Annotated in this window: 55 protein-coding genes (2 of these 55 only partly in view); 20 read left to right on the forward strand and 35 right to left on the reverse strand. The window is 61.5% G+C overall.

What is annotated here, in order from left to right; translation table 11 throughout:
• From BFQ01_RS28570 to BFQ01_RS28600, 7 genes are all read left to right on the forward strand, one after another.
• Positions 1-209, forward strand: the end of a protein-coding gene (locus BFQ01_RS28570) for an extracellular solute-binding protein (protein ID WP_065927918.1). The gene continues 1621 nt to the left of window position 1, outside the view; the window shows 209 of its 1830 coding nt (coding positions 1622-1830); its start codon lies off the left edge, out of view; its stop codon occupies positions 207-209.
• Positions 206-2050: an extracellular solute-binding protein gene (locus BFQ01_RS28575; protein WP_065927919.1), complete on the forward strand. Its 1845-nt coding sequence runs from the start codon at positions 206-208 to the stop codon at positions 2048-2050. The genes BFQ01_RS28570 and BFQ01_RS28575 overlap by 4 nt, the downstream gene beginning before the upstream one ends.
• Entirely contained in the window at positions 2051-3127 is a 1077-nt protein-coding gene (locus tag BFQ01_RS28580) for a microcin C ABC transporter permease YejB (protein ID WP_027606500.1), read from the forward strand.
• Position 3128: 1 nt separating this feature from the next.
• Complete coding sequence (locus tag BFQ01_RS28585; protein ID WP_065927920.1) at positions 3129-4148, forward strand: ABC transporter permease; 1020 nt, start codon at positions 3129-3131, stop codon at positions 4146-4148.
• A gap of 1 nt (position 4149) precedes the next feature.
• The gene (locus tag BFQ01_RS28590) at positions 4150-5763 is read left to right on the forward strand and encodes an ABC transporter ATP-binding protein (RefSeq protein ID WP_065927921.1); all 1614 of its coding nucleotides are present in this window, start codon (positions 4150-4152) and stop codon (positions 5761-5763) included.
• 178 nt (positions 5764-5941) lie between these two features.
• Entirely contained in the window at positions 5942-9388 is a 3447-nt protein-coding gene (locus BFQ01_RS28595) for a hypothetical protein (protein WP_065927922.1), read from the forward strand.
• 73 nt (positions 9389-9461) lie between these two features.
• A complete protein-coding gene (locus BFQ01_RS28600) occupies positions 9462-10349 on the forward strand; it encodes an AraC family transcriptional regulator (protein ID WP_065927923.1) in 888 nt (295 codons plus the stop codon).
• Here the strand turns inward: BFQ01_RS28600 and BFQ01_RS28605 are convergent.
• The 3 genes from BFQ01_RS28605 to BFQ01_RS28615 form a co-directional block, all read right to left on the reverse strand.
• The gene (locus BFQ01_RS28605; protein WP_065927924.1) at positions 10291-10878 is read right to left on the reverse strand and encodes a LysE family translocator; all 588 of its coding nucleotides are present in this window, start codon (positions 10876-10878) and stop codon (positions 10291-10293) included. The two genes, BFQ01_RS28600 and BFQ01_RS28605, sit on opposite strands and share 59 nt — an antisense overlap.
• 184 nt (positions 10879-11062) lie before the next feature.
• Complete coding sequence (locus tag BFQ01_RS28610) at positions 11063-11692, reverse strand: ribonuclease T2 family protein (protein ID WP_065927925.1); 630 nt, start codon at positions 11690-11692, stop codon at positions 11063-11065.
• Positions 11693-11711: 19 nt separating this feature from the next.
• On the reverse strand, positions 11712-12692 hold the full coding sequence (locus BFQ01_RS28615) for a Gfo/Idh/MocA family protein (protein ID WP_065927926.1): 981 nt from the start codon (positions 12690-12692) through the stop codon (positions 11712-11714).
• A gap of 127 nt (positions 12693-12819) precedes the next feature.
• Here BFQ01_RS28615 and BFQ01_RS28620 point away from each other — a divergent pair, with 127 nt between their 5' ends.
• Entirely contained in the window at positions 12820-13182 is a 363-nt protein-coding gene (locus BFQ01_RS28620; protein ID WP_065927927.1) for an NUDIX hydrolase, read from the forward strand.
• 187 nt (positions 13183-13369) lie between these two features.
• Here BFQ01_RS28620 and BFQ01_RS32675 read toward each other — a convergent pair whose 3' ends face one another.
• The 5 genes from BFQ01_RS32675 to BFQ01_RS28640 form a co-directional block, all read right to left on the reverse strand.
• Positions 13370-13543 (reverse strand): hypothetical protein, encoded by a 174-nt coding sequence (locus tag BFQ01_RS32675; RefSeq protein ID WP_159440245.1) that lies wholly within the window; start codon positions 13541-13543, stop codon positions 13370-13372.
• Between the two features lie 94 nt (positions 13544-13637).
• Positions 13638-14123, reverse strand: a complete 486-nt coding sequence (locus tag BFQ01_RS28625) for a periplasmic heavy metal sensor (RefSeq protein WP_065927928.1) — start codon at positions 14121-14123, stop codon at positions 13638-13640.
• Entirely contained in the window at positions 14120-14545 is a 426-nt protein-coding gene (locus BFQ01_RS28630; RefSeq protein WP_065927929.1) for a hypothetical protein, read from the reverse strand. The genes BFQ01_RS28625 and BFQ01_RS28630 overlap by 4 nt, the downstream gene beginning before the upstream one ends.
• On the reverse strand, positions 14542-15120 hold the full coding sequence (locus tag BFQ01_RS28635) for an RNA polymerase sigma factor (RefSeq protein WP_065927930.1): 579 nt from the start codon (positions 15118-15120) through the stop codon (positions 14542-14544). The genes BFQ01_RS28630 and BFQ01_RS28635 overlap by 4 nt, the downstream gene beginning before the upstream one ends.
• A gap of 31 nt (positions 15121-15151) precedes the next feature.
• Entirely contained in the window at positions 15152-15463 is a 312-nt protein-coding gene (locus tag BFQ01_RS28640) for a YXWGXW repeat-containing protein (protein ID WP_065927931.1), read from the reverse strand.
• Between the two features lie 222 nt (positions 15464-15685).
• Between BFQ01_RS28640 and BFQ01_RS32680 the strand changes: the two genes are divergently transcribed.
• Together BFQ01_RS32680 and BFQ01_RS28645 are read left to right on the forward strand one after the other, a co-directional pair.
• Positions 15686-15826 carry a hypothetical protein gene (locus BFQ01_RS32680; RefSeq protein ID WP_162844259.1) on the forward strand — a complete coding sequence of 47 codons (141 nt, stop codon included), beginning with the start codon at positions 15686-15688 and terminating at the stop codon, positions 15824-15826.
• A gap of 116 nt (positions 15827-15942) precedes the next feature.
• Positions 15943-16887, forward strand: coding sequence for a GGDEF domain-containing protein (locus tag BFQ01_RS28645; protein WP_065927932.1), 945 nt, complete (start codon positions 15943-15945; stop codon positions 16885-16887).
• Between the two features lie 265 nt (positions 16888-17152).
• Here BFQ01_RS28645 and BFQ01_RS28650 read toward each other — a convergent pair whose 3' ends face one another.
• The 3 genes from BFQ01_RS28650 to BFQ01_RS28660 all read right to left on the reverse strand — a co-directional run bounded on the left by BFQ01_RS28650 (position 17153) and on the right by BFQ01_RS28660 (position 19001).
• Positions 17153-17413: a hypothetical protein gene (locus tag BFQ01_RS28650; RefSeq protein ID WP_065927933.1), complete on the reverse strand. Its 261-nt coding sequence runs from the start codon at positions 17411-17413 to the stop codon at positions 17153-17155.
• Between the two features lie 4 nt (positions 17414-17417).
• Positions 17418-17864, reverse strand: coding sequence for a GNAT family N-acetyltransferase (locus tag BFQ01_RS28655; protein ID WP_065927934.1), 447 nt, complete (start codon positions 17862-17864; stop codon positions 17418-17420).
• 78 nt (positions 17865-17942) lie between these two features.
• Positions 17943-19001, reverse strand: coding sequence for an AbrB family transcriptional regulator (locus tag BFQ01_RS28660; protein WP_065927935.1), 1059 nt, complete (start codon positions 18999-19001; stop codon positions 17943-17945).
• A gap of 109 nt (positions 19002-19110) precedes the next feature.
• On the opposite strand from BFQ01_RS28660, the gene BFQ01_RS28665 reads away from it, so the two are divergent.
• A complete protein-coding gene (locus BFQ01_RS28665) occupies positions 19111-20010 on the forward strand; it encodes a LysR family transcriptional regulator (protein ID WP_065927936.1) in 900 nt (299 codons plus the stop codon).
• A gap of 13 nt (positions 20011-20023) precedes the next feature.
• Here BFQ01_RS28665 and BFQ01_RS28670 read toward each other — a convergent pair whose 3' ends face one another.
• The 3 genes from BFQ01_RS28670 to BFQ01_RS28680 all read right to left on the reverse strand — a co-directional run bounded on the left by BFQ01_RS28670 (position 20024) and on the right by BFQ01_RS28680 (position 23683).
• Complete coding sequence (locus BFQ01_RS28670; protein WP_026136677.1) at positions 20024-20353, reverse strand: hypothetical protein; 330 nt, start codon at positions 20351-20353, stop codon at positions 20024-20026.
• A gap of 274 nt (positions 20354-20627) precedes the next feature.
• Complete coding sequence (locus BFQ01_RS28675; protein ID WP_065927937.1) at positions 20628-23129, reverse strand: TonB-dependent siderophore receptor; 2502 nt, start codon at positions 23127-23129, stop codon at positions 20628-20630.
• Between the two features lie 116 nt (positions 23130-23245).
• Entirely contained in the window at positions 23246-23683 is a 438-nt protein-coding gene (locus BFQ01_RS28680) for a DUF3995 domain-containing protein (RefSeq protein WP_065927938.1), read from the reverse strand.
• 92 nt (positions 23684-23775) lie between these two features.
• On the opposite strand from BFQ01_RS28680, the gene BFQ01_RS28685 reads away from it, so the two are divergent.
• On the forward strand, positions 23776-24165 hold the full coding sequence (locus BFQ01_RS28685) for a DUF2946 domain-containing protein (RefSeq protein ID WP_065927939.1): 390 nt from the start codon (positions 23776-23778) through the stop codon (positions 24163-24165).
• Between the two features lie 95 nt (positions 24166-24260).
• Positions 24261-26387, forward strand: coding sequence for a TonB-dependent receptor (locus tag BFQ01_RS28690; RefSeq protein ID WP_065927940.1), 2127 nt, complete (start codon positions 24261-24263; stop codon positions 26385-26387).
• A gap of 83 nt (positions 26388-26470) precedes the next feature.
• On the opposite strand, the gene BFQ01_RS28695 is transcribed toward BFQ01_RS28690, so the two are convergent.
• Complete coding sequence (locus BFQ01_RS28695; protein ID WP_065927978.1) at positions 26471-27487, reverse strand: ABC transporter substrate-binding protein; 1017 nt, start codon at positions 27485-27487, stop codon at positions 26471-26473.
• Positions 27488-27620: 133 nt separating this feature from the next.
• Complete coding sequence (locus BFQ01_RS28700) at positions 27621-28070, reverse strand: hypothetical protein (RefSeq protein ID WP_051429370.1); 450 nt, start codon at positions 28068-28070, stop codon at positions 27621-27623.
• A gap of 414 nt (positions 28071-28484) precedes the next feature.
• Between BFQ01_RS28700 and BFQ01_RS31980 the strand changes: the two genes are divergently transcribed.
• From BFQ01_RS31980 to BFQ01_RS28710, 3 genes are all read left to right on the forward strand, one after another.
• Positions 28485-28751: a hypothetical protein gene (locus tag BFQ01_RS31980; protein WP_074846368.1), complete on the forward strand. Its 267-nt coding sequence runs from the start codon at positions 28485-28487 to the stop codon at positions 28749-28751.
• A 115-nt stretch (positions 28752-28866) separates the two neighbouring features.
• A complete protein-coding gene (locus BFQ01_RS28705) occupies positions 28867-29097 on the forward strand; it encodes a hypothetical protein (protein ID WP_065927941.1) in 231 nt (76 codons plus the stop codon).
• A gap of 72 nt (positions 29098-29169) precedes the next feature.
• Positions 29170-29406: a DUF2789 domain-containing protein gene (locus BFQ01_RS28710; RefSeq protein ID WP_065927942.1), complete on the forward strand. Its 237-nt coding sequence runs from the start codon at positions 29170-29172 to the stop codon at positions 29404-29406.
• A gap of 81 nt (positions 29407-29487) precedes the next feature.
• On the opposite strand, the gene BFQ01_RS28715 is transcribed toward BFQ01_RS28710, so the two are convergent.
• The 13 genes from BFQ01_RS28715 to iolC form a co-directional block, all read right to left on the reverse strand.
• Positions 29488-31164, reverse strand: coding sequence for a methyl-accepting chemotaxis protein (locus BFQ01_RS28715; protein ID WP_370671281.1), 1677 nt, complete (start codon positions 31162-31164; stop codon positions 29488-29490).
• A gap of 96 nt (positions 31165-31260) precedes the next feature.
• The gene (locus BFQ01_RS28720; RefSeq protein WP_003191666.1) at positions 31261-31665 is read right to left on the reverse strand and encodes a TraR/DksA family transcriptional regulator; all 405 of its coding nucleotides are present in this window, start codon (positions 31663-31665) and stop codon (positions 31261-31263) included.
• Positions 31666-31990: 325 nt separating this feature from the next.
• Entirely contained in the window at positions 31991-33013 is a 1023-nt protein-coding gene (locus tag BFQ01_RS28725; RefSeq protein ID WP_024076018.1) for an ABC transporter permease, read from the reverse strand.
• A 58-nt stretch (positions 33014-33071) separates the two neighbouring features.
• Positions 33072-34625, reverse strand: a complete 1554-nt coding sequence (locus tag BFQ01_RS28730; RefSeq protein WP_065927944.1) for a sugar ABC transporter ATP-binding protein — start codon at positions 34623-34625, stop codon at positions 33072-33074.
• A gap of 65 nt (positions 34626-34690) precedes the next feature.
• Positions 34691-35626, reverse strand: coding sequence for a sugar ABC transporter substrate-binding protein (locus tag BFQ01_RS28735; protein WP_065927945.1), 936 nt, complete (start codon positions 35624-35626; stop codon positions 34691-34693).
• Between the two features lie 48 nt (positions 35627-35674).
• Complete coding sequence (locus BFQ01_RS32685) at positions 35675-35851, reverse strand: hypothetical protein (RefSeq protein WP_162844258.1); 177 nt, start codon at positions 35849-35851, stop codon at positions 35675-35677.
• A gap of 127 nt (positions 35852-35978) precedes the next feature.
• Positions 35979-37007, reverse strand: coding sequence for a Gfo/Idh/MocA family protein (locus tag BFQ01_RS28740; protein WP_065927946.1), 1029 nt, complete (start codon positions 37005-37007; stop codon positions 35979-35981).
• A 239-nt stretch (positions 37008-37246) separates the two neighbouring features.
• Positions 37247-38257 carry a Gfo/Idh/MocA family protein gene (locus tag BFQ01_RS28745; protein ID WP_065927947.1) on the reverse strand — a complete coding sequence of 337 codons (1011 nt, stop codon included), beginning with the start codon at positions 38255-38257 and terminating at the stop codon, positions 37247-37249.
• Between the two features lie 19 nt (positions 38258-38276).
• Positions 38277-40208 carry a 3D-(3,5/4)-trihydroxycyclohexane-1,2-dione acylhydrolase (decyclizing) gene (iolD, locus tag BFQ01_RS28750; protein ID WP_065927948.1) on the reverse strand — a complete coding sequence of 644 codons (1932 nt, stop codon included), beginning with the start codon at positions 40206-40208 and terminating at the stop codon, positions 38277-38279.
• 10 nt (positions 40209-40218) lie between these two features.
• On the reverse strand, positions 40219-41034 hold the full coding sequence (locus BFQ01_RS28755) for a TIM barrel protein (RefSeq protein ID WP_065927949.1): 816 nt from the start codon (positions 41032-41034) through the stop codon (positions 40219-40221).
• A 26-nt stretch (positions 41035-41060) separates the two neighbouring features.
• Positions 41061-41849: a 5-deoxy-glucuronate isomerase gene (iolB, locus tag BFQ01_RS28760; RefSeq protein WP_065927950.1), complete on the reverse strand. Its 789-nt coding sequence runs from the start codon at positions 41847-41849 to the stop codon at positions 41061-41063.
• On the reverse strand, positions 41846-42739 hold the full coding sequence (gene iolE, locus BFQ01_RS28765) for a myo-inosose-2 dehydratase (protein ID WP_065927951.1): 894 nt from the start codon (positions 42737-42739) through the stop codon (positions 41846-41848). The genes iolB and iolE overlap by 4 nt, the downstream gene beginning before the upstream one ends.
• A 101-nt stretch (positions 42740-42840) precedes the next feature.
• The gene (gene iolC / locus BFQ01_RS28770; RefSeq protein WP_065927952.1) at positions 42841-44778 is read right to left on the reverse strand and encodes a bifunctional 5-dehydro-2-deoxygluconokinase/5-dehydro-2-deoxyphosphogluconate aldolase; all 1938 of its coding nucleotides are present in this window, start codon (positions 44776-44778) and stop codon (positions 42841-42843) included.
• A gap of 284 nt (positions 44779-45062) precedes the next feature.
• On the opposite strand from iolC, the gene BFQ01_RS28775 reads away from it, so the two are divergent.
• Positions 45063-45971 carry a MurR/RpiR family transcriptional regulator gene (locus BFQ01_RS28775; protein WP_010211026.1) on the forward strand — a complete coding sequence of 303 codons (909 nt, stop codon included), beginning with the start codon at positions 45063-45065 and terminating at the stop codon, positions 45969-45971.
• Positions 45972-46193: 222 nt separating this feature from the next.
• Here BFQ01_RS28775 and BFQ01_RS28780 read toward each other — a convergent pair whose 3' ends face one another.
• Complete coding sequence (locus BFQ01_RS28780; RefSeq protein ID WP_065927953.1) at positions 46194-47099, reverse strand: hypothetical protein; 906 nt, start codon at positions 47097-47099, stop codon at positions 46194-46196.
• A gap of 324 nt (positions 47100-47423) precedes the next feature.
• Between BFQ01_RS28780 and BFQ01_RS28785 the strand changes: the two genes are divergently transcribed.
• On the forward strand, positions 47424-48107 hold the full coding sequence (locus BFQ01_RS28785) for a response regulator transcription factor (RefSeq protein WP_027606536.1): 684 nt from the start codon (positions 47424-47426) through the stop codon (positions 48105-48107).
• Entirely contained in the window at positions 48085-49479 is a 1395-nt protein-coding gene (locus BFQ01_RS28790) for a sensor histidine kinase (protein WP_065927954.1), read from the forward strand. Before BFQ01_RS28785 ends, BFQ01_RS28790 begins: the two co-directional genes overlap by 23 nt.
• Positions 49480-49814: 335 nt before the next feature.
• On the opposite strand, the gene BFQ01_RS28795 is transcribed toward BFQ01_RS28790, so the two are convergent.
• The 4 genes from BFQ01_RS28795 to BFQ01_RS28810 are packed head-to-tail and all read right to left on the reverse strand — an operon-like array spanning position 49815 to position 54050.
• Positions 49815-50231 carry an SRPBCC family protein gene (locus BFQ01_RS28795; protein ID WP_065927955.1) on the reverse strand — a complete coding sequence of 139 codons (417 nt, stop codon included), beginning with the start codon at positions 50229-50231 and terminating at the stop codon, positions 49815-49817.
• A gap of 57 nt (positions 50232-50288) precedes the next feature.
• Positions 50289-51584, reverse strand: a complete 1296-nt coding sequence (locus tag BFQ01_RS28800; protein WP_065927956.1) for an NAD(P)/FAD-dependent oxidoreductase — start codon at positions 51582-51584, stop codon at positions 50289-50291.
• Positions 51581-52669, reverse strand: a complete 1089-nt coding sequence (locus BFQ01_RS28805) for a polyamine ABC transporter substrate-binding protein (RefSeq protein ID WP_065927957.1) — start codon at positions 52667-52669, stop codon at positions 51581-51583. Before BFQ01_RS28805 ends, BFQ01_RS28800 begins: the two co-directional genes overlap by 4 nt.
• A gap of 22 nt (positions 52670-52691) precedes the next feature.
• On the reverse strand, positions 52692-54050 hold the full coding sequence (locus BFQ01_RS28810) for a glutamine synthetase family protein (RefSeq protein ID WP_065927979.1): 1359 nt from the start codon (positions 54048-54050) through the stop codon (positions 52692-52694).
• 138 nt (positions 54051-54188) lie between these two features.
• Here BFQ01_RS28810 and BFQ01_RS28815 point away from each other — a divergent pair, with 138 nt between their 5' ends.
• Positions 54189-55076 (forward strand): helix-turn-helix domain-containing protein, encoded by an 888-nt coding sequence (locus BFQ01_RS28815; protein WP_065927958.1) that lies wholly within the window; start codon positions 54189-54191, stop codon positions 55074-55076.
• Between the two features lie 115 nt (positions 55077-55191).
• Here BFQ01_RS28815 and BFQ01_RS28820 read toward each other — a convergent pair whose 3' ends face one another.
• On the reverse strand, positions 55192-55895 hold the 3' portion of the coding sequence (locus tag BFQ01_RS28820) for an acetoin dehydrogenase dihydrolipoyllysine-residue acetyltransferase subunit (protein ID WP_065927959.1). Its footprint extends 400 nt past the window's final position; only the last 704 of its 1104 coding nucleotides appear in the window; its start codon lies beyond the right edge, outside the window — the gene reads right to left on this strand; it ends in the stop codon at positions 55192-55194.

Here is a 55895-nt window from a genome sequence, read left to right on the forward strand (position 1 = left end):
AACTGCTGGCGGCGCAGACCCGCGAAGAACAACTGGCCGCCGGCCGCGCCCTGGACCGGGTGCTGCTGTGGCAGCACTACAGCATTCCCAACTGGTACCTCAACTATCATCGCCTGGCGTACCGCAACCGGTTCGCCTTTGTCACCACGCCGCCCTACAGCCTGGGCCTGAGCGCATGGTGGCTGAAAGCTTCGGAGAAAGCCCAATGATGTATTTGCGCAACGTACTGCTCGGCAGCCTGTTGCTGTGCACCACGGCCCACGCCGCCCCGCAACACGCACTGACGCTGTACAACGAGCCGCCGAAATACCCCGCCGACTTCAAGCACTTCGACTACGTCAACCCGGACGCGCCCAAGGGCGGCACCTTCCGCGAGTCGAGCATGGGCGGCTTCGACAGCCTCAACCCGTTTATCAGCAAGGGCGTGCCGGCCGACAACGTCAGCCTGATCTACGACACCCTGGCCATGCAGAGCCTGGACGAACCCATCACCGAATACGGCCTGGTCGCCGGCAAGATCGAAAAAGCCCCGGACAACAGCTGGGTGCGTTTCTACCTGCGGCCCGAAGCGCGCTTCCACGACGGCCACCCGATCCGTGCCGAAGACGTGGTGTTCACCTTCCAGGAATTGATCAAGGAAGGCTCGCCGATCTACCGCACCTACTACGCCGATGTGGATGAAGTGGTCGCCGAAGACCCGCTGCGGGTGCTGTTCAAGTTCAAGCGCACCAACAACCGCGAACTGCCGCTGATCCTCGGGCAACTGCCGGTACTGCCCAAGCATTGGTGGGCCACGCGGGACTTCGCCAAGGGCAACCTGGAGGTGCCCCTGGGCAGCGGGCCGTACAAGGTGGCCGAGGTCAAGGCCGGGCGCATGATCCGCTACGAGCGGGTCAAGGACTACTGGGCCAAGGACCTGCCGATCACCAAGGGTTTCTACAACTTCGACAACCGCATCACCGACTACTACCGCGACAGCACCGTGTCCCTGGAGGCGTTGAAGGCCGGGCAGTTCGACTACTGGCTGGAGTTCAGCGCCAAGAACTGGGCCAACGCCTACAACATTCCGGCCGTGACCGAGGGCCGGCTGATCAAGGAAGAAATCCCCAACGGCAATCCTACCGGCATGCAAGGTTTTGTGTTCAATACGCGCAAGCCGATGTTCCAGGATGTGCGCGTGCGCAAGGCCATCAGCCTGTTGCTGGACTTCGAGTGGAGCAACAAACAGCTGTTCAACGGCGCCTACACCCGCACCCGCAGCTACTTCGAAAACTCCGAAATGGCCGCCACCGGCCTGCCCGGCCCGGATGAGCTGAAGATCCTCGAACCCCTGCGCGACAAGATCCCCGCCGAAGTCTTCACCCAGGCCTTCGAGCCGGCCAAAACCGACGGCAGCGGCATGATCCGTACCCAGCAACGCGAGGCCTACCAATTGCTGCAGGAAGCCGGCTGGCGCATCGTCGACGACAAGATGGTCGACACCACGGGCAAACCGGTGACCATCGAGTTCCTGCTGGCCCAGACCGAGTTCGAGCGCATCCTGCTGCCCTTCAAGCGCAACCTGGCGGACCTGGGCATCGACCTGGTGATCCGCCGGGTGGATGTCTCGCAGTTCGTCAACCGTATCCGCTCGCGGGACTTCGACATGGTGGTGGGCAGCTTCCCGCAATCCACTTCGCCGGGTAACGAACAGCGGGAATTCTGGAAGTCTTCCAGTGCCGACAAACCCGGCAGCCGCAATTACATGGGCCTCAAGGATCCGGCGGTCGACCAGTTGGTGGAAGAACTGATCGACGCCGACTCGCGCAAAAGCCTGATCGCCCATGCCAAGGCCCTGGACCGAGTGCTGCAGTTCGGTTACTACGTGATCCCCAATTGGCACATCAAGACCTTCCGTGTGGCGTACTGGGACCACCTAGGCCATCCGAAAACCCCGCCACGCTATGACGTGGGCACCGCCACCTGGTGGGCAAAACCCAACGTAAAACCTGCCGTCACCCTGGAAACGACTACCGACACCAACGCCGATGCGGCGAGCGGAGGCGATTAAATGCTGGCCTATATTGTTCGCCGCCTGTTGCTGATCATCCCGACGCTGTTCGGGATCCTGCTGATCAACTTCATCATCATCCAGGCCGCCCCCGGTGGCCCGGTGGAACAGATGATCGCCAAGCTCGAAGGCTTTGAAGGTGCCACCAGTCGCATTGCCGGCGGCGGTGCCGAAGTCTCGGTGGCCGGCTCCAGCAGCTACCGTGGCGCCCAGGGCCTGGACCCGGCGCTGATCAAGGAAATCGAAAAAATGTACGGCTTCGACAAGTCGGCGCCGGAACGCTTGTGGATCATGGTCAAGAACTACGCCCGACTGGATTTCGGCGACAGCTTCTTCCGTGACGCCAAGGTCATCGACCTGATCAAGGAAAAGATGCCGGTATCCATCTCCCTGGGGTTATGGAGCACGCTGATCATGTACCTGGTGTCGATCCCCCTGGGGATCGCCAAGGCCACGCGACATGGCAGCCACTTCGATGTGTGGACCAGCTCGGCAATCATCGTCGGCTATGCGATCCCGGCGTTCCTGTTTGCGATCCTGCTGATCGTGGTGTTTGCCGGCGGCAGTTATTTCGACTGGTTCCCCTTGCGCGGGCTCACGTCCAACAACTTCGATGAGTTGAGCTGGGGCGGCAAGGTACTCGACTACTTCTGGCACTTGGCGCTGCCCATCACCGCGCTGGTGATCGGCAACTTCGCGACCATGACCCTGCTGACCAAGAACAGCTTTCTCGATGAGATCAACAAGCAATACGTGATCACCGCCAAGGCCAAGGGCCTGACCAACCACCGCGTGCTCTACGGCCATGTGTTCCGTAACGCGATGCTGCTGGTGATCGCCGGCTTCCCGTCGGCGTTCATCGGGATTTTCTTCACCGGCTCGTTGCTGGTGGAAGTGATCTTCTCCCTCGACGGCCTGGGCCTGATGAGCTTTGAAGCGGCGATCAACCGCGACTACCCGGTGGTGTTCGGCACGCTGTTTATCTTCACCCTGTTGGGGCTGGTGGTGAAACTGATCGGCGACCTCACCTACACCCTGGTCGATCCACGTATCGACTTCGCCAGCCGGGAGCATTGAGATGAATCTATCCCCCCTCAATCGCCGCCGGTTCGAGCGGTTCAAGGCCAACAAGCGTGGCTGGTGGTCGCTGTGGCTGTTCCTGATCCTGTTCGGGCTGAGCCTGGGCGCGGAGCTGATCGCCAACGACAAGCCACTGGCGGTGCACTACGACGGCGGCTGGTATTTCCCGGCGCTCAAGCGCTACCCGGAAACCACCTTCGGCGGCGAATTCCCCCTGGAAGCCAACTACAAGAGCCCGTATATCCAGGAACTGCTCAAGGCCAAGGACGCCTGGACCCTGTGGGCGCCGATCCCGTTCAGCTACCAGAGCATCAACTACGACCTGAAGGTACCGGCCCCCGCGCCGCCTTCGCGCGTCAACCTGCTGGGTACCGATGACCAGGGCCGCGATGTGCTCGCGCGGGTGATCTACGGCTTCCGTGTGTCGGTGCTGTTTGCCCTGACGTTGACGGTGCTCAGTTCGATCATCGGCGTGATCGCCGGCGCCTTGCAGGGTTTCTATGGCGGCTGGGTCGACCTGGCCGGGCAGCGTTTCCTGGAAATCTGGTCGGGCTTGCCGGTGCTGTACCTGCTGATCATCCTCGCCAGCTTCGTGCAGCCGAACTTCTGGTGGCTGCTGGGGATCATGCTGCTGTTTTCCTGGATGAGCCTGGTGGACGTGGTGCGCGCCGAGTTCCTGCGCGGGCGTAACCTCGAATACGTGCGCGCGGCGCGGGCACTGGGGATGCAGAACGGCGCGATCATGTTCCGCCATATCCTGCCCAATGCCATGGTCTCGACCATGACCTTCATGCCATTTATCCTCACTGGCGCCATCGGCACCCTGACCGCCCTGGACTTCCTCGGCTTTGGCCTGCCGGCCGGTTCGCCGTCCCTGGGCGAACTGGTGGCCCAGGGCAAATCCAACCTGCAGGCACCGTGGCTGGGCATGAGCGCGTTTGCCGTGCTGGCGATCATGTTGAGTTTGCTGGTGTTTATCGGCGAGTCCGCTCGCGATGCCTTCGACCCGAGGAAATGAGATGAATCAGGACAATCTGATCGAAATCCGCGACCTCTCCGTCGAGTTCGTCACGGGCGAGCATCACCACCGTGTGGTGAACAACGTCAGCTTCGATATCAAGCGCGGCGAAACCCTGGCCCTGGTCGGCGAAAGCGGCTCAGGCAAATCGGTGACCGCCCACTCGATCCTGCGCCTGCTGCCCTACCCGCTGGCCCGGCATCCGTCCGGCACCATCACCTATTCCGGCCAGGACCTGCTGACCCTGAAGGAAAAGACCCTGCGGCATATTCGCGGCAACCGCATCGCGATGATCTTCCAGGAGCCGATGACGTCGTTGAATCCGCTGCACTGCATCGAGAAGCAGATCAACGAAGTGCTCGGCCTGCACAAGGGCCTGACCGGCAAGGTCGCGACCCGGCGCACCCTGGAGCTGCTGGAACTGGTGGGTATCCCCGAGCCGCACAAACGGCTCAAGGCCCTGCCCCACGAATTGTCCGGCGGCCAGCGCCAGCGGGTGATGATCGCCATGGCCCTGGCCAATGAGCCGGAGTTGTTGATCGCGGATGAGCCGACCACGGCCCTCGACGTCACCGTGCAGTTGAAGATCCTGGAGTTGCTCAAGGAATTGCAGGCACGCCTGGGCATGGCCTTGCTGTTGATCAGCCACGACTTGAACCTGGTGCGGCGTATTGCTCACCGCGTCTGCGTGATGCAGCAAGGCTGCATCGTCGAGCAGGCCGAGTGCGAGACGCTGTTCCAGTCGCCCCGACACCCTTACACCCAGGAATTGCTGGCGGCGGAACCCAGCGGTGGCCCGGCCAGCAACGAAGTCGGCCTGCCGTTGCTGGAAGTCGATGACCTGAAAGTCTGGTTCCCGATCAAGAAGGGCTTCTTGCGCAACACCGTCGATTACGTCAAGGCGGTAGACGGGATCAACTTCAGCCTGCCCCAGGGCCAGACCCTGGGCATCGTCGGCGAAAGCGGCTCGGGCAAATCCACCCTGGGCCTGGCGATCCTGCGCTTGATTGCCAGCAAGGGCGGGATTCGTTTCGAAGGCCAGCAGCTGGACACGCTGACCCAGCAACAGGTGCGCCCGTTGCGCCGGGAAATGCAGGTGGTGTTCCAGGACCCGTTCGGCAGCCTGAGCCCACGCATGTGCGTCAGCGAGATCGTCGGCGAAGGCCTGCGCATCCACAGGATGGGCACAGCTGCCGAGCAGGAAGCGGCGATTATCGCGGCGCTCAAGGAGGTGGGCCTGGACCCTGAATCCCGTCATCGCTACCCCCATGAGTTCTCCGGCGGCCAACGCCAACGCATCGCCATCGCCCGCGCACTGGTGCTCAAGCCGCGCCTGATCCTGCTGGACGAACCGACCTCGGCGCTGGATCGCACCGTGCAACGGCAAGTGGTGGAATTGCTGCGCAGCCTGCAGGCCAAGTACAACCTGACCTACCTGTTTATCAGCCATGACCTGGCGGTGGTGAAGGCGCTGAGTCACCAACTGATGGTGGTCAAGCAGGGGCAGGTGGTGGAGCAAGGCGATGCGCGAGCGATTTTCGCTGATCCGCAGCATGGGTATACGCGTCAACTGCTGGAAGCGGCCTTTCTGGTGCCCTGCCCGGAGCGCTTCTGAGCGATGAGCACGCCCACCTCCTGCGTTGGCGTGCCTCGCCATCGGATCACCGTGGCTGCCTACTCGACCTACAGCAACTCCGGATGGCGCAGGCTATCAAGCCCAGGTAAAAACCCTCGACCATGAAGTTCCGCCCAAGAAACGTTTTCTTGGGCAACCTTGAAACGGAACTTCATTCATGTACGAATTTGCCCCGCTGATTGCCGCTGCGGCGACCGAGCCACTGCCTGCCAGCCCCGTCTTGTTTGCCACCCAGGATGATCTGAAGCTGATCAACAGCCTGGTTGCGCTGCTGTCGCCCGCCTTACCGCACAATTGGACTCTGCTGGGGCCTCCCGCGTTGATCGCGGTCGACCGCAACTCCAGGCTTGGCCAATGGATGGTGCTGTTCGGCAAGGCTATCAACCAGAGCGTGTTCCTGGCATGGGCCGACGCGCGGCACCTGGAGTATCGAAGCATCAAGGTCATGGGAAGCTCCCTGCACGCCAATGTCATTCACGAGGACCAAATGACACCCAGGGCCTTTCATCTTCATGACGACCCAGGCTGGCTGGAAGTGTCCGTGCCGATCCTGGGCATCTCCGAGATCCTTGATCCCAACCAGCTGGGCGTGCCCTATATCGACTTGCCAAACGGCCACAGTACGTTTGAATTGCCACTCGAGTTGACGCTGGCGTTCTACGGCTACACGTTGCCCAAAAACCAGATCCAGGCGCGGATGATTGTCGATGAGCTGCAGGCCTACCATGCCTTTCCAACGATGGGTGACAATGGCCGCGCGCAGTCGGCGACACGCCATGAAATGCACGCACAGCACCTGGATTTGCTGCAACTGGCCGATAACCTCGAGCAATGCATGGCCAGCGCGGCAGCCACGGATGAACCCCATGACAGCTACCTCGCTTACCGCCAGCGCCTCACGCTGAGGTCTGACTCCTTCGTAGCGCACACCTTGAAAGAAGCCGCGCAATTACTGCAGAGCGTGATCAATTCGATCGAGTTCACGCAGACGTTCCCAACTGCGCTGGGTCCCGATGAATACTTTATTTATTCCGGCGAGGATCACTCCCTGCGGGCCTCACCCGCGCAGATCCAGGGGACCAGTATCAGCCTGCGTACACACCTGGGCGGTGCGCCAGTGGCGGGTCGGCTGATTCGCCTGGCGCAATATGCGTCGTTGCTGGGAGAACAGGTGGCCTCCAATAACAGCCTGAGCCTGGCGCAGCTCATGCACTTCTACGCCATCGAGGTCCCCCTCCAGGCCAGCGAGGTGCACGCCCTGATCGCGCGCCTGCGCCAGTCATCCGTGCCTGGGCAGCCGTACTGCAGTGAAGCTGCCCAGGATGCGCAATGGCTCAAGCGCAAACAAAACAGCCTGAGCGCCCTGAATAACTTCAATCGGCTGCAGACAGAGCTGGAGCGAGTCAGCGCTGGCAAACAACCCGATGAAAAGGTTGAGCTCGACGATACGGTCGAGCTGGACACTGACTCGATGTTCTACCAGTTGCTGGAGGAGAGCGCCGAAAAACTGCTGATGATGATCAAGCACAGATCATTTGTCGCCATTTGCGTGAAACGCGGTATCGACGACGAAAAGGCGCTGGTACTGCTGACTGAAGAGGGGTACGTGGGCGCGGACGACAGGGACGGCAGGCGCAGAAACCTCACGGACGATATCGTCTCCAGTCGAGCGCTCAAGCGCTGTCTCACGCCCTTGCAGGAGCTGGCCAAACAATTGGGTGGCGAGCTGCGCAGTGATATGAAGGCCACCCTCAAGCAGTTGATGAAGTTCCTGCGCATGCCCGAAGTGAAGACAGCGGAGCAGGCCCGGCAGGCGGCGCACTACCTGAGGGCCGTCAGGGCTGCGACACCACGGCTGGGCAACTACTGGCAGGGCCTGGGCCAGCCGCAGCCGTCATTGCTGACCTTATCCAGCACACAACGCCGACAGGTATACGAAGCGCAACAGGCGTTTGCACAGGCGCATGGAGCGCCCCTGTTCAAGTGGCTCGGCGAACCTTGTTGGGCGGGCAAGAGCGCCCCCAGGATCCGCGCCGAAGCGGACATGCTGCTGAACCAGATGGTGCAGAGCCAGCGCAGCCAGCTATTGGTCGAGCGCCTGGGCACCCTCGTCATCTGGTCCGATGCGGCACTGCACGGTACAACGCCACAACAGCGTCGACAAACACTGCTGCTCAGCGCGCTGATTCTGAGCCTGGACGAACAGGCCGGCACACAACGCAACCTGGTCGGCGGGCTGGCCATCGATACCGATTACTACTGGGGTGACAACTGTGCACTGGTGCGCAGCAATCTTGAAGCCCTCCTGCGCCAGACGCTGCTGGAGGGTGCCCCATTGGCTGCGCATTTGCTGCTCAGTGGCAGCGCGCCACAATTGCTCGTGCGCAACATCCCCGAAACCTTGCCTTACCTGTGTAACCAGAACTGGGTCGTGTTCAAGCAGTTCGTCGATTTCATCGAGCTGAAAACCCCTGGCGCCAGCCGGTACATGACACTTGAGAACATCATGACCCTGGTCCATAACCCTGCCACGACGCTCAACCGGGAATTCTGGGCGCTGCCTCCTACGGTCGATCCCGTCCTCGACTGGGCGCGTGCCAATGGCGTGGTGGATGCGACGGACACGGACCTGCCCTTTAAAGGCGAGCTCGCCGTGCGCACCTATGAGAAACAGAAGCGCACACTCAACGATGCCTTCGGATCGCTGCACACCCCCTATCCGGATCAGAAGGAGGCGGCATTGAGGTACCTGCGTGAGGTCTATCCGGATAACGCTCACCTGGACAAAACCGTGTTCATGCCGGCGCCCTTCCTTCCGCCCGGTATTCGCTATCCGCAAGTCAGTACCCAGGATATTTCCTTTTCCCTGGCCGAACTGTATCTGGCCGGTGAGTTAAAGCACATTGAACGCTGGAGGGCGATTCAGCCACAGGTACGTGTCAACAGGTTTTCGCCATCCTTGAGAACGCTCAAGGACCACAACGCTGATGAAAACTTCCACGCCGCGCTCGAATCCATCCGTGAGAGCTATATCGTGTGCATTGCCTACCTGCTGGCCTGCCTGCCGCTGCCCAAGCGCGTCAGCCTGGAGCAGGGAAACATCGAACTGTACCTGCTGCGCAAACCGTCCCCCGCTGCCCGGGACACGATGATCACCGCACATTTTGGATGCCTGTTGCGTGTTCGCTACCAGCGGGATCGCTACCTGCTGCAACTGCTTCCCAGGCAGATGCTGGTCACGCAGCTGGCCAGCCCGCCATCCGGTTTGCTGAATGACCCGGTCGCCCCAGACCCTGTTCAGTTGCAGATCGATTGGAGCGCTTATCTCACCGGTTCCGAACCCGTGGCGGGCGCCAGTTCGCAGGTCCTGCTCCATCCCCTGGACGCCACCCTCATAACGGATACCCAGGGTGACCCCGCCCCCATACCGAAGTCCTGGCAATCGGCACGACTCGAAGCGATTGCCAGGATGGTCGTTGACCAGTGCCTGCTCAGTAACCACCGGGATCTGAGTGAGTCCACGCAGAACCTCAACAATGTGGAAAAGGTCCTGCTGATCAACAACCGCCGAAACGAGCGTTTGCACAATCTGAAACCCTATTAAGCCATCGGCTACCCAAACGCCAGGGTCTGTGCAACGATCCGTTTCTGATCTTGACTGCCCTGGAGTCGCGCCCATGACACCGCCCGCCCCTTTCCCCGCCGCACCGCGCTTCTGGCGCGACGAGCGCCTGCCGTTCATCGAAGCGCGCACCATCGCCGACGGGCGCAAGGTCACTTACACCCGTCACGCCCATGAGCACTTCTCCATCGGCGCGATCACCACCGGGCGCAGCTATTACCATTACGGCGCCGATACATTCCAGATCAGCGCCGGCACCGTCGTATTGATGAACCCCGGCGATGTGCATGCCTGCAACCCTATCCACGACCAGCCCTGGTCCTATCATATGCTGTACCTCGACACGCCCTGGCTGACCGAGCTGCAGTACCAATTGGGCTTCAGCACCGACCAGGGTTATCGCCCGTTCAATACGCCGCATACCCGTGACCCGCTGCTGTACGGCGGCTTGCTGGCGTTGTACCGGATGCTGGTGAACGAGCAGGCCGAATTGCTGCAAAAGCAGAGCGCACTGGTGAGTTACTTCAGCGAAGTCCAGCAGCGCCTGAACCCTTCACCCACACCGATGCGCGAGGTCAACCACAAGCTGGAGCGGGCCGCCGAGTACATCCGTGCGCACTGCACCGAGGCGTTGAAACTCGAAGACATCTGCCTGGCGGCCGAACTGTCGCCGTCGTACCTGATCCGCGCCTTCAAGCAGTACTACGGGCTGACGCCCCACGCGTTCCTGGTCAACCAGCGCATCCAGTTTGCCCGCACCCAGCTGCGCAAGGGCGAGTTGATCGCCGACGTAGCGCTCGCCGCCGGTTTTGCAGACCAGGCGCACTTCCAGCGCACCTTCAAGCAGCATTTCGCCGCCACCCCCGGGCAATACCGCGAGGTGCTCAAGCCATCAGCAAATAACCCACACTGGCCACCAGCAACGCGGCCATCGAGCGGTTGAACAGGCGCACGCCGTGGGGATTGTCCAGGTAACGGCGTAGAAAGGTCCCGGCATAGGCCCAGCACGCCACCGACAGGTAGCAGATCACCAGGTAGAGACTGGCAAACAGCCAGACTTGCCGCCCATCCCCGTCGGCCACAAACAGGCCCATGCCCGCCACACAGGCCAGCCAGGCCTTGGGGTTGAGCCATTGCATGATCGCGCCGTAGAGCATGGATGGCGCTGTCGCGCTGCCATCCGCGTCGAGCTGGCCGTCGTCCACCGCCAGTTTCCAGGCCATGTACAGCAGGAACGCCACCCCACCCCACTGGATCAACTGGGTCAGGATGGGCCAGCGCACCAGCACCTCGTGCAAACCCAGGCCGATCAGCACCAACAGCAAGGTAAAGCCAACGGCAGCGCCGAACACATGCTTCTGGCTGGCGACAAAACCGAAGCGCGCGCCTGAACTCAGGGCGACCACGTTGACCGGTCCCGGCGTGATGGACGTGGCCAGGGCAAAGGCGGCCATGGAAATGATCAAGCTCATTGCGGTTCCCTTTTTATGATGAGGCGTAAACAGGGTTCCACGGTATAAGGCCGGGTCAAATCGGTATTGAACAAAATCACCCTGGGGCGTGGATCACACAGTCTTCGACGCCACACACCCGCCCATCCTCAGCCAGGATCTCGACCTAGTGCAGTGGCTTGGGCAGGTGTGTGGATGCCGGCGTTCAACGCTGCGTGGGAATGCGGATTTCGCCATCACGGCATTGGGTTTTCACACTGCGTGGGCAACCGGCGAAGGCCAGGTCCTTGGTCAGGCACACACGCACCTCCGACAGCACCTTGCCTTTGCAGATCACCGCCAGCCCATGGGTGCCCATGCGCGGGTTACTTTCGCGAAACAGCGCCTCGATTTCGCGGGCAGGCAATGACGGCGGTGTGTTGAACGGTTGCAGTTGCGCAGGGATGGCAACCACGCCCAGCGCCGCATCGGTTTTCTCCAGGTATGCCAAGGGTTCCAGCCCGCTGCAGGTGCCGTGCTTGGCCCATTCGTGGGTGAGCAGCGAGCGCGTCGGGAACAGCGCCGCGCCTTTGTCCATCTCTTCGCGGCTCAAGCGCGATTGCGTCGCACAGGTCGCCGGCCACCCTCCCCGCGCGTATTGCGGCCACAAGCCGTGCAGCACAAAACCGTAGCCCTTGCCCGAACACTGCTCGTTGTCCGGATGCGTCAGGCAGAAGGTCGGCGACCATGACAGCGACAACACATAAAAATCAAATTCCCCAGGCGTCCCTTGGCTACGCGGGGCCGCCATCGCCGTTGTGGCAAGTGCCAGCCACAGGACCATCCAGTATTTCATTCAGCTATTCCTTGGAAAATCATCCCGGCAGATTGGGATTACGTTGCAGGACCTTGTCCAGGATCCGATCGGTCTTCAACGCCTCGATGGCCAGCGACGGATGCTCGGCTTCGCCGCGAATATGCGCGTTCATGGCCAATACGTGGTGCCATTGGATATGCGTGTGGCATGGCACTTCCAGCACCTCGCTGGTCTCGCCCTCCAGGTGCAGCGGCTGGTCTTCGAAGACCGAGAACTGGATGCGCCCACGGCTACCGATCAATTCGACCCGGTCCTCACGGCGGTCGGCGACGAAGTTCCAGCAGCCCATGCCCAGCGCGCCCGAGCTGAAGGTCCAGCAGGCCGTCACGGCGTCCTCGGCGGCATAGCTTCCGGCCTGTCGTGCAGTAAAGCCCGCCACTTCGACAATATCCCCGGCCAGGTACTGGAACAGGTCGAAACCGTGGCTGGCCAGGTCGGCAAAGTAGCCGCCACCGGCAATGGCCGGGTCGGTGCGCCAGTTGGCGGCGCTGGCGTCCTCGGCGGCCGGCGGCTTGCACAGGGTCCAGGTCAGCTGGCGTAACGTGCCGATGCGCCCGTCCTGCAGCCACGCGCGCACTTGCTGGAAGCGTGGCAGCGAGCGCCGGTAGTAGGAAACAAACAGGTGCAGCCCGGCGCGCTCGAAGGTGCGCTGCATCAGCGCGCTCTGTTCGGCGTTCAGCGCCATCGGCTTCTCGACACAGCAATGCTTGCCGGCCGCCGCCACCATCAGGCTGTATTCCAGGTGGCTGTCGGGCGGCGTGGCGATGTACACGGCGTCCACTTCGGGATCGTTGATCAGTGCCTGGGCGTCGGTGTAGTAACGGGCAATCCCATGTCGCGATGCATAATCGCGCACGGCCTCCTCGCGCCGCCCCATCACGGCCACCAGCGCCGAACCTGGCGCTTTGTAGAAAGCGGGTCCACTCTTCAATTCAGTGACACTGCCACACCCGATCATGCCCCAACGTACGCTGCTCATCTGTTTTCCTCGTCCGTTTTCATCAATCAGGCAGTATCCACATCCCCACGCCGACACGCCATAACCACTTAGCATGACAATTGCATTACACTTTTATGACATTCATCCCGCTGCGGGGGCACAGACGATGAAAATACGCGCAACGGTCATTTGCGAACACGAGGGGCATATCCTCTTCGTGCGCAAGGCCAGGTCAAAATGGGCCTTGCCGGGCGGCAAGGTGGAACGGGACGAGCGCCCGGTCGGTGCGGCCGAACGGGAGCTGGAAGAAGAAACCGGATTGAACGTGGACGGGCTGCTGTACTTGCAGGAGCTGAAGGCCCACGACACCGTGCACCATGTATTTGAAGCCTCGGTGGTGAATATCGCGGATGCGCGGCCGCTGAACGAGATCGTCGACTGCCAGTGGCACGCCTATGGCGCCGTGGACCAACTGGACACCACCGACGCCACGCGGCACATCGTCAAAGCCTTTCTCCGGCGTCTGTAATACAGCGCCCAACCTGTTATCCAGCCCCCTTCGTTAGACCAGGCCATTTGCTCTCTGCCGTTCGACAAAGGATCTGTCGACCGCGGCAGCCGCTGTGTGTGTCAAAGGCACCCACATGGCCTGGTGAAGGGCGGCAGGCGGAGGTATCAGTGGCGAGGGCGCTTCCCCTCACCGCTGGGGGCAAGACTCAAAAACTGATCTGGGACGGGCCATTTCCTGCTGCCGATTCTTCTCCCGGGCGTTTCACCCGCGTTTGCTCTGCCATGTCCTCCGGCTGTGCGCCGCCGAAATCGGTGATTGCATCCAAAGAGTTAGGTTGAGCAGCAGCCTGCGCGGGACGTACGTTAGAGCTTTCGATCATCGTTCTTTACCTTGTTGCTCTACCCAACGGAATGTCAGGTTTCTCTGAGCTCTACCTTCGTGGCACTTTGAGATTTCCAGTTCCATCAGCCTGCTCACGACCGAGGTTCTTTGCCTGCCAACTTTGCTTGGGCCTTTGCCTGCCCGCGCCTGTACAAGGCCTCCACCAGCTGCTGCCGTTCATCCTGGGGCAAGGTATTGGCGAACTGCGCCAGGGTACCGTCCACCAACGCCCGCAGCGCCATATCGGCCTCCCGTGCCTTGGCCAGTTCCGCTACCAACGCCTCACGATCCAGGCTCGGCGCTTCCAATTGCTTGATCACCCCCAGCCGCGCCTCACGCCCTGCCATGATCAGCGGCTGGCTGTCGTCGCGATTGCGGCGCAGCAGTTGGCGCAGTTCCCTGCGCCGCTCCGGCGGCAACTTGACCATCGCCTGGCGCAGGCCATGCTGGTTGACCACCGCTTCGGCGGGCCGGGCGTTGGCCATCCAATGGTAGAGACCGCCGCCCACCCCACCGATCAAAAATACGTTGAGCAGGATCGAGGCAAACAACCACGGCTTCAGGGATCTGGTGGTCATTGTTCGGTTTCCTCGGCATTGACGCTGAAGACGACTTCCGCGTCGCCCTGATCAAAGACACTGGGCAGCACGTCGGAGGACAACATCGGCAGCGGCACGCTCATGGACGCCACCAGCATCCCGGTGACGATGCCGGCAATGCCCGCACCGACAAGGCCGGCGGGCGATAACCAGTTGGCATAGCGTGACCAGAATGAGCGTGGGGCGGATTGGCGTATCTGCCGGACCAACGCCGGGTCGGGGAACGCCAGGTGATGGCTGTCCAACTGGCTGTCAAGCCAACGCGCCTGCTGCAAGGCTACACGGGCAAGGACGTTGCCGTTGTCGAGCAGCGCCTGGGCCGTTGCCCGTTCTGCCGCGGGCCAGCGACGCAGGTCCGCCCCATAGACGTCGGCCAGGTACACAAAGCGTTCGGGTGTCATGATTTTCCCCTTCCTGGGCGGGCAAGCCCGGGTGTATCGGCAAGTTGGCTGCGCAACTGGCGTCGGGCCCGCGACAGCAGGCTCTCCAGTGCCTCGACGCTGATATTCATCAGGGCCGCGGCGTCGATGTTCGACAGCTCCTGGTAGTACTGCAACACGATGGCTTCGCGCTGGCGTTCGGGCAAGGCCGCCAACGCGGCGGCCATGCGTGTACTGCGGTCCTGGGTCTCCAGTTGCTCTTCAGGCGATGGCGAGCTGTCTGCCACCTCCACCGCCGCCTCATCGCTCAGCGGGCGCTCCTTGCGCCGCCGCAAGCGGTCGTGGCACAGGTTCAGCGCGACCCGGTGCAGCCAGGTGTCGAAACGCGCCTCGCCACTGCGCCAGTGGGCGGCCTGGCGCCAGATGCGCAGGAAGCTTTCCTGGGCCACGTCCTTGGCCTCGTCGGCGTCCCCCAGGATCCGACTGGCGAGCGCCAGCAAACGCGGGAGCTTGCGCGTCACCATTTCATTGACGGCGGCAGGTTCGTTATTGCCGATACGCGCCAGCAGCTCAACGTCCGGATCAGTGTCTTTCAATCGGGCAGTTCTCAGGGCCAAGGGTCAGGGTTCAGCGGATCCAATGCCCTTCGCGCCAGTACCAGTTGGGGCCATGGGCTTCCCAATGACCAGGCTCCCAGCGCGCATGACGCATCACTGGCTGCCAGTGGCCCGGTACCCAGCCATAACCGCGCCCTTCCCAACGCCAGTGGCCACGGTCCCAGGCATAGCCGGGGCGCTCGGCCGGGATCATTTCCACACGTTGCGGCGGCGGTGCCTGCTGGATAATGATCTCGGTCTGGGCAAACGTCGGGGTGCTGACAAACGCGGCGAGGGCCAGCGGAACAAGCACGGTTAAACGCAATGTGGCCAGGGCTCTCATGGCAACTCCTCCATGCAACCCGCGAAAGTGCAGGTTGCTGATGGGTTGAACGGCGCGTGCACAAAAATCCGTCGCGGGCTGCGCAGATTTTTTCAGCAGGGTGCGAGACCAGTATTGCTCAGGGGTTGGCGGGGCTTGATGAAATGTCTGAAAGGATTGCGACGGATTTTCGCCGGTCGCCGCGTTGAAGGATTAACCCCGGCCAAACCAAGAGGAAACACCATGTACCGTCGACTTACCCTGCTGGTTGCCGCTGCGCTGATCGTCAGTCTCAGCGGCTGCGTGATCGTGCCGGAACACCGTCATTGCTGCTGGCGTTACTACGGCGCAGTGGACGCGCCCAGCCATGCTGTCATCGGCTAGCTGGCCGCCGCCATGCCCGTCACACGACCTCTCGTCTGCTGCCTCGGCAAGCGCTTGACTCCCACCGTCGATCACACGACGCTCTGGGCACTTAGCCATCATTCGAGCCGTCCACCATGAGCATTGCCCCTCCGAGCCAGCCCGACAGCGACGTATACCGCACGCTGCTGGAGTCGACCAAGGCCATCCCCTGGCGTATCGACTGGCAGACCATGACCTTCAGCTATATCGGCCCGCAGATCGAAGCGCTGCTGGGCTGGACCCCGCAAAGCTGGGTCAGCGTCGATGACTGGGTCTCGCGCATGCACCCGGACGACCGCGAATACGTGGTGAATTTCTGCGTGTCGCAATCCCGTGCAGGGGTGGACCATGAGGCGGATTACCGGGCGCTGACGGTGAACGGCGACTACGTGTGGATTCGCGACGTGGTGCATGTGGTGCGCAAGGACGGCGAAGTCGAGGCGCTGATTGGTTTTATGTTCGACATCAGTGAACGCAAGAAGACCGAAGAACATCTGGTGCGCCTGCAAAAGCAACTCGAGGAATATTCCTATCAGGACGGCCTCACCGGCATCGCCAACCGGCGCATGTTCGACACCGTGCTGGAGCGCGAATGGGCCAGCGCCCTGCGCAGCCAGTTGCCACTGTCGTTGATCATCCTGGATATCGATTTCTTCAAGCAGTACAACGACCACTACGGCCATATCAAGGGTGACGAATGCCTGCGCGAGGTCGCGCGTACCCTGTCACTCGCCGCCAACCGGCCCCGGGACTTCATTGCACGTATCGGCGGTGAAGAGTTTGTGTGGTTGCTGCCGGAAACCGATGCAGCCTCGGCCAAACAGGTGGCACAGCGCTGCCTGCACCTGATCTGCCAGCAACAGATCGAACATGGCTTTTCAGCGGTATCCAACCTGTTGACCCTGAGCCTCGGCGTGGGTACGCGCATCGTCAAACCCGACAGCCCGATGCTGGGTTTTGTCGAAGATGTCGACAAGTTGCTCTACCAGGCCAAACGCAACGGGCGAATGCGCGCAGAGTTTGCAGACGGGGAAGTTTGATGCCGGGTCAAATCGCAGGCAAAAAAAATCCCAAGTAGCTGATGGAAACTTGGGATTTAAAAATGCATAAACCGTGGGAGGTGAACGCCCGGCTATAGTAACGAGTGTAAAAAGCTGTAACAAGAAAATTTTATATCCTTTCGTCGGATTAGAAGCGGTGTAAGTCCTTCAATAACCACATATTTTTTAAGGTAACGAAGTATATAAGTGCCACTTTTTGGTGCAACTACCGCCGTTATTCCCACTTATAAAAAATGGTTATAAGTTACGGCGGCGTGACACTCTTCGATCCGCCCTCGCTCAATTGCTTGCAGGTATCGCGAAGTTCGAGGCCACCGGATGTGGCCACACTGGCGACCCGCTCAACCTGTCGGCAAAGTGCCAAACGCTCGGCCGCTTCTTCGCGCTGGCGATCCGCCTTGGCGTTGAGTTGCACGAAATAGCCCCCCAGCACTACCGCAACGCACAGCACGCCGACCGCGAGGGAGCGCAAGCTGGTGGACGATGGGCGGGCTGCCGGGCTCATCGGCTTACCCTGCCCTGCTCTTCTGGTAGCGAACGTCGTCACCCTCCACCCGCTCCACCACCGACCAGCCCAAGTGCCGGTAGAAACCGTTGGCGCGGATTTCGTCGCGGCCGTCGGTGATCAGGAACAGCCTGTCATGGTGTTCAAACAGCGCCGCTTCGGCGACCGCCATCAGTTGACGGCCCAACCCGAGGTTCTCGTGACTCGGCAACACGAACATCGCAAATACCTCACCTTCAGCCAGGTCGACCATGGCGAAAGCGACTGGCTGGCCATCCACTTCGGCAATCCATACGCAGGGCGCTTCACGCATGCTATCGGCCAGCAGCTGCGGCGTGATGCCCAGTTCAGCCATCTGCTCAATACTCAAATGGTTTTGGACCACCGACGTGCGGATCTCGAACAGCGTATCGACATCGTCCTGCGTCGCCGCGCGAATTAGCGTTTGCATACCGGCCCCCCCTTAGTGAAGGACGCAATTGTATGCAAATTGAAACACAGTGAATGTCGTGGATTTGTAAGCGACGGCCTACCAGAACCCTGAGCCTGCACTCGCCGGCGTACGCACCTGCGGGGTACGGTCCAGCAGCCTCAATAGCGGCAGGCACGCCGCCTGGATCAGCAACATCCGGATCACCTGCATCGCGGTCACCAGCGTCACCGCCAGGCCCAGGGCCTCGGCGGTCAGGCTCATTTCCGGCGCGCTGCCGGGCATCATGCCCAAGGCCAGCGACAGCCACGGCATGCCCAGCCAGGCGCCAAGTCCCCACGCGGCGAGGGCCGTGGCAATTACCGAACCCGCCAACAACAGCAACACCTTCGACAGAAAACCCGGCGCCCGCAGGAAAAAACCACGGTCAACCGCAACGCCGAGCGCGCAGCCGATCAACAGCTGGCCGGTGCCACTGAGCCAGCCTGGCATGCTCATCGACAGGTTGTTGCAGCCCACTCCCACCGCGCAGATCAGGAACGGCCCGAACGTCCATGGGTTGGGCAGTTTGCAGCGCTGGAAGCCCAGGGCTGCCAGCCCGCTCATCGCCAGGATGAACACCAGCCAGGGCCAGATCACCGGCAACGGCACACGAACAGCCACGTGCGGCATTCCAAAGGTGGCGACGGCGGGCACCGCCAGCAGGATCAGCAGTAACCGAATGCTATGGGCCGCCGCGATAAACGATGTGTCCGCCTGACGTTGGCGCCCCAGGTGCACCATCTCAGTGGAATTGGCCGGCATCAACGCGAAGAACGCCGTACCGAATGAAACGCCCCAGCGGTGCAGGATCAGTACCGAACACACGGCCAGCACCAGCGTCAGCATCACTGCCGTTACGATCAGGCCAAGATGGGTCACCACTTGCTGCATCACCGGCAGGGTGAAATGACAGCCGATGGCCACCGCCACGATCAGTTGCCCGATCTTGCGCCCGTGGGGCACTTCCGGCACCCGCGCGCCGGAGCATCGGCTCAGCATCACGGCGACCAGCGAGCCAATCACCCAGGGCAACGGCCACCCCGCCCAACTGGCAACGCTGCCGCCCAAGGCGCCGATGATGAGGGTCAGGAGCCAATACTGGCGAAGGTTGCGCATTGTGATGAACCCGGCATGGAGAAGAATGCCGACAGGTTATAGACTTGACATCATCACAGAAAATATCCATTTGTTAAGCAAATCATCAACTTTTGTTATGCGAGCCCTTATGAACCTGAAAGCCCTGGAGTACTGCGTCGAAATCGCCCGCCAAGGCAGCTTCACCAAGGCCGCGCAGGCGCTGCATGTGGCGCAACCGGCATTGAGCATGGCAGTCAGTCGGTTGGAAGAGGAACTGGGTGTCGCCCTGTTCAACCGTGCTACGCGGCAAATCAGCGTGACTGCCGAAGGCCAATTGTTCCTGGCGCGCGCCGAAGCCTGCCTGGAAGGTTTGGCTGGTGCCCGCCGCGAGCTGCAGGACCTGACTCAACTGCACAGCGGCGAGATCCGCATCGGTGTGCCGCCTATGTATGGCATCCGCCATATTCCCGAACTGTTGATGCAATTTCGCGCGCGTTATCCCGGCATTGCCATGCATGTGGTGGAAGGCAGTGCCGATGACATCAGCGAACGCCTGGCCACACGGCAGATTGATGTGGCGCTGCTGGAGTCGCGACGGGTTGACCCGGACTGGGAGTCGGTGCTGCTCGGCAGTGATGAGATGGTGTTGTGCATGCACGAAAGGCATCCGTTGGCAGGGGCACCTTCGATCACGGCGGCGCAATTGCAGGACGAGCCCATGCTGGTCTTCGACAACACCTTCCTGCAACGCCACCTGCTGGATGCCTTTTGCAGCGATGCCCGCGTGCGTTTCAATATTGCCCTGGAAAGTAATTTCGTTCCGCTGGTGATTGCCGCCACCCGCAGCGGCATGGGGGTTTCCACCCTGCTGCGGTCAGTTCAAGAGCAGGAGGTCGGGCTCACGGGTGTGTCTTTCGAGCCTGCACAATTCATGCACTTCAACCTGTGCTGGCGCGCCAGTGAGTATTTGTCCCAGGCCAATCGGCGGTTTATTGAAACGGCAAAGGTGTATTTCCAGGAGGATGCCAGCTCGCCGCTGACACGCTAAGCGGGCTGGCCACTCATTTGCGTGCCACTTTGTAGCGCACACAATCCTGATAGAAACTCTGGCGAATCGCTTCGGGCTTGAGCCGTGAACGACTGTCATACGTCTGTTCGGTGATGCCCATGGCCATCATGCGCATCCAGGACTTATTGAACTTGATGGTCTGGATCTTCTGCCGCGCGGCGTACAACGACACCCCCGACAGCTTGAGTTCCTGGGCCCTGGCAGCCGTGCCGGCGCCCCAACTGCACATGTACTTGTCACCCTCGCGTAGCTCCCGTGCCTGCACGGCAGCCGCGCCGCCGGCCAGGGAGCAGGCGATCAGCATGATTCCAACAGTGCGCATTTGCTTCCTCACCTAACCACCTGAAAATAAAAGCGATTCTGGCGAGGATTTTGTTACAAAGGGGCCACTAAATTGCCTTATCGGTGAAACCGAATGACAACTGATGGCCCTGTGATGAGCCCGCTTGTTGTGGCGAGCGAGCTTGCTCGCGCTGGGGCGCGAAGCGGCCCCCCACCAATACACCTATGGGTATCAGGTAGAACGCGGTGCCTGGTTTTGGGGCTGCTTCGCAGCCCAGCGCGAGCAAGCTCGCTCACTACACAGGCCCAGGTACTTACCACTGGTAGGTGGCACTCGCCTGCACCGTACGCTGCGAGCCATACCAGCACCATGAGTACGAGTAGCACGACGCGACGTACTCTTTGTTCGCCAGGTTGGTAGCGTTCAGCGCCAGCCGCAGGTTGTCCTTGAGGTTGACGATGTTCTGGATGTCGTAGTGCACCGCCGCATCGAACAAGGTGTAGCCCGGTACTTTCAGCGTGTTAGCCGTGTCGCCCCAAGATGAGCCGACATAACGCGCACCGGCACCGGCCCCGAAGCCCTTGAGGTTGCCATCGTGGAAGGTGTAGTCCGCCCACGCCGACGCGGTGTGACGCGGCACCGCATAAGTGGTGGTGCCTTCGGCATTGATGGCTGGGCCTACGCCGATGTCGCTGATGGGCGCATAGCGCACGGTGTTGTTGGACTTGCTGATGCGGTTATCCAGGTAGGCATAGGCCGCCGTGATGTCCAGGTTGTCGTTGAGGCTGGCCTTGCCTTCGAGCTCAAAACCACGGGATTGCACTTCGCCGTCCTGGCTCTGGCAGCGACCGCTGCCGCACAAGTGGGTGGGGTCCGGGTCGGTGGTGAGGACGTTGGTCTGGCGCAGGTCGAAGATCGCAGCGGTGATAAAGCTGTTGCTGCCCGGCGGCTGGTACTTGATGCCGATTTCATACTGCTTGCCTTCGGTCGGCTTGAACACCGAACCGCCGTAACCGGTGCCCGACTGCGGGTTGAACGACTCCGCATAGCTGGCATACGGCGCCAGGCCGTTATCGAAGAGATAGACCAGGCCAATACGCCCGGTAAAGGCCTTGCTGTCCAGGGAGGACTGGCTCTTGGCCCCGGTGCGCAGGGTCTTGGTGGTGCTGTCGGTGCTGGCCCAGTCATAACGACCGCCCAGCAACAGCACCCATTTGTCCCACTTCATCTGCTCTTGCAGGTAGACCCCGGTCTGTTCGCTGCGCGACGTACCGTCGGTGGTGTACGCCGGTACCGGCACGGCCGCGCCATAGACCGGGTTGAAAATATCCAGGGTCGGCCCGGCGGTATACGTCCCTGAGCCCAACAGGGTGTCGGTGCTGGTGTTCTGGTAGTCGAGCCCCATCAGCAGGGTGTGTTGCAGTGGGCCCGTGTCGAATTTGGCCTGCACCTGGTTATCGAGGGTGTAGGCATCCATGTCGACGTCACTGGCAATGGTGGAACGTCGGATGGTGCGGTAATCCGCCAGCAGGTAGTTGCTGTAGAGGCTGCGATAGCGTCCTTCGCTGCGCAGGTAACGCGCGTTCTGGCGCACCGTCCACACATCGTTGACGTGATGCTCGAAGGCCCAGCCGATGGAGTAGTACTCGCGATCGCTTTTCTCGAAGTTCTTTTCGCCGTCGTAGAAGTCCACGTCGATGCTGCGCCCGGTCGGGCTGTGCAATACCGAGCCCCAGGCCGGCACCGAACCGTAGGACGCGCCCTTGGGGTCCTTCTGGAAATGCCCGAGCAAGGTCAGCGAGGTGTCTTCGTCCGGCCGCCAGGTGAACGCGCTGGACAACGACTGACGACGGGTTTCGGTGTGATCGACCTGGCCATCGGCATCGTCGAACAGCCCCGCGACGCGGTAGGAATACACGCCTTGATCGTCAATCGGCCCGCTCAAATCGAAGGTGGTGCGCTTTTTGTTAAAGGTGCCGTATTCGACGCCCACTTCATGGAACGGCGTATCCAGCGGGCGCTTGCTGACCATATTGATCACCCCGCTCGGCGTGCCCTGCCCGTACAGCACCGACGCCGGGCCGCGCAGCACTTCGACGCGCTCCAGGTCGAAGGCATCCTTTTGCGGCAAGGCATCACGGCTCGACGGCATGCGCAGGCCGTCCAGGTAAGTGGCCGGGGCAAACCCACGGATGGTCAATTGGTCGAGACGCGACGCCGTGGCGCCGCGGGTTTCCGGGATGACCGCGGCGCTGTAGCGCAGGATCTGGTTGAGGCTCTCGGCGTTCTGTGCGCGCATCTGGTCTTTGGTGACGATGGAGATCGACTGCGGGGTCTCGATCAGCGCGGTATCGGTCTTGGTGCCCGACAAACTGCGCGTAGCCACATAACCGGACACCGGCCCGGTAGGGCTTTCGGCCTGGTAGGCGCCGCTGATGGTGGTGGCCTGCAGCTGCATGGCGCCGCCGTTATCCGGGATGGCTTCCAGGCGGTAGCGGTCGGCCGAGAGCTTCAGCGCCTGCAGGCCGCTGCCGGCGAGCAACTGGGTCAGCGCCTCGTCGGTGGCATACTGCCCGCTCAAGCCATTGCTGCGTTTGCCGCGTGTCAGGCTCGCATCAAACGCCAATACCAGGCCCGCCTGCTCGGCCAGGATATTGAGCGCCTGGCTCAAGTCACCGGCCGGAATCTGGAAGCCGCGTACAGCGCTGCGGCTTTCTTCGGCGAAGGCGGATTGGACGTTCAGCAACGGCACGGCGGCGAAAGCCAACGCCACTGACAAGGCCAGTGGGTGCAAGGGGCGAGCAAGGCGCGACATGGGAAATCCTGGGTAATAGAGGTTCTATTAACCATGACGGCCAGGTCGGCAAATCGGGCAAGAATGAGAGCAGTTTTTATTTGGGCGGCGTAGATCGGTGTGTTGTGTCTCCCTCATTAACCCCACGCCACCACCAACAATCCCACCCCCAACGCCAGGCACAACGGCGAATAGAACCACGTATCCCACCGCGCAAACCGTGACCCGCCGACCTTCTTGAAAAAACCCACCAACTCCGAATCCCCAATCGCCCTGGCAAACATCAGCAGGGCGATCGCGCTGATTCCCCATTGCAGCGCCGCATGGGAGACCGCCGAAAAGTACAGCCCGGCCCGCAGGCACACCAGCAGCGCAATGCCGACCAAGCCCATCGCCACCAGAAAGGTACCCAGCGCCGAGGGCTTGAATGCAGGGCGAGGCCCGCTGGCGAATTCGCCGGGCAGTTGGGGGATGGCGGCGAGGCTGCCGAGTTTGCCGCCGGCAGCCCAGTACAAGTGCACCATGCTGATGCAGGTAAAAACGCCGACGATCCATCGTGCGATGACAAAGCTCATGGCGGGTTCTCCCTGAAAGGTGCGAAACAGGATAGTCGCCCTGGGATTTTTTGCAGGCATTTCGTCGGCGGCTGATGGTAAAGTGCCGCCCCATGAAAATCGCCCGTGCCGACCGCTCGCTCATTGCCTGGATGCTCTATTGCTGCGTCCTGTTCAATGTATTCGCCTGCAGTATCGGTCACGGGCAGATGGTGGGGATGCAGCTCAATGGCATCGGCGGGCAGTTCTGTACCGTCGACCCGCGTACCCAGGCGCCCAAGCCGTCCAACTCCACCGATGAGAACCTGCCGACGCTGTCCAAGGCGTTTGGTTGCCCGCTGTGCTCCACCGGCGGCATGGGCCCGGCGCTCAGTTCCAACCTGAATGTGGCGGTGGTGCCACAACCCCATGCACCGCCGCCGGCCGTCGTGCTGGCCGCTGATATCCCTGCCCGCTTCACCTGGCCCACGGCTAACCCGCGCGCGCCCCCCGCCTTCGCCTGATCCCTTTGCTTTCCAATCTGCACTGACCACCGGTTCCACACGGAATGACGGACGGTCGTGCGTTGTTTTCAAGCCAAGTTTTTCAGGATTCAACCATGAAACATCTACCCCTGTTGGCGGGCCTGTTCGGCTGCCTGCCTGCCTGCGCCTGGGCCATCGAACTGGCTCCGACCACCATTGATGGCGAATCAACTGCCGAACCCGGCCTCACCCTGGATCAATCCAGCGGCGTGGCGTCGCGTCTGGGACTGAGCGTGCGGGAAACCCCAGCGTCGGTTGCCATTGCCAACCGCAGTGACATCGAGCGCCATGGTGCCAAGACGTTCCGCGATGCCGCCAACACCCTGCCCGGCGTCAACGCCAGTGCGCCGCCGGGTTTTGGCGGGTTTGTCTCTTACCGTGGGTTTACCAGCAGCCAGATCACCCAGATGTTCAACGGTATCAATGTCGCCACCGGCCTGGCCCGCCCCGTGGATGCCTGGATCTATGACCGCGTGGAACTGGTGGGCGGCCCCTCCTCCCTGATCAACGGCGCCGGCTCCGTAGGCGGCTCGCTCAACTATGTGACGAAGCTGGCCACCCGTGAGGAGCAGGCCGCCGAAGGTCAGCTCACCTATGGCAGCTACGACACCACCGGCATGGCATTCGGCGTCAATCACGCGCTGACCGAGCCCGGCGCCGAGGTGCAGCATTACGCGCGCCTGGATGTGAGCCGCAACACCAACCACAGCTACATCGACCGCGACCAGCGTGAGGCCTGGAGCCTGGCGTTTTCCCTGCTCAGCGACCTCACTCCCGACCTGTCCCATACCCTGGCCCTGGAATACCAGGATGAACAGGAAGACAGCCCTTACTGGGGCACGCCGGTGCTCAACCCCAAGGCCGGCGAGCTGAAGATCGACAAACACAACCGTTTCAATAACTACAACGTCGCCGACGGCCGTTACGAGCAGCGCACGATCTGGGCGCGCTCGATCATCGACTACCGGGTCAACGACAGCACGACGCTGAAAAATACGCTCTACCACCTCGATAGCCAGCGTGATTACCGCAACCTCGAAACCTACCAATACAACGCCGACAACAGTGCGGTAAACCGCTCGACCGCCTACCAGGTGCGTCACCAGGGCGAACAGCACGGCAACCAGTTCGAGCTGCGCCATGACGACCGCCTCTTCGGCCTGTCGACCACCTGGTCCGGTGGTTTTGAGTACAAGGTCAACAGCACAACCAACACGCCGCTGAATGTGCCGGGTAACAGCACGGTGGACCCGAACGGCTTCGCCCCCGGGTACTTCTACGACATCCCGCGTACCCGGGAGAACTTTGGCAAGGACAAGACCAATGAGGTCACCACCAAGGCGTTGTTCGTGGAGAACCGCCTGGGCCTTACCGATAAACTCTCGCTGCTGAGCGGCCTGCGTTACGACGCCATCGACCTGGATGTGACCAACCACCGCGAGGTCACGGCCACCAACCCACGGCACTTCAAGCGCCGTTGGGAACCGGTGACCGGTCGCGTCGGCCTGACTTACCAGTTCATCCCATCGGCCAATGTCTACGTGCAATACAGCACCGCCGCCGAGCAACCGAGTACGACCACCCAGGTGTTCGATGTGTCGACCGGCAAACAATGGGAGGTGGGCAGCAAGTTCGACTACCTGGACGGCCGTGGCTCGGCCACCGTTGCTGTCTATAAGATCGAACGCAAGGACTTTGCCGTAACCGACCCGCAGGACCCGACCACGAGCATCCCGGTCGGCGCGCAGTCATCGAAGGGCATCGAGCTGGCCAGTTCATTGCGCATCACGCCCAGGCTGCTGGCGGAAGGCAACATCGCCTGGGTGGATGCCGAATACGATGAGTTCAACGAGAAAATCGCCAGTGGCGCGGTGGTCTCGCGCAAGGGCAATACACCGACCAACGTGCCCAGGCGCATCGGCAACCTGTGGTTGACCTATGACTTTACCGAGGACTGGCAAGGCGGTGTGGATGCACGCTATGTCGCCGAGGTGTATGCGGACAATGCCAACACCCAGACGGTGCCGGCCTACACGCTGTTCGGGACGTTCCTGCGCTACCAGGTGGATTCACACACCTCGGTGACCGGCCGGGTGCGCAACCTGACCAATGAGGTGTATGCCGAGTTTGCCCATGTGTCGCCAGCGTATTACCTGGGAGCGCCACGGACATTCGAGCTGGCGGTGCAAACCAAATTCTGAAGCGACAGTGCAAACAACATGTGGGAGGGGTGTAGCCCCCTCCCACATTATTTTTGATCTCCGCTCGGCAATAAGCGCCGTGTTTACTTCAAGCTGGCTTCGACCTTCTGCGCCACATCCTCGGTCAACCACGCCTTCCACACCTCAGGATGCTCCTTGAGGAACGCCTGGGCCACCTCCCGGGGCGCGGTGTGGTTCTCGCTCATGGTCGCCAGGGCTTTATTCAGCGGCTCGATCGGAAACTCGACCTTCTGGAAAAACCCGGCAATCTGCGGATGTTCCTTCTGGAACGGCGTGGACACGCCAATACTCAGCTTGGACGCCAGCGACCGCGTAGGCTTCGGATCGGGGTTATCCGCATCCGTCAGGGTCTTCCAGGCCTCGGCATCGAACGGTGGCTCCTCCAGCTGGATCAGCTTGTAGCGCCCCATCAACGGCGTCGGTGACCAGTAGTAGAACAACACCGGTTTGCCGCGACGGATGGACGAGGCAATTTCGGCATCCAGTGCAGCTCCCGAACCGCTGCGGAAGTTCACGTAGCTGTCATCCAGGCCATAGGCCTTGAGCTTCTGTTTATTGACCACTTCCGAGGTCCAGCCGATGGGGCTGTTGAGGAAGCGCCCCTTGCCGGGAGACTCCGGGTCCTTGAACACGTCCTTGTAGCGCGCAAGGTCCTTCACGCTCTTGAGGTCCGGCGCCAGGGGCTTGATACCTTTGGCCGGGTCGCCCTTGACCACATACTCCGGCACCCACCACCCCTCGGTGGCCCCCTTGACCGTATCGCCCAGGCCCACCACCTTGCCTTCGGCCTCGGCCTTGACCCACACCGGGCTGCGGCCGGCCCACTCTTCACCGATGACCTGGATGTCGTTCTTGGCCAGGGCGGTTTCCAGGGTGATGGTGGTACCGGGCAAGGTGTCGGTGGGCAAGTCGTAGCCCTTCTCGACGATGACCCGCAGTATTTCGGTGATCAGGCTGCCGCTTTCCCAGTTCAGGTCGGCAAAGTGCACCGGCGCTGGCGCGGCCGAAACTGGCAGTGAAGCCACCGATAGACCCAGGGTCGTCAGCGATGCAGCCAACAGCGTTCTCAATCCTTTCATGCCCATGCACCTCGCGATGTCGCAGCAAACAACGAACGGCTTTGCTGTCTATGCGCGAAGCCTCTGAATAGTTAAGTCAACTCAACTGTAGTAGAGGTTCCGGGAGATAGGAGATGTTCGCAGTATTTACCGATTATTCACTGGCCTTGAACGTCACCAGCTCACCCTTGCGCCATTTGGCGGCCTTGCCGGTCACGGCCTTGAGGGTCTTGGTCAGGCCTTCCTGCAGTTGTTCATGGGCCGCAAACACCAGCATCACACTGTGGCCTTCCTTGAAGACGATGCCCTGGCCCTCGGGCGAGGACACAAAGGCATAGTCGCCCAAGCCATACACCGTCAACTTGATGTCGCGGAACTTGAGTTCGAACTTTCCACCTTCGCGACTGGGCAATACCGCAGCACGGAAATGGTCGCCCACCTTGAGCTCCAGACGGGGTTTGTCATCCACAACCATTGCCGCTTCGGTATCGATTTCGGCGATGTAGATGCCTTCCGGCGTCTGCTCAGTGATGTAAACAAAACGGGATTGAAACTGCTTGACCAACTTTGCGCGCAAATCGCCCAGCACGAACAACGCGTGCATATCCAGATTACTGACTGCCAAGGAAACGCCCCCACATCGAAAAGAGCACTGTCCGCCGGAGCGGGCAGCACAAAGAAACGGCCATCTCGGCACGATCACACAACACATTCATGGAAAACTGAAGAAGACCCCGTTGCTGCGCCCAAAGCCCCGGACAGGCATGCACGATGGGCCTTGCGCAGGGACATCAGGCATCGCAGGAGATCACAGGTTCAATAACCAGAGAATACCGGTCGACCCGCTTCAGAGAATAACACTATTAAAAACGCAGTTTCCGACAGCTCATACAAACAAAAACACCTCGGCGTGGAACCAGACGCCGACTGCCGACGACAATACTAAAACAGCAACACGGGTCAAAACCACCTGTAACGCCGCTGGTGGGTCAACAAGATCGATCGACAGGAGCTGACCATGCAACGACGTCAATACGACGCTATGTCTTCCCGCACTCGTTCATCATGTCAGGACGAACAGCAATACTACTGCTTACGCAGTCCCAACGGGTACCCCGATTCCGTTCTTTACCAAGTTGTACCCGCCGGAAGAAACTTCTTCCATATCCGCGAAGTCACCAGTGGCAGGATCAAAGGCTTTCGCAGCGACCACATCGAGGCCTGTGAACTGGCCAAGCGGCTGGAGGCCTCACTGCACGGCGGAATCGTTTCGTCACCCGGATGACTTTACTGCGCCGCCGCCCTTCAACAACTGCCATACTGGCCTGTCCATTGGAATTTGCTCCCTCACGGGCCAGGTTTCATCAGTGCTGTTGGTTACCTCGAAGGGAAGGCGATACGTGACGGAATTTGATATTGGCGAATTTTTCATCCATGGCGACGCAAGGGAAGTAGACGGTGAGTTTCAAGCAGTGATCGTGATGCGCGCCAAGCCGCCGTTGACCACCGTCACCACGCACCAGGTCGAAAAAGACCGTTGGTTCAAGACCCTCGACACTGCCGCCAGCGCCGGAAAAGAATCCGCCCAGGCACTCAAGGCTGCAGTGGATTCAGGGGCACTGACCTCCTGACAATCCGATCGAACTCTACCGCGCCACAAGCCTCCCATGCATAACGATCCCGAAACCCGCACGGAGACTGACATGGACGCGCCAATACCGACACTCGAAACCTTATTTGAACAACTGGGCCTGGACTCAACCCCCGAAGCTATCGACGCCTTTATTGTCGCGCACCCGTTGAGTGACGACGTCAAGTTGATCGACGCGCCGTTCTGGACGCCGCAACAGGCACAGTTCCTCAAGGAAGAACTGCGTGAAGACGCCGATTGGGCCATGGCGGTGGATGAGCTGAACCAGCGCCTGCATCAATCGCAGTAACCCACTCAATGCCGGCTGCCTGAGCGCAATAGCGCTTGCCAGGCAGCTGGTATTTCCCCGCCTCACAGACAACAACAATCCCTAGCGCGCAGCCTTCGCCCCCTCCGGCTTATACCCCAGGCGCAAGCCACCCCAATGCCGCCCCCGGACCATGATCGGCACCGACAAGTCGTGCATCAACTCACCGGTATCGCGGGTGTAGGTCTGCAATAACACCGCTTGCTGGTGGCTGCCGCAGCGGATGCCGGTGCGGTCTTCGAACTTGCGCTTGGTGCGGTTCTGCACCGCGTCGACCTGGGCATCGCCGGTCAGCGCCTGGGAAAATGCCTTGTTGTGCGTCGGCACATAGCCCTGGGGCGTGCAGGCAATGGCAAACACCAAGCCTTCATGGCGTGGCAGCAGTGCTTCCTGGATGGCCGGCAGCACCTGGTCGGTGTAGCCATCGAACCGGCTGTGGTACTTGCTCGGGCTGGTGTTGGGGATCAAGGTGTAGCTGCGGTCGAACAAGTCATCCAGGCTGATGCGGTTCTGCTGTACATCGGCTTCGAATTGCGCGGCAATCCGGCTCGCGCCTTCGCGCGCCAGGTCGTAGATGCGTTGGTGATAGTCATCCAGCCCGACTTCCGCCAGGCGCTCACTGATCGTTTCGGCCTGCCCTTCCATCTGCACAGCGGCATCGGCCAACTGGCGGGTCTGCTGGTCGCTCACGATAAGATCGCTGCGCATTTGCTCCACGGCATGGAACAGGCTGTCGAGTTGGGCGCGGTTGGTGTCGGTGCCCTGGGCGATTTCATTGACCTGGCCTTCCACACCCGCCGCCAGGCCGGCAATGTTCTCCAGGTGCTCGCCGGCGTGCTCCACCTGCTCGACACCGGTGTGCAAGTCTGCCGAGAGCTGGCGAATCTGCTCAACCACCTGGGCAGTGCGTTGCTGGATATCCGCCACCATCACCCCGACTTCATCGGTGGCCGTGGCCGTGCGGCCCGCCAGCCCACGCACTTCATCCGCCACCACGGCGAACCCGCGACCGTGCTCACCGGCCCGCGCCGCCTCAATCGCGGCGTTGAGCGCCAACAGGTTGGTCTGGCTGGCGATGGACTGAATCACCAGGGTCACCCGCTGGATTTCTTCACTGCGTTGGCTCAGGGCTTCAATCAACTCCCGACTGGCATTGGCGCGCTGGCTGAGCTGGTGCATACGAATGATCGACTGGGCCAGCACTTCACGGCCTTCAGTGCTGCGCTGATGGGCCTGGCTGGCCGCCTGAAGGGCCTCGCGACTGAGTTGAGAGGTGACCTTTTCAGTGCTGATCATCACTTCGGCACTGCTGACGATCTGCTTGGCCGCGCCCAATTGCGATTGCACTCGAGCCGCCAGTTGCTTGACTGAATAGGCGACGCCGGCAGCGGACAGTGCGTTGTGGCTGGTGGTATAGGACAGATCGCGGGTCAGCTCGCCAATGGCATCGGCAGTGACGGGCGGTGCCGTGCGGGAGGTGCGGTTCATAAGGCCTGGCAGCCAGATCACCAGCAAGGCAATGGGCAGGCAGAGGTATATCGGCAGGCTGGCAAACGCCAGGCCCAGCAGTACCAGGGCGGCGCTCTGCAGGAGCGGCATCAACCAGCCGGGCAACCCGCGCACCACCGGTTGCGGTGGCACTGCTGCGCCCATCAGAGATCCGTCTCCAGCCATCGTCGTTACCCCACTGTTTGTCATTTTTGTCCCTGCATTAAACGCCACTATCCAGCCATTATCCATGGGCCTTTAGTGGGGTAGCCTGCAGCAGATCAATAGACGGGGCGTAACGGGTCTTTCTCCGGGGAACCGCCCAGGCGATTCCCCAGCTTCAGCGCATCAGGCTTGGCGCTGGTGCTTGTCGATCTGCTCGTGGCGCTCTTGCGCTTCGATGCAGTACTTGGTGGTCGGGCTGATCAGCAGGCGCTTGAGGCCGATAGGCTCGCCGCTGTCATCGCACCAGCCGAAGGAATCTTCCTTGATGCGTTCCAGTGCACGCTCAAGCTGCGGCAGCATGCGCTGGTCGCGGTCGATGGCATTGACCAGCCAGGTGCGCTCTTCTTCAACGGAAGCGGCGTCGGCAGGGTCGGCCGGGGTGTCCAGGCTTTCAATGGCGATGCGGTTCTGTTCAATGCGCTCGTGGTGTTCCACCTTCATGTCCTGCAGCAACTTCTCGAAAAAAGCGTGCTGTTCGGCATTCATGTAGTCATCCGCCGGCATGGCCAGCAACTTTTCCTTTGTCATTGATTTCTCTATAAAAAATACGTGCATTAAGGCGAATAAGGGAGCGTTCCGGTCGACCTCTGCAGGTCTCGGAAAGGCGCCATCCATTCCAAGCGCCACCCGGCACTCAATTTACGAGGGGCGGCAGTCTAAGGCCGACTTGAGGGCACAGCAACTGAAATGACAGGCATTTTTACCGATATAACCCCCAAAGGCACCAGGACGGGCTTGGCGAATGGTCATCGGAGTGCGTTTATAGCAGGAAAGTTCGTAGAGCAGCTATAAGCCGCAGGCTGCAAGCGACAAGCTGTAGAGCTCATCGGACTTGCAGCTTGCAGCTTGAAGCTCAGCGCTTGAGCTTGCGCTTGTTGCGGTACTGGTCGATCACCACCGCCACCACGATGATCAGGCCCTTGATGATGTCCTGGATATACGCATCCACCCCGACAAAGGTAAACCCGCTGGCCATCACTCCGAGGATCAGCGCGCCGATCACGGTGCCGGTGATACGCCCTACCCCGCCAGCCAGGCTGGTGCCGCCGATTACCGCGGCGGCAATCGCATCCAGCTCATAGGACATGCCCATGCCGGCCTGGCCGGTGGCGGCGCGTGCCGAAGCCACCACGCCGGCCAGACCGGCGAGCAACCCGGCAATGCTGTAGACGATGATCAAGTGGCGCTTGACGTTGATCCCCGACGTCCGCGCCGCCTGCATATTGCCGCCGATGGCGTAGGTGTACTTGCCGTACTTGGTGTAGCGCAGGGCGATATGGAAGATCACCGCCACCACCAGGAAAATGATCACCGGCATCGCGCCATGACCGATGGCCGTGTAGGAGTCCGAGAGCATGCTCACCGGCTGGCCTTCGGTGTAGTAACGCGCCAGGCCACGGGCCGAGACCATCATGCCCAGGGTCGCGATAAACGGCGGAATACCCGTGACGGCGATGATGCTGCCGTTGATCGCCCCCGCCAGCAGCCCCACACCCAACCCCATCGCCACCGGAATCCACACCGGCAAGTCCGTCAGCGAAGGGAACACCGCCCGGGAAAAGTCGGAAGTTTGCGCCAAACTGGCGGCAATCATCGCCGACAGCGCCAGCACCGACCCCGAAGACAGGTCGATACCCGTGGTGATGATCACCTGGGTCACCCCGATCGCCAGCAAGCCGATGATGGACACTTGCAGGATCATCAGCACCAGGCGCTGGGAGTTCATCAGGAAGCTCTGGTCCCGCACGATCCAGCCAAACAGCTCAAACACCAGGCCGATGCCGATCAGCACCAGGAAGATGCTCAGCTCGGTGGGCAAGCGCCGACGGTGCTTGACCGGGGCCGTGGCAGGCTTGTTGTCTGTTATTGCGTTCATAGCCAATCACCTTCTTATTCTATGGCGCGGGCCAACCGCAGGCCCGCGCGGCTGTTCGTCAGTGGACTGCGGTCATACCGGAAGCCAGCTGCATGACTTTTTCCTGGGTCGCATCCGCACGGTCCAGGGTGCCCATCAGTTCGCCTTCGTGCATCACCATCACCCGGTCGCTCATGCCCAGCACTTCAGGCAGCTCGGAGGAAATCATGATCACCGCCATGCCTTCGCTGGCGAGGAAGGAGATCAAGCGATAGATCTCGGCCTTGGCGCCTACGTCGATGCCCCGGGTCGGTTCATCGAGGATCAGCAAGCGTGGGTTGGTCATCAACCAGCGCGCCAGCAGGGCTTTCTGCTGGTTGCCGCCGGACAAGGTGTCGATGCACTGCTCCAGGGATGGCGTCTTCACCCGCAGTTTCTTGCACATGTCCTCGCACAGGGCGCGCAGGGCTTTCTGCTGGATAAAACCGTTGCCCGAATAGTGCGGCAGCACGGCCATTTCCATGTTTTCCAGCACCGACAGGCAGGGGAACAGGCCACTGAGCTTGCGGTCCTCGGTCAACAGCGCAAAGCCTTTTTCGATGGCCATGTGCGGGTCACTGATGCGCACCGCCTCGCCATCCAGGGTGATCTGCCCACCGCTGCTGGGGGTGATGCCGAAAATGGTTTCCGCCACATTGGTGCGCCCCGAGCCCATCAGCCCGGCGATGCCGAGGATCTCACCGGCATGCAGGTCGAACGACACGCCCTGGAACACCCCGTCCAGGCGCAGGTCGCGCACCGACAGCAGCAGTTCGCCGATGGGCGTCTCGCGCACCGGGAACAACTGGCTCAGTTCGCGACCCACCATCATCGAGATCAGGCTGTCGCTGTTCATGCTGTCGGCGCGTTGCAGGCCGATGTACTGGCCGTCGCGGAACACCGCCACTTCATCGGCAATGGCGAACACTTCGTTCATTTTGTGCGTGATGTAGACAATGCCTTTGCCCTGGGCCTTGAGGTCGGCAATGATCGAAAACAGGTGGGCCACTTCCTTCTCGGTAATGGCCGATGTCGGTTCATCCATGATCAGGATGTCGGAGTCGTAGGACACAGCCTTGGCAATTTCGACCATCTGCCGCTCGGCGATGCTCAGGTTACCCACGTGTTCCTCGGGGTCCAGGTTGATGCGCAGGCGCGCCAGCAACTCGGCGGTGCAGCGGTGCATTTCGCGGTGGTTGACCATGTGCAGGCTGTTGAGCTGCTCGCGGCCGATCCAGATATTCTCGGCGATGCTCATGTGCGGCATCAGGTTGAGCTCCTGGTGGATCATCGCAATCCCGGCCTTCTGCGCCGCCAGCGGCGTGTCAAACACGATGGGCTTGCCGCGCAGGCGGATTTCACCGGCGTCGGGCTGGTAGATGCCGGCGATGATTTTCATCAAGGTCGACTTGCCCGCACCGTTCTCGCCCATCAGCGCCAGCACCGTACCGGGGCGTACACGCAGTTGTACGTCGGCCAGGGCCACGACGCCGGGAAAGCCTTTGCTGATGTTGACGATTTCCAACAGGTAGGGTTCGTCCAGCGGCAACGGCTGGATACCGGGAGGCTGCGAGACAGCGGCTTGAGCGAGCATAAGACGGTACTCCATCAGCAGGGCGGGCACGACCGCCCTGCCGGTTCATTGTTGTTATGTCAGGGCTACTTGAAGGTGGCGACGTTTTCCGGGGTGATCAGCTGGAACGGGATGATCACGTTCTGCTCGACCGGTTCCTTCTTGGCCATCTTGCGCGCCGCTTCCACCGAGCCCACTGCCTGGCCCTTGGCGTCCTGGAACGCGGAGGCGGCCATGTCACCCTTGGTGATCGCATTCAAGCCATCCGGCGTACCGTCGACCCCCGCGATCAGCACACTGCCCTTTTCCTTGCCGGCCGATTTCAGCGCCATGGACGCGCCGATGGCCATCTCATCGTTGTTGGCCAGTACCGCATTGAACTCGCGGCCCTGGGTCAGCCAATCGTTGACCAGGGTCATGCCCTTGTCCCGCAGCCAGATACCGGTCTGTTCCTGTTCGATCTTGATGTCCGGGTACTTGGCCAACACTTCCTTCACACCCTTGGTGCGGTTGGTGGTGGAGTTGTTCGCCAGGTCGCCCAGCAGGATCACGATCTTGCCCTTGCCGCCGAGCTTCTCAGCGATGTATTGCATTTGCAGCTTGCCGGCCTCGACGTCATCGGAGGTCACGGCCACCACGTCCTTGGGCAAGTCCTTCTGGTCGGGACGGCGGTTGACGAACACCAACGGGATGCCGGCCTTGGTCGCGGCATTGATGATGTTCTTGGTAGAGGCTGTGTCGACCGGGTTGACGATAATGGCGTCAACTTTCTGGCTGATGAAGTTCTCCACCTGGCTCAGTTGCTTGACCACATCGGCGCGGGCATCTTCGAACTGCAGCTGCACGCCGTCACCCTTGGGATAGGACTTGGCCTGCTTGTCCATGTCTTCGCGCAGGTAAGTGAGGAAGGTGTCATCGAAGGCGGACATGCTCACGCCGACCTTGATGTCGGCGGCACTGGCAACACCGCTGGCCAGCAGCATGGATAAAGCCAGCGCGGTAAAACGGATCGGGGTCTTCATGAACGGTCTGTCTCCACTTTCTTGTTGGTTTTTTGGACGTTGCGTTTATCAGAGCTCGGCAGGCACGCGTACGACCGGTGCGCCTGGAATGCAGCAGACCAGCGCGCCCTGGTTTTCGACGCACAGCACATTAAGGAAGGAGAAGTAGAACGGCCGGGCGCGGGGCAGGCCGCGGGGCGTGTGGGCAGGGCGTAAAACTCGCAGTACAGCGTTGAAGATTTTCATCTGACGGTACCTGGTTGTTTTTGATCTTGTTTTTGTTGAGTCGTGCGAATCGAGTCCGAACGTACTTTATGCAACCTGGAAAAGACTTTATTGGAAAATAATTTCCATATCAACCTGTTTTAGAATTTTATTCTATTTTTGTTGAAACCACCTGCTGGCGCTCGGCGCTGAGGCGTGCGGCGTCCAATATACGCGTGGTTTCCAGCGCGTCATAAGCGTCCACGGGCAACGGGCCCTGCCCGTTTACCGCCGCTTGCAACTGGCGATAGAACTGGGTCCAGCAGCCCTTCTCCGACGGCACTCGCTCACGTTCCGGCCCCTGTTCGAACCAGCCCCAGCGGCGATGTTCTTCTGCGCCCCAGTGTTCGCCTTCGGTTTTCGGTGACTTGCCGGCCATCAGCGCTTCTTCCTGGCCGTCCAGTCCGTCCACGGTGTAGCAACCCAAGGTGCCACTGACGCGAAAACGCGGAGCCTGGCTGTTCTGCAGGGCGTTGCCCCACAAATGGGAAACCACCCCGTTGGCGTGGGTCAGGGAGACGAAGAAGCCGTGGTCGACAGTGGGGTATTCAGGGGTGAACTGTAACTGCGCAAAGACCCGCTCCACCGGACCGAACAGTTGCAGCGCCTGGTCCACCAGGTGGCTGCCCAGGTCGCGCAACCAGCCGCCGCCGCTGGCATTGCCCACGGCCTGCGGGCTGTAGCGCTCGACGCGGGATTCAAAGCGGATGATCTCGCCCAGGGCACCGGCGTCGATCAATTTGCGCAGGGTCAGGTAGTCCGAGTCCCAGCGCCGGTTCTGGTAGACGCTGAGCAACACCTCATGGCGCTCGGCGGCCGTGATCAGCGCCTGGGCCTGTTCAGCGTTGGCGGCAAAGGGTTTGTCGCTGACCACCGCCACGCCGTGCTCGATGGCTTCCAGCACCAGCGCCGGACGGCCCTTGAGGGTGGTGGAAATCACCAGGGCATCGACGCCGGCTTCGACGATCTGGCCGATGCTGTCAAAGGCCTTCACACCTGGAAGATCGGTACTTAATTGCTGGCGGCGCTCGGGTGAGCGCGTCACCACGCCGACAAACGTCGCCCCCGGCAAAGTTGCAATCAGCGGCGCATGAAAAAAGCGCCCTCCGTGGCCGTAGCCGACTAGTCCGATTCTCATGATCAACTCCTGAATTGAATTGGAAACCAATCAACTGTGGGAGGGGGCTTGCCCTAATGCCAGTCAGTTAAGCGTACATCGCCTCCTGTAGGAGCGAGCTTGCTCGCGAAAAACGTCAACGATAACGAGTGCCTCCTGAATGAACGCGGCGCCTGTGAGTTTTTCGCGAGCAAGCTCGCTCCTACAAAAAGCCTTAACTGAGTGGCATTAGGGCTTGTCCCTCCCACATTGACCGAGTGTTAGTCGTAGAAGTGTGGGCGATCCGGCAGGCGGACCTTCACAATCTGCTCACTGCCCTGGGCCTCGATACACGCATCCGCCGCCACCGCCGCCGCAAAGCCATCCCACGCCGACGGCCCACCGACCTGACCAGCACGCACGCTATCGATGAAGGCCTGCAACTCCACGTCATAGGCCCCGATAAAACGGTCCTTCCAATCCATCAGGATCGCATTCGACAGCTTGGCATCGCTGCGCAGCTGTACCTGGGACGGCTCCGGCAATTTGGCGATGCCGGTCTCCCCCACCACTTCGCACTGGATGTCGTAGCCGTACTGGCAGTTCACAAACACTTCCACGTCGATACGAGTGCCCTTGGCGGTTTCCAGCAGCACGATCTGCGGGTCGCGCAGATGGGCCAGGGCCTTGCTGGTCTTGCGCGGGAACACCACCTGCACCGACACGTAGTCGTCGTTGAGCAGCCAGCGCAGGACATCCAGCTCGTGGATCAGGGTGTCGGTGATCGCCATGTCGGTCTTGTAGTTCTCGCCCACCGTCGGGTTACGGTGCGCGCAGTGCAGCATCAACGGCTCGCCGATCTGGCCGCTGTCGATCACCGCCTTGAGGGCGCGATAACCTTCGTCATAGGGGCGCATAAAGCCCACTTGCACCAGGCGCTTGCCGTAGGCCACTTCGGCGTCGACGATCTTGCGGCAGCCTTCGGCCGTCACCGCCAGGGGCTTCTCGCAGAACACCGGTTTGCCGGCGGCGATGGCGGCGAGCACGAACTCCTCGTGGCTCGGGCCCCAGGACGTGACCAGGATCGCCTCGACCTGCGGCGAGTTGATCAGCCCATGGCCGTCCGCGTACACCTCGGCGTCCAGCTTCAACTCCGCGACCACCTTGGCGGCCTGCTCAAGGTTGATGTCGGTCACCGCCACCACCTGGCTGTTGAGCAGGGTCTGGCTGCACCGACGAATATGATCGCGGCCAATGGCGCCGGTACCGATTACACCAAGCTTCAAAGACATACAAACGCTCCTCTAGTTATTAGTACTGCCGGGCCTTGGCCAGGTGTTCATTGAGTTTTTTCGCCGCCGCGTTGGTGCGCTCGCTGGTGGACACCTGCGCCACCCCCACCCGCCACCACGACAGGTAGCCGTGGACCATGGTCTTGGGCAGGACCTTAATGTCGATCAGGGTCGAGACGCTTTGCGTGCGCGCATCGGCCAGGGCCGCCTCCAGCTGCTCCACCGTGCTGACCTTGTAGGTCTTGCAGCCATAGGCCGCCGCACTCATGGCGAAGTCCACCGGCACCAGGCCGCCGTCGAGCTTGCCGCTCTCGGGGTTGCGGTAGCGGAACTCGGTGCCGAAGCTGTCCATGCCGTTGCCGATCTGCAGGTTGTTGATGCAACCGAAGGCCATGTTGTCGAGCAGCACCACGTTGATCTTGCGGCGTTCCTGGATCGAGGTGGCCAGCTCCGAGTGCAGCATCATGTAGGAGCCATCGCCGACCAGCGCATAGACCTCCTTGGAGGGCTCGGCGAGCTTCACGCCGAGGGCGGCGTTGATCTCATAGCCCATGCACGAATAACCGTACTCGACGTGGTAGGTGTTGACGCCCTTGCTGCGCCAGGCGCGCTGCAGGTCGCCGGGCAGGCTGCCGGCCGCGGCGACGATGATCGCGTCGTCGGCCAGGGTCTGGTTGAGGACGCCGAGCACCCGGCTCTGGGTCAGGCATGAGCCGGTCAGTTCGATAAATTCACGCAGCACGGCGCGGTCGAGGTGGTCGTCGACTTCCGGCACAAAATCATCGCCGTGGTACTCGACCTGATGCACACGGTCCACTTCGGCGTCCAGTTGCGCCTTGGCGTCGGCGATCTGCTCGCCCCAGCCGGAACGGTAATCACCGAGGGCATCGGCCAGCGCTTCGAGGGCGACCTTCGCGTCGGCCAGCACCTGCACGCCGTCGAGTTTCAAGGCGTCGCAGGGGCTGATATTGAGGTTGAGAAACTTCACCTCGGCATGCTTGAACAGCGATTTCGACGAGGTGGTGAAGTCGGTGTAACGGGTGCCGATGCCGATGATCAGGTCGGCCTCGGGCGCCAGCAGGTTGGCGGCCAGGCAGCCGGTTTCACCGATACCGCCCACATTCAGCGGATGGCTCGAGACCACCGCGCTCTTGCCCGCCTGGGTTTCGGCGAAAGGAATATCAAAGCGCTCGGCAAAGGCTTGCAAGGCAGCATTCGCTCCGGAGTACTTCACGCCGCCACCGCAGATGATCAGCGGTTTGCGCTTGCCCCGGAAGGCGGCCAACCCATCGCCGATCATCGCGGCGGTGGCCGGGCGGCGGTCGATACGGTGCACCCGTTTTTGCAGGAAGTAGTCGGGGTAATCCCAGGCTTCGGCCTGCACGTCCTGGGGCAGCGCCAGGGTCACCGCGCCGGTTTCGGCGGGATCGGTGAGCACGCGCATGGCATGAATCGCCGCCGTCATCAGTTGCTCGGGGCGGTTGATGCGGTCCCAGTATTTGCTCACGGAACGGAAGGCATCGTTGGTGCTGATGCTGAGGTCGTGGAACTGCTCGATCTGTTGCAGCACCGGGTCGGGCTGGCGGCTGGCGTAGACATCGCCGGGCAGCAACAGCAACGGGATACGGTTGGCAGTGGCGGTCGCCGCAGCGGTGAGCATATTCGCCGCTCCTGGGCCGACAGAGGCGGTGCAGGCGTAGATCTTGCGGCGCAAGTGCTGCTTGGCAAAACCGATGGCGGCATGGGCCATGCCCTGCTCGTTACGGCCCTGATGCACCACCAGGTCGCCGCTGTCCTGTTCCAGGGCCTGACCCAGGCCCAGCACGTTGCCGTGGCCGAAAATAGTGAACACGCCGGCGACGAACTTGCTCTGCACGCCATCGACTTCGATGTACTGGTTATCCAAAAACTTCACCAGGGCCTGGGCCATGGTCAGTCGGGTGGTGGTCATGTCGCGCCCCTTATCGTTTCTGCAGGTGGGCGATGCTTGCCCCCAAGGCCTGCTGGATATCCGCCAGCTCGTGCACGCTTGTCGCAAACGGTTCGAACGACAGGTAGCCGCTGTAACCGCTGCTGAGCAAGGTGTCGATCTGCGCGGTATTGCCGAGGATATCGCCCTCGCCCACCAGCACGCGGTGGCCGTCGCGGATCGAATTGAGCGGCGCCTCGGCATCTTCCACGCCGGAGATATGCACCAGCCCGGTCAGTTCCGGGAAGAACTCATGCTCGCTGGCCAGGTGGTGGTGGAAGGTGTCGTGCACCAGGCGGAATACATCCAGGCCGCCGATGGACTGGATCGCATCCACCGCCACGCGCTTGCGGCGCATGGCACATTCTTCAAAGCCCAGGGGCTCGATAAACCCGAGAATCCCGTACTCGCGCAGGATCGGCGCCAGTTGGCTCAACGCGGTGCGCAAACCGGCGGCGCGCTGGGCTTCGTTGCGGGTGTCGCCGGGTTCATTGAACGGGCACATCACCAAGCCTTGCGCACCACATTCGCGGGCATAGGTGGCGAGCGCTATCGCCTGGGCGCGGCGCTCGTCATTCCACACATCAAAGGGGTACAGCGCGTTGATCGACAGCACCGTGATGCCCTGGGCCGCGCACAATTCGCGCACGCGGCCGGCCGGGGTGCCGTATTCGATCTGGCGATCCTTGAGGTCGTTGCGAATCTCGATGGCATCGCATTTCAAGGCCACGGCCAGCTGGATGAAATCCGGCAGGGACAGGTTGGGCGCGACCATACGGTTGAGGGCAAAGCGTAGAGGCGACTTCATTGTTATTGTTCTCCGTCCAAACCGTTTTAGAGGTCCAGCAGCCAGCTGTGCTGCGGGTCGTTGTGGAAATGCCAGGCGCGCTTGGGGCCCGCCATCACGTTCAGGTAGTAAGACTCGTAGCCATACGGCACGCTGACCGGGTGATAGCCCTTGGGCACCACCACCAGATCACTGTTTTCCACGGCCATGGCCTGGTCGATGCTGCGGTCGTCGGTGTACACCCGTTGGAACACGAAGCCCTGGGGCGGGTTGATCTGGTGGTAGTAGGTCTCTTCAAGAAAGCTCTGGTGCGGCAGGTCGTCGGTGTCGTGCTTGTGCGGCGGGTAGCTCGACGAATGCCCGGACGGCGTGCGCACTTCCACCACCAGCAGCGAATGGGCCGGGTCGGTATCCGGCAGGATGTCGCACACGTAGCGGGTATTGGCGCCTTTGCCGCGTACGCTGCGCTTGCACTGTTCAGGACGGATCAGGCGTGGCTCGAAACCCGGAGCACCCGGTGCGGCGCACACGGCAATCTGCACGTCGCTCAACGCCGTGACCTGGGCATCGGTACCCGGCGGCAGATAGGCGGCGAACGGCGATTTGTCCTCGAACACCGACTGGCGATCACCGAGGTTCTGCCAGTTGAAGCCCTCGCCTTCGATATTGACCCGACCGCTGAGCAGCACCAGGCACAGTTCCTGATCGCCGGCAGTCACCGGCAATGTTTCGCCAAGGCTCAGGCGGTAGGCGGCAAAGCCTACGTATTCCAGGCGGCCCTCTTCCAGGGCGACCATGGTTTGTCCGCGTTTACTGCTCTTTACCAGCAAGCTCATGGTTGGGTCCTCTCATCGAGAAGCGCACGCAATGTGTCATAGCCCTTTTTCGCATAGACGTAGCTGGGCGCCACGGCCGGATCCTGCTCGGCTTCTACCACCAGCCAGCCCGCGTATTTCGCGGCCATCAGCACATCGAGCAACTCGGCAAAATCGATATCGCCATCCCCGGGCACGGTGAAGGTGCCGTTGACGATGCAATCGGGGAAGCTCCACATCTGGTTGCGCGCCAGTTGCACCACGGCTTTGCGCACGTCCTTGAAATGCACGTGGCAGACGCGGTCGATATGCTTGCGCAACACCTCGATGGGTTCGCCGCCGCCCATGTAGCAGTGGCCCGAATCGAACAGCAGGCCGACTTCCGGCCCGGTACGGCCCATCAACTGATCGATGTCTTCAGGCGATTCGACATACGCGCCCATATGATGGTGGTACGCCAGGCGCACGCCCTGGGACAGGGTGAAACGCGCCAGCTCCGTGAGTTTGTCGGCGTAGTCCTGCCAGGCCTGTTCACTCTGAAACCGAGGACGCTCGATCAGGCGAATGCGCGAGCCCTGGATCGAATCGGCCACCTCGCCGTACACCAGCACCTTGGCGCCGTTTTGTTTCAGCAGTTCGACGTGGCCGGCGATGGCTTCGATTTCTTCGGCCACCGAGCGACGGGCCAGGCGACTGGAGTACCAGCCGGAGACCAGCGCCAGGTCATAGGGGCGCAGGACGTCGCCGACGCCCTTGGCGTCCTTGGGGAATTTGCCGTTGAGCTCGAAACCTTCGTAGCCGATTTCCTTGCCTTCGCTCAGGGCGGTGCTCAGCGGGGTTTCACCGCCGAGGGCCGGAAGGTCGTCGTTGCTCCAGGAGATTGGGTTGATGCCAATTCGGATTGCGGGCATGGCTGCACCTTTATTATTTTCTGGTATCACTGAGATCTGCTTTCTGTGGGAGGGGGCAAGCCCCTCCCACATTGGATTGCATTTCAAATTAAGAACTTGGTTCAGCCTCGGGCACTGCGCCAGGCGTTGATCAACTGCTCAAAGGTCGCCTGGACCTGCTGGATCAACGTCTCATCATCGATCTCCCCCGCCATCCACAAACGGCTCGGCTCCTGGAAAATCGTGCGGCCCACGGCAAACCCACGGCAGGTGCTGCTCTGGCTGGCTTGCTGGAAGCCGGCGGACAGGCATTCGGCCGAGGCGTTCAGGCCCAGCAACACCACGCCACGGCAGTACGGGTCGCGTTCCTGGATCAGTTCGTCGAGCTTTGTCCAGTCCTCGGCCGACTGTGCCTCGATTTTCCACCACGCCGGGTAGATACCCAGGTTGTACAGGCGCTTGAGGCTGCGATAGAGCACGTCCGGGTAAGTGGACGGATGATCCTTGGGCGGGATGACTTCCAGCAGCAGCTCATGGCCGCTGGTCACCGAAGCCTCGTACACCGCCTTGAGCTGCGCTTCCTGTTCCAGGCGCAACATGGGCTCGTCGTCGGGGTGGTATTGCACCAGGCACTTGATGATCTGTTCCTGGGGCCAGGCAATCAGGTTGCTGCCGATCGAGCGGCCATGTTCGAACGCCAGGGGCCGCGAGTTCTGCACCTCCACCGGACGCGCGATCCACCAGCCGCGACCGCTGGCGGCATTGAGCGCGTCCTGGCCGAAGCGCTGGTCGGCCAACAGGCCCACATCGGCCCCGACGCCCTGCTCGGCGAGCTTTTTCTCCACGCGTTCGATGGCCTGGATAAACAGCTGCTTGATCTCGCTGATCCGGGTCAGGTCCTGGCCGCCGCGTTGCGCCAGTTCCACCAGTTGCCAGCGGTGATCGAAGGCAAAGATGAACAGCTGCTTCCAGGCCTTGCGCGGCACGGTGACGCGGTGCAGGCGTTGCAGGGTCGCGTCCTGGTCAGGCCGGGTGATCGGCACCGGGCTGTTGAACAGGTAATCCAGTTCGGCCGGGGTCGGCATGGCCGGCGCACAGGCGTGGCGCGAGACCACGAGACCACCGCAGGCATTGGCCAACTGGCTGCAACGCTCATCGCTGGCGTCATTGATCCAGCCGCTGAGGAAGCCCGACATAAAGGCATCGCCGGCGCCCAGCACGTTAAGCACTTCAACCCGCACGCCAGGGTAGATGGCGCCCTCTTCCAGGCGCGCCGGGATTGCACCGTGGATCACCGTGCAGCCTTGCGGGCCGAGCTTGACCACCAGGGTCGCCGGGGTCAGTTCACGCACGGTGCGCAAGGCGGTGAGCAGATCTTCGCTGCCGCCGGCAATCAAAAACTCTTCTTCGGTGCCGACGATCAGGTCGAAACGCGGCAGGATTTTCTGCACATGCTGGCTGACGTTCTGGTCGGCGACAAACCGGGTTTCGCCGTCGGCCTTGCCCGCCAGGCCCCACAACACGGGGCGGTAGTCGATATCCAGCACGCGCTTGACGTTGTGCTTGGCCGCATAGTCCAGGGCCTGGATGCTGGCCTTGTACACGCCGTCGGTGGAGAAATGCGTGCCGGTGATCAACAAGGCTTTGCTCGAGGCAATAAAGGCTTCGTTGACGTCCTCGGCGCGCAGGGCCATGTCGGCGCAGTTTTCGCGGTAGAACACCAGCGGGAAGGTTTCGCGGTCCTTGAGGCCCAGCAGCACCATGGCGGTGAGGCGTTCCGGGTCGACCTTGATGCCGCTGACATCGCAGCCTTCGCGGGCCAGGGATTCCATCAGGAAACGGCCCATATGGTCGTCCCCCACCCGGCTCAACATTGCCGACTTGAGCCCCAGCCTGGCAGTGCCGAACGCGATATTGGCGGAGGAACCGCCGAGGTATTTGGCGAAGCTGGACACGTCCTCAAGCCGCGCACCTACTTGCTGTGCGTAGAGGTCGACGCCCAGGCGCCCGAGGCAAATCAGATCCAATTGACGCCCACTGGCAAAACGAGTCTGGCCCATGCTGGCTCCTGTTATTTTTATCAGCCTGCGTTGTGCCGTCGTGGCGACGGCAAACGCTCTTGGTGGGAGCAGACTAGAACGTCCGGCGGCGGCAATCAATATTTATTCCAGAATTATTTTTAGTGGAATATTTTTTCCAATACGTCAGCATAGGGGCATGCCAGCTGCCGTGCATCGTTTCAGCAGGCCACGCGGGCCGTGATGCCGGGGTATTTTTTTACGCCTACCCTGTAGACTTGCGCCACCCACCAGCGCATCAGAAGAACACGCCAGAAGGATTGCCCATGTCCCGCACCGATCCCGAGACCACCCTGGAAGACACCATCGCCAGCCCTCCGATCAATGCCGAACGCCTGTTGCAGCTGATCACCGACGAGTACGAAAGCCTGCCGCGCCAGCTCAAGCGCATCGCCAGCTACATGAGCCAGCAGAGCGACCGGATCATGGTCGACCGCATCAGCGACATCGCCCGCGAATGCGAAGTGCACCCCTCGGCGATCGTGCGGTTTTCCCAGCGTTTCGGCTTCAGTGGGTTCAGTGAGATGCAGGCGCTGTTTCGCGAGGCCTACACCCACAAGACCACACCGGTGCAGAACTACCAGCAGCGCATCCGCAGCATGATCGCCAACAAGTCGCAGAAAGCCAGCGGCGGCGACCTGGCCCGCGAGTGCGTCAACGCGACCCTCTCGGGTATCGAGCGCCTGGGGCTGGAACTGGATGATGTGGCCTTCGACAAGGCAGTCGACCTGGTGGTCAACGCCGACAATATCTACGTGGTTGGGGTGCGCCGGTCGTTCGCGGTGGCCGATTATCTGGTCTACAACCTGCAGCACACCAACAAGCGCATCCACCTGATTTCCGGTTTGGGCGGCAGCTATCGCGAGCAGATGCGCAGCGTGCGCGCCAATGACCTGGTGATCGCCATCAGCTTCACGCCCTACGGCAAAGAGACCCAGCACTGCCTGCGGATCGCCCAGCACCATCAGGCCAAGACCCTGATCATCACCGACAGCAACCTGTCGCCCCTGGCCAAGCGGGCCAACGCGGTGCTGCTGGTGAATGAAGGCTCGTCGTTTGCCTTCCGCTCATTGAGCGCCACCTTGTGCCTGTGCCAGGCGTTGTTTATTGCCGTGGCGTATCGGTTGGAGTTGAAGGTGGATGAGATTCACGAGCAGGTCGGGTTTGATGACTGACTATCAAACACCGCAAATCAAATGTGGGAGGGGGCTTGCCCGATAGCGGAGTGTCAGTCGACAGCAACATCAACTGATACACCGCTATCGGGAGCAAGCCCCCTCCCACAATGGACCGAGATAGGCCGGGGATCAGTGCATGAAAATTGCGATCAGGATGATCACCGGGATCGGCACGCCGAGGAACCACAGAAGTAATGAGCGCATGGTGTTCTCCTTGAATTAACGAACGTAGGTTTCGGTTTCGACGTACACCACGGCATCGCGGCGACGGCCACCAAAGGTTGCAGCGAAGCTGGCAAAGAAGGCGCCGATCAACAGGGCGACAAAGGTCCACAGCGAGGTATAAGCGGCGACTTTGGCGGCCGTTTCAGCGGCTTGCTTGGCCTTGAGCTTGGCGTCTTCGACGGCTTTACGCGCGTCGCCGTAGACTTTGTCGATACGCGCTTCGGCATCGGCCTGGCTGAGGTTGGTGCGCTGGCTGATCAACTGGGCCAGGTAGGCACGGTCTTCAGCGGCGAGTTGGCCGTCGTTGCTCAGGGTGCGGGTAAAAATGCGCGCAACCACGCCATGGGCAGCGTCATCACTGACGGCAACCGGGCGATCGTCACGAAACAGGCTGTCGACGTAGTAGTCAAAATCGCCGCCGTTGACGCCTTTGGCTGCGCTGCCTGCGGCCTGGGTGATACCGCTGGCCGCACCGGCTGCCACGCTGGCACCGGCTTTCACGCCGCCGGTGACCACACTGCTGACCGAACCGACCACCAGCACGGCAGTGATCAGCGTGGCGACGGCCCAGGCCAGGAAACCATGGGCGGTGTCGCGAAAGTACACTTCATCGCCATGCATATTGGCCCACTTCACCCGCAACCGGCCGGCGATGTAACCCCCCAGGCCCGAGGCGACGATCTGGGTAAAGGCCAGCCAGACAATCGTGGAAATGCCAAGCCCCTTGGCGCTGATGCCGCTGTCGGCCCACGGCGACACCGCCGAGAAACCCAGGCCGAAGCCCAGCAATACCAGAATCAGGGATAACGCAGCCGCCGCAGCGGCCCCGGCAAAGATAGCCCCCCAGGAAACCCCGGAGCGCGCGCTCGACTCTTGCAGCGTGGATGACGATGTGATCATTGTTATGGTGCTCCCGGCAGGAAAAATAGTGTTACAAGTCTCAAAAGGGACAGTGCAGGCAGCATGCCAGTCGCGCTTAAAATTAAATCCGTTGTATTTCAACAGGTTAAGTAAATTGAACTTGCCTGAACCATGCAACTTGCAAGAAATGATTGTTGCAGGCGGGCGTAATGCATTCCCTGTGGGAGGAGATTGCTCCCCGGCCGGTACCCGTCATGAAAGTTGTGTCAGTTTTGCCAACATGAAGTTTTATTTAGGAAGCGTTCAGCCGTTTCTTGGCAAAATGCCCCCACTTCTAGTGTGAATCGCTCACCAGGTAATCCTATGACCCGCATTTTGACCATCGAGGATGACGCCGTAACGGCCCGCGAGATCGTCGCCGAGCTGAGTAGCCATGGACTGGACGTAGATTGGGTGGACAACGGCCGCGAAGGCCTGGTCCGCGCCGTGAGTGGTGATTACGATCTGATCACCCTCGACCGCATGCTGCCGGAACTCGACGGCCTGGCCATCGTCACCACCCTGCGCACCATCGGCGTATCGACGCCGATCCTGATGATCAGCGCCCTCTCCGACGTCGACGAGCGCGTGCGTGGCCTGCGCGCCGGCGGTGATGACTACCTGACCAAGCCTTTCGCCTCCGACGAAATGGCCGCCCGCGTCGAAGTGCTGCTGCGCCGCAAAAGCACGGTCAAGGAATTCGAAACCGCCCTGCGCGTGGCCGACCTGGAACTGAACCTGATCAGCCGCGAAGCCAGCCGTGCCGACCAGCCCCTGAGCCTGCTGCCCACCGAATACAAACTGCTGGAATTCCTGATGCGCAACACCGGGCAGATCCTGTCGCGGATGATGATCTTCGAGGAAGTCTGGGGCTATCACTTCGACCCGGGCACCAACCTGATCGACGTGCACATCGGCCGCCTGCGCAAGAAAATCGATCCACCGGGCCTCCCGCCGCTGATCCGCACGGTACGAGGTTCCGGTTATGTCATTGCTGAACCCCTCTAAGGGCTGGCGCTCATCCAGCAGCCGCTTGCTGGCGCTGTACAGTTCGTTGTTCGTGGCCTGGAGCTGCATCCTCATGGGGGTGCTGTATTACGAGGTCTCGGGTTACCTGAGTGACCTGTCGCGCCATTCGCTGATGCAACGCCAGCACCTGTTCCAGCGCTTCGACGGCGAAGAACTGGTGGAAGCGTTGACCACCAGCATGACCTTCGACATGAAGGGCGTGGACGCCTACGGCCTGTTCGATGAGCAGTTCCGCCCCTTGAGTGGGCCGATCCGCGCGATTCCCCCCGACCTGCCGCTGGACGGCAAGATCCACGCCCTGGCCAATTGCGTCGACTCCGACGACCCCAAACTGCCCAAGGACAGCTGCGACGCCGTCGCCAGCCATACCGACGACGGCCGCTGGCTGGTACTGGTGCGCGCCAATGGCTCGCTGTTCGGGGTGACGCGGATCATCTGGCATGCCCTGCTATGGGCGCTGTCCCTGACCATTATCCCCGGCGCCGCCGGCTGGCATCTGTTGCGTCGCCGCCCGCTGCGCCGGATCCGCGGGATCCAGGCCAGCGCCGAAGCCATCGTCGCCGGCGACCTCACCCACCGCTTGCCGCTGTCCAACCGGCGTGACGAACTGGACATGCTCGCGGCCATCGTCAACGCCATGCTCGATCGCATCGAGAAGCTGATGAACGAGGTCAAGGGCGTGTGCGACAACATCGCCCACGACCTGCGCACCCCATTGACCCGCCTGCGCGCGCAGCTCTACCGCATCCGCCAGGAGGCCGAGCAGGACTCCGGCTACGCGGTGAAACTGGACGACGCCATCGCCGAGACCGACACCCTGATGGCGCGCTTTCGCGGGCTGCTGCGTATCTCCGAGCTGGAAGACCACCAGCGCCGTTCCGGTTTCCTGGTCATGGACCCGCTGCCGCTGCTGCGCGAGTTGCATGACTTCTACCTGCCCCTGGCCGAGGAAGGCGAATTGCAGTTGCGACTCGAAGTCCCCGAGTCCCTGCCATGGATCACCGGCGACCGCGCCCTGTTGTTCGAAGCCCTGGCCAACCTGCTGAGCAACTCCATCAAGTTCTCTCCAGCGGGCGGCGCAGTGATCCTGCGGGGACTCAACGATGCCGGCAGCACGCGCATCGAAGTGCACGACTCTGGGCCCGGCATACCGGCGGCGGAACGCGATGCGGTGTTCCAGCGCTTTTATCGGGTGGATGAAGGCGACCAGCAAGGCGGGTTTGGGTTGGGTTTGTCGATCGTGGCGGCGATCATCAACCTGCATGGGTTCAAGCTGGAAGTCGGCACCAGCGAGCAAGGCGGCGCGCGCCTGGTGCTGGAGTGTCGCCAGCAGCTGATGCCCGAAGCCTGATCCATAAGCCAGTGAGGTCAAACTACGGGGGCTTGCCCCAATGCCAGTCAGTTAAGGAGGAACACTCTAACTGTGGTGAGCGGGTTTGCTGTGGTGAGCGGGCTTGTCGAATCGTCGCACCGCCCGCGTTGGGCTGCGAAGCAGCCCCAATCAGGCTCCCTGTGTTCTGTCAGGTAAACCGCAGCGCCTGGTTTTGGGTCTGCTGCGCAGCCCAACGCGGGCGGTGCGACGATTCGACAAGTCCGCTCACCACAGGGCAACTCGCCAGTCTCTGAAAGTTGTGAAGATAGCTATCGCCCCTCCCACATTAGTCTTGCATTGCCTGGTAGAACGAATCAGGCCGGGAAGTTGGCGCGCAACGCCTCGACCCCGCCTTTGTACATCCCGGCAAACAGCTCTTCCACCGCCGCCTCCGTAGTACCCGCCGCCGGGGTAAACACACCGGACCAGGTCACTTTCGCCGACGAATCACTCAACGCCTCAACCTGCACGGTCGCAAGATAGGCACTCACCGGAAACGGCGACTCTTCAATGGTGTAGCTGTAAGTACGCCCGACGTTATCGAAGGTCTGCAAACGCTCGACGATCACACCCCCGTCGGCGGTCGTCAGATGGCGCACGCGGCCACCTTCACCGGGCTCGCTCTTGGCGATAAACGGAAGCCAGTCCGGCAGGCTGTTGAAGCCACCCACCAAGTGCCAGACCGTCTCGGCCGATACCGGGATTTCAATCACTGCAGATGCTGTTGGCACGCTAAATCTCCAAAAGTCGTAGGAAAACCTCGTGCACAGCCTGCCACGCCCCGGACTTCAATGCATCAATTCCCGCAAGCGATGCCACGCCATTCCCAACGCCAGCAGCGGCGAGCGCAACGCCTTGCCGCCGGGAAAGGTCATGTGCGGCACCTGGCTGAAAATATCCAGGCCCTGGCTGTGGCCCGCGTGTATGCCTTCGGCCAGCAGCCGCGCGCACCAGTGGGTCACGTTGAGCCCATGCCCGGAATAGCCCTGGGCGTAGAACACGTTCGGGTATTGCTTGAGCCGCCCGACCTGGGGGAAACGGTTGGCGGTGATGCCGATCCTGCCGCCCCACTGGAACGCGATGGCGGTGTCGGCCAATTGCGGGAACACCTTGAGCATCTTGGGCTGCATATAGGCCGCGATGTCTTTGGGATCGCGCCCCGAGTAATGGCAGGCGCCGCCGAACAACAGGCGACGGTCGGCGGACAACCGGTAGTAATCCAGGCCGACTTTCTGGTCGCACAGCGCCAGGTTCTGCGGGATCAACTGATTGGCCTGTGCAACCGACAGCGGCTCGGTGGCGATGATGTAGCTGCCCGCCGGCAGCACCTTGCCGCTCAGGCGCGGTTCCAGTTCCTCCAGGTGCGCATTGCAGGCCAATACCAGGCTGGCCGCGCGTACCGTGCCGCCAGCACAACGCACCTGCACCGTGTCGCCGTGGATCAGTTCCAGCACTTCGGTGTGCTCAAAGATCCGCACCCCAAGGGACTCGGCCACCTGCGCCTCGCCGAGCACCAGGTTCAGCGGGTGCAGGTGCCCGGAGCCCATGTCCACCAAGGCGCCGGCATACTGCGTCGAATCCACTACGTCGCGGATGTCCTGCGGGCCCACCAGGCGGGTTTCATGCACATAACCCAGGCGCGCCAGGCTGTCCTGCTCGCCCTTGAACGCAGCGAACTGCGCCGGGGTGTTGGCCAGCTCGGCAAACCCCCAGCGCAAGTCGCAGTCGATCCCGTGCTCGCGAATGCGCTCGCCCACCAGGGCCACCGATTCGATCCCGGCCCGTTCCAGGTAACGCACGCCCTCCTCGCCCACGTACTTGGCGAACCCCGACACATCGTGGCCGATCCCGCGAATCAACTGCCCGCCATTGCGCCCGCTGGCGCCCCAGCCGATACGCCGGGCCTCCAGCAGGATCACCGAGAGCCCGCGTTGGGCCAGTTCGATAGCGGTGTTGACCCCGGTAAAACCAGCGCCGATCACACAGACATCGGCGCTCAGGTCGGCGCCCAGTGCCGGGCGCTCCGGCATGGCATTCGCCGACGCAAGGTAGTAGGAACGGGCGTGGTCGCTGGATGGGATCATTTGTTGGTCTTCACTTTGCTCCAGGCGCGGGTCATCAGGCGCATGGTCGCCGGAGTCGGCGTGGTGGAAATATAGAGTTTATCGAGCACTTCCTGCGGCGGGTACACCTCGGGGTTATTCACCAGTTCAGGGTCCATAAAGGCCTTGGCGGCCGGGTTGGCATTGGCGTAACCGACCGAGGCGCTGACCTTGGCGATCACTTCAGGGTCGAGCAGGTAGTTGATGAAGGCATGGGCCTCTTTCGGGTGACTCGCATCGGCCGGGATCGCCAGCAGGTCGAACCACAGGTTGGAGCCTTCCTTGGGAATCGAGTAGGCGATATTCACGCCGTTCCTGGCTTCCTTGGCGCGGTTGGCGGCCTGGAATACATCACCGGAATAACCGAACGCCACGCAGATATCGCCGTTGGCCAGGTCCGAAATGTACTTGGAGGAATGGAAGTAGGTGATGTACGGCCGCAGCGTCAACAGCTTGGCCTCGGCCTGCTGGTAGTCCTCGGGGTTCTCACTGCGCGGGTCCTTGCCCATGTAGTTGAGGATCGCCGGGAACAGCTCATCCGCCGAGTCGAGGAAGGCCACGCCGCACTGGTTGAGCTTCTTGAGATTCTCCGGTTCGAACAGCACCGCCCAGGAATCGATATGATCGATACCCAACACCTGCTTGACCTTGTCGACGTTGTAGCCGATGCCGTTGGTACCCCACAGGTACGGCACCGAGTGCGCATTGCCCGGGTCGTTTTTCTCCAGCAGCTTGAGCAGCTTGGGGTCGAGGTTCTTGAAGTTGGGCAACTGCGAACGGTCGAGCTTGAGGAACGCGCCGGCCTTTACCTGGCGCGCCAGGAAGTGGTTGGAGGGCACCACCACGTCATAGCCGGTGCGACCGGCGAGCAACTTGCCCTCCAGGGTTTCGTTGGAATCGAACACGTCGTAGATCACCTTGATCCCGGTCTTGGCCTGGAAATCCGCCAGGGTGGTCTCGCCGATATAGTCGGTCCAGTTGTAGACGCTCACCGTCGGCGCGGCTTGGCCGGCACCGCTGAACGCGGCCACCAGGGCCAGCGGAAGAAGCTTGTTCACAAGACGCATATCGATACCCCTTTTGTGTTTTTTAGACGCTCAACAGCAGGAACTCACGCTCCCAGGAACTGATCACCCGCTTGAAATTCTCGTGCTCGGCGCGCTTGACCGCGACGTAGCCGCGCACGAACTTGTCGCCCAGGTACTGCTTGACCGTGTCGCAGTCCTCCATCCGCGCCAGGGCGTCTTCGAGGGTGAACGGCAGGCGCAGGTTGCGGCGCTCATAGGCGCGGCCTTCTACCGGGGCGCTGGGTTCGATCTGTTCGATCATCCCCAGGTAGCCACACAGCAGGCTGGCGGCAATGGCCAGGTAGGGATTGGCATCGGCGCCCGGCAGGCGGTTTTCCACGCGCATCGCATCCGGGCTCGAGGTGGGCACGCGCAGGCCGACGGTACGGTTTTCTTCGCCCCACTCCACATTGACCGGCGCCGAGGTGTCCGGCAGGAAGCGGCGGAACGAATTCACGTTGGGCGCGAACATCGGCAACAGCTTGGGGATGTACTTCTGCAGGCCGCCGATATGGTGCAGGAACAGCGGGCTCATGTTGCCGTCGGCGTCGACAAACACCGGCTTGCCTGTGGCGATCTCCACCACGCTCTGGTGCAGGTGCATGGCGCTGCCGGGCTCGTCGGCCACCGGCTTGGCCATGAAGGTGGCGGCCACATTGTGCTTGAGCGCGGCTTCGCGCAGGGTGCGTTTGAACACGGTGATCTGGTCGGCCAGGTCGAGGGCATCGCCGTGGCGGAAGTTGATTTCCATCTGCGCCGGGCCGTCTTCATGGATCAGCGTATCGAGGTCCAGGCCCTGGGCTTCGCACCAGTCGTAGACGTCTTCGAACAGCGGGTCGAACTCGTTGGCGGCATCGATGGAAAACGACTGGCGCCCGGTTTCGGCACGCCCGGAGCGGCCAATCGGGGTTTTCAGCGGCAGGTCCGGGTCTTCGCAGCGCTGGGTCAGGTAGAACTCCATTTCCGGCGCGACAATCGGCTGCCAGCCCCGGTCGGTGTAAAGCTGCAGGACTTTCTTCAGCACGTTGCGCGGCGACAGTTCGATGGGGTTGCCATGCTTGTCGAAGGTGTCGTGGATCACAATCGCGGTGGGCTCGATGGCCCACGGCACCACGTAGGTCGCGTTGGCCACCGGGCGGCAGACCATATCGATGTCGGCCGGGTCCAGCAGGTCGTAGTAGATCTCGTCGTCGACAAAGTCCCCGGTTACCGTTTGCAGCAACACACTCTCCGGCAGGCGCATGCCTCGCTCATGCAGGAACTTGTTGGTGGGCGCAATCTTGCCGCGTGCGATGCCAGTCAAGTCACTGATCACGCATTCGACTTCGGTAATCTTGTGTTCTTTCAGCCAGGCGGACAGCTGATCGAAGGGGGCGTTCATAAGGACCTCATCATGGGGTGGGTGCTGCGCCGGCTTGTACTCGCGGCGCATTGAGGTCTATCTTGGGCCAGCCTTCACAGGCCATCTATCCACTTTGCACGCAGCACAACGCACCAATAGAGTGCGCACGGATCACCCATGACCCAGGCAACCGCTTTGCGCGTACAGGCCTTCACCACCGCTGATGTGGCCGCCCAATGCCGTGCGACACCCGGTTGGGTGCAGCAGTACCAGCAGATGTCCCCGGGGCATTTTGCCGGGCGCGTCCGCTACCTCGACCTGCACGGTGTGCAGGTGTACGAAGAGAGCATGAACACCCGTGTGGAGCAGCACTTCAACGCACCGCCGGGCGCGCTGGCGTTCTGTTTCGATGGCAGCGACAACGCGCTGTATCTGCTCAATGGCGAAAGCCGCAACACCTGGATCACCCCGGAAAACTACCGCGAAGTGGCGGTGGTGTTCGGGCCGCAATTCGTGCAGCGCCACGGCCTGGATGTGGAGACGCTGGAAGGCCTGTTCATGGCGCCGCTGACCTGCCAGCAGAACGCGCTGTTCAGCCGCTGGCTGAGTGGCACCCTGACGCGCTTGTCCACGGTCATCGACCCCGTTTCCCTCACTCAGCAACTGCTCGACGACTGCCTGTTCATCCTCGACAACGCCTGCGTGTGCCTGGATCGCAGCTCATTGCAAAAGCGCAGTGAAGAACGCCGGTTGATGGCGCGCATAGGCGAGTGGGCGGCGGATGCGCCGGACGAAACCGTCAACCTGTTGGAACTGGCGCGGATTGCCGGCGTACCGCTGCGCCAGTTGCAACAAGGGTTCAAGACCTACACCGGGATGAGCCCGGCGCAGTGGTTGCGCCTGCGCCGGTTGAACGGGGCACGGCGGGAATTGTTGAGCGGTGCCGGAACGACCGTGGCCGAGGTGGCGATGAATTGGTCGTTCTGGCATTTGGGGCGGTTCTCCAACAGCTATCGAGCGTTGTTCAAAGAGCTGCCGAGCGAAACCCTCAAGCACTCACTTTGAAATGCATCTGAAAATGTGGGAGGGGGCTTGCCCCCGATGGCGATGGGTCAGTCAACATCTCTGTATCTGAACTACCGCAATCGGGGTGTAGCCCCCTCCCACATTGAATTGCATTTCAAGGTTGGGATTTTAGGAAGGTTGAGATTAGTTGGTTAACCCGCTCCGCCGCCTCCAACTGCACCATATGCCCCGGCCCCGGCAGAATCTCCACCTGGGCCTCCAGCCCCTGGGCATGGCCGGCCGGGATGATTGCATCGTCACTGCCCCAGATCACCAGGCTCGGTTGCTGCCCCACTACGTTGCGCAAATCCAGGCGCTGGCGCCCATCCTCGAACAGTTGGGCATTGAGCTGACGAAGCGCCTGGTCCACCCCTTCCAACCGCTTGAACTTGAGCATGTCCTCCAGCATCTGCCGCGTCACCAGCGCCGGGTCGCTGAACAGTTGCATCAGTTGCGGCTTGAGCGCGTTACGGTTATTGGCTTCGGTGAAACCTTGCAAGTAATCGCCATTGATGTCCGCACCCAGCCCGGCGCTGGCGATCAGGGTCAGCGAGGCAACGCGCGCCGGCGCCTGGCCGGCAAGCGTCAGGCTGACCAAGCCGCCCATGGAGTGCCCGGCCAGGTGCACGCGCTCGAGCTTGAGGTGATCGAGCAAGGCCAGCACGGCCTGGCTCAGCTCTTCGGCGTCACCGGTTTGCAGATGCTTGCCCGACTCGCCATGCCCCGGCAAATCCACGGCGATCACCCGGCGCTCGGCGGCCAGGGCCGGTTGGTTGAACAGCCAGTTGTTCAAGTCGCCGCCAAAGCCATGCACCAGCA

The organism is Pseudomonas sp. 8 R 14 (genome assembly GCF_900005955.1).
Lineage (GTDB): Bacteria > Pseudomonadota > Gammaproteobacteria > Pseudomonadales > Pseudomonadaceae > Aquipseudomonas > Aquipseudomonas marginalis.

What these genes read in the sequence shown, in the direction of transcription:
- BFQ01_RS28575 (WP_065927919.1), top strand. Translation starts at nt 206, where the DNA reads ATGATGTATTTGCGCAACGTACTGCTCGGCAGCCTGTTGCTGTGCACC.
- BFQ01_RS28580 (WP_027606500.1), top strand. Translation starts at nt 2,051, where the DNA reads ATGCTGGCCTATATTGTTCGCCGCCTGTTGCTGATCATCCCGACGCTG.
- BFQ01_RS28585 (WP_065927920.1), top strand. Translation starts at nt 3,129, where the DNA reads ATGAATCTATCCCCCCTCAATCGCCGCCGGTTCGAGCGGTTCAAGGCC.
- BFQ01_RS28590 (WP_065927921.1), top strand. Translation starts at nt 4,150, where the DNA reads ATGAATCAGGACAATCTGATCGAAATCCGCGACCTCTCCGTCGAGTTC.
- BFQ01_RS28595 (WP_065927922.1), top strand. Translation starts at nt 5,942, where the DNA reads ATGTACGAATTTGCCCCGCTGATTGCCGCTGCGGCGACCGAGCCACTG.
- BFQ01_RS28600 (WP_065927923.1), top strand. Translation starts at nt 9,462, where the DNA reads ATGACACCGCCCGCCCCTTTCCCCGCCGCACCGCGCTTCTGGCGCGAC.
- BFQ01_RS28605 (WP_065927924.1), bottom strand. Translation starts at nt 10,878, where the DNA reads ATGAGCTTGATCATTTCCATGGCCGCCTTTGCCCTGGCCACGTCCATC.
- BFQ01_RS28610 (WP_065927925.1), bottom strand. Translation starts at nt 11,692, where the DNA reads ATGAAATACTGGATGGTCCTGTGGCTGGCACTTGCCACAACGGCGATG.
- BFQ01_RS28615 (WP_065927926.1), bottom strand. Translation starts at nt 12,692, where the DNA reads ATGAGCAGCGTACGTTGGGGCATGATCGGGTGTGGCAGTGTCACTGAA.
- BFQ01_RS28620 (WP_065927927.1), top strand. Translation starts at nt 12,820, where the DNA reads ATGAAAATACGCGCAACGGTCATTTGCGAACACGAGGGGCATATCCTC.
- BFQ01_RS32675 (WP_159440245.1), bottom strand. Translation starts at nt 13,543, where the DNA reads ATGATCGAAAGCTCTAACGTACGTCCCGCGCAGGCTGCTGCTCAACCT.
- BFQ01_RS28625 (WP_065927928.1), bottom strand. Translation starts at nt 14,123, where the DNA reads ATGACCACCAGATCCCTGAAGCCGTGGTTGTTTGCCTCGATCCTGCTC.
- BFQ01_RS28630 (WP_065927929.1), bottom strand. Translation starts at nt 14,545, where the DNA reads ATGACACCCGAACGCTTTGTGTACCTGGCCGACGTCTATGGGGCGGAC.
- BFQ01_RS28640 (WP_065927931.1), bottom strand. Translation starts at nt 15,463, where the DNA reads ATGAGAGCCCTGGCCACATTGCGTTTAACCGTGCTTGTTCCGCTGGCC.
- BFQ01_RS32680 (WP_162844259.1), top strand. Translation starts at nt 15,686, where the DNA reads ATGTACCGTCGACTTACCCTGCTGGTTGCCGCTGCGCTGATCGTCAGT.
- BFQ01_RS28645 (WP_065927932.1), top strand. Translation starts at nt 15,943, where the DNA reads ATGAGCATTGCCCCTCCGAGCCAGCCCGACAGCGACGTATACCGCACG.
- BFQ01_RS28650 (WP_065927933.1), bottom strand. Translation starts at nt 17,413, where the DNA reads ATGAGCCCGGCAGCCCGCCCATCGTCCACCAGCTTGCGCTCCCTCGCG.
- BFQ01_RS28655 (WP_065927934.1), bottom strand. Translation starts at nt 17,864, where the DNA reads ATGCAAACGCTAATTCGCGCGGCGACGCAGGACGATGTCGATACGCTG.
- BFQ01_RS28660 (WP_065927935.1), bottom strand. Translation starts at nt 19,001, where the DNA reads ATGCGCAACCTTCGCCAGTATTGGCTCCTGACCCTCATCATCGGCGCC.
- BFQ01_RS28665 (WP_065927936.1), top strand. Translation starts at nt 19,111, where the DNA reads ATGAACCTGAAAGCCCTGGAGTACTGCGTCGAAATCGCCCGCCAAGGC.
- BFQ01_RS28670 (WP_026136677.1), bottom strand. Translation starts at nt 20,353, where the DNA reads ATGCGCACTGTTGGAATCATGCTGATCGCCTGCTCCCTGGCCGGCGGC.
- BFQ01_RS28675 (WP_065927937.1), bottom strand. Translation starts at nt 23,129, where the DNA reads ATGTCGCGCCTTGCTCGCCCCTTGCACCCACTGGCCTTGTCAGTGGCG.
- BFQ01_RS28680 (WP_065927938.1), bottom strand. Translation starts at nt 23,683, where the DNA reads ATGAGCTTTGTCATCGCACGATGGATCGTCGGCGTTTTTACCTGCATC.
- BFQ01_RS28685 (WP_065927939.1), top strand. Translation starts at nt 23,776, where the DNA reads ATGAAAATCGCCCGTGCCGACCGCTCGCTCATTGCCTGGATGCTCTAT.
- BFQ01_RS28690 (WP_065927940.1), top strand. Translation starts at nt 24,261, where the DNA reads ATGAAACATCTACCCCTGTTGGCGGGCCTGTTCGGCTGCCTGCCTGCC.
- BFQ01_RS28695 (WP_065927978.1), bottom strand. Translation starts at nt 27,487, where the DNA reads ATGAAAGGATTGAGAACGCTGTTGGCTGCATCGCTGACGACCCTGGGT.
- BFQ01_RS28700 (WP_051429370.1), bottom strand. Translation starts at nt 28,070, where the DNA reads ATGCACGCGTTGTTCGTGCTGGGCGATTTGCGCGCAAAGTTGGTCAAG.
- BFQ01_RS31980 (WP_074846368.1), top strand. Translation starts at nt 28,485, where the DNA reads ATGCAACGACGTCAATACGACGCTATGTCTTCCCGCACTCGTTCATCA.
- BFQ01_RS28710 (WP_065927942.1), top strand. Translation starts at nt 29,170, where the DNA reads ATGGACGCGCCAATACCGACACTCGAAACCTTATTTGAACAACTGGGC.
- BFQ01_RS28715 (WP_370671281.1), bottom strand. Translation starts at nt 31,164, where the DNA reads ATGGATAATGGCTGGATAGTGGCGTTTAATGCAGGGACAAAAATGACA.
- BFQ01_RS28720 (WP_003191666.1), bottom strand. Translation starts at nt 31,665, where the DNA reads ATGACAAAGGAAAAGTTGCTGGCCATGCCGGCGGATGACTACATGAAT.
- BFQ01_RS28725 (WP_024076018.1), bottom strand. Translation starts at nt 33,013, where the DNA reads ATGAACGCAATAACAGACAACAAGCCTGCCACGGCCCCGGTCAAGCAC.
- BFQ01_RS28730 (WP_065927944.1), bottom strand. Translation starts at nt 34,625, where the DNA reads ATGCTCGCTCAAGCCGCTGTCTCGCAGCCTCCCGGTATCCAGCCGTTG.
- BFQ01_RS28735 (WP_065927945.1), bottom strand. Translation starts at nt 35,626, where the DNA reads ATGAAGACCCCGATCCGTTTTACCGCGCTGGCTTTATCCATGCTGCTG.
- BFQ01_RS32685 (WP_162844258.1), bottom strand. Translation starts at nt 35,851, where the DNA reads ATGAAAATCTTCAACGCTGTACTGCGAGTTTTACGCCCTGCCCACACG.
- BFQ01_RS28740 (WP_065927946.1), bottom strand. Translation starts at nt 37,007, where the DNA reads ATGAGAATCGGACTAGTCGGCTACGGCCACGGAGGGCGCTTTTTTCAT.
- BFQ01_RS28745 (WP_065927947.1), bottom strand. Translation starts at nt 38,257, where the DNA reads ATGTCTTTGAAGCTTGGTGTAATCGGTACCGGCGCCATTGGCCGCGAT.
- iolD (WP_065927948.1), bottom strand. Translation starts at nt 40,208, where the DNA reads ATGACCACCACCCGACTGACCATGGCCCAGGCCCTGGTGAAGTTTTTG.
- BFQ01_RS28755 (WP_065927949.1), bottom strand. Translation starts at nt 41,034, where the DNA reads ATGAAGTCGCCTCTACGCTTTGCCCTCAACCGTATGGTCGCGCCCAAC.
- iolB (WP_065927950.1), bottom strand. Translation starts at nt 41,849, where the DNA reads ATGAGCTTGCTGGTAAAGAGCAGTAAACGCGGACAAACCATGGTCGCC.
- iolE (WP_065927951.1), bottom strand. Translation starts at nt 42,739, where the DNA reads ATGCCCGCAATCCGAATTGGCATCAACCCAATCTCCTGGAGCAACGAC.
- iolC (WP_065927952.1), bottom strand. Translation starts at nt 44,778, where the DNA reads ATGGGCCAGACTCGTTTTGCCAGTGGGCGTCAATTGGATCTGATTTGC.
- BFQ01_RS28775 (WP_010211026.1), top strand. Translation starts at nt 45,063, where the DNA reads ATGTCCCGCACCGATCCCGAGACCACCCTGGAAGACACCATCGCCAGC.
- BFQ01_RS28780 (WP_065927953.1), bottom strand. Translation starts at nt 47,099, where the DNA reads ATGATCACATCGTCATCCACGCTGCAAGAGTCGAGCGCGCGCTCCGGG.
- BFQ01_RS28785 (WP_027606536.1), top strand. Translation starts at nt 47,424, where the DNA reads ATGACCCGCATTTTGACCATCGAGGATGACGCCGTAACGGCCCGCGAG.
- BFQ01_RS28790 (WP_065927954.1), top strand. Translation starts at nt 48,085, where the DNA reads ATGTCATTGCTGAACCCCTCTAAGGGCTGGCGCTCATCCAGCAGCCGC.
- BFQ01_RS28800 (WP_065927956.1), bottom strand. Translation starts at nt 51,584, where the DNA reads ATGATCCCATCCAGCGACCACGCCCGTTCCTACTACCTTGCGTCGGCG.
- BFQ01_RS28805 (WP_065927957.1), bottom strand. Translation starts at nt 52,669, where the DNA reads ATGCGTCTTGTGAACAAGCTTCTTCCGCTGGCCCTGGTGGCCGCGTTC.
- BFQ01_RS28810 (WP_065927979.1), bottom strand. Translation starts at nt 54,050, where the DNA reads ATGAACGCCCCCTTCGATCAGCTGTCCGCCTGGCTGAAAGAACACAAG.
- BFQ01_RS28815 (WP_065927958.1), top strand. Translation starts at nt 54,189, where the DNA reads ATGACCCAGGCAACCGCTTTGCGCGTACAGGCCTTCACCACCGCTGAT.